General features: G+C 56.7%; 32 protein-coding genes, 5 pseudogenes and 1 other annotated feature (2 of these 38 cut by a window edge). Of the genes and pseudogenes, 18 read left to right on the forward strand and 19 right to left on the reverse strand.

What is annotated here, in order from left to right; genetic code table 11:
• A pseudogene (locus tag K1X12_RS14965) lies at nt 1–399 on the reverse strand (IS6 family transposase) (its annotated part extends 16 nt beyond the left edge of the window); the annotation flags it as partial.
• Nucleotides 400–653: 254 nt separating this feature from the next.
• Here K1X12_RS14965 and K1X12_RS14970 point away from each other — a divergent pair.
• The 6 genes from K1X12_RS14970 (at nt 654) to K1X12_RS14995 (ending at nt 8141) form a co-directional block, all read left to right on the forward strand.
• Nucleotides 654–1328: a response regulator transcription factor gene (locus K1X12_RS14970; RefSeq protein ID WP_220988372.1), complete on the forward strand. Its 675-nt coding sequence runs from the start codon at nt 654–656 to the stop codon at nt 1326–1328.
• A complete protein-coding gene (locus tag K1X12_RS14975; RefSeq protein WP_220988373.1) occupies nt 1325–2329 on the forward strand; it encodes a sensor histidine kinase in 1005 nt (334 codons plus the stop codon). Before K1X12_RS14970 ends, K1X12_RS14975 begins: the two co-directional genes overlap by 4 nt.
• Nucleotides 2330–2441: 112 nt before the next feature.
• Nucleotides 2442–3497, forward strand: coding sequence for an efflux RND transporter periplasmic adaptor subunit (locus K1X12_RS14980; RefSeq protein ID WP_220988374.1), 1056 nt, complete (start codon nt 2442–2444; stop codon nt 3495–3497).
• Entirely contained in the window at nt 3497–6613 is a 3117-nt protein-coding gene (locus K1X12_RS14985) for an efflux RND transporter permease subunit (protein WP_220988375.1), read from the forward strand. Before K1X12_RS14980 ends, K1X12_RS14985 begins: the two co-directional genes overlap by 1 nt.
• Nucleotides 6589–6900 carry a DUF3240 family protein gene (locus K1X12_RS14990; protein ID WP_220988376.1) on the forward strand — a complete coding sequence of 104 codons (312 nt, stop codon included), beginning with the start codon at nt 6589–6591 and terminating at the stop codon, nt 6898–6900. The genes K1X12_RS14985 and K1X12_RS14990 overlap by 25 nt, the downstream gene beginning before the upstream one ends.
• Nucleotides 6897–8141: a TolC family protein gene (locus K1X12_RS14995; RefSeq protein WP_220988378.1), complete on the forward strand. Its 1245-nt coding sequence runs from the start codon at nt 6897–6899 to the stop codon at nt 8139–8141. The genes K1X12_RS14990 and K1X12_RS14995 overlap by 4 nt, the downstream gene beginning before the upstream one ends.
• A 37-nt stretch (nt 8142–8178) precedes the next feature.
• Here K1X12_RS14995 and K1X12_RS17260 read toward each other — a convergent pair.
• The 5 genes and pseudogenes from K1X12_RS17260 to K1X12_RS15020 form a co-directional block, all read right to left on the reverse strand.
• Nucleotides 8179–8699: pseudogene (locus K1X12_RS17260) on the reverse strand (IS6 family transposase).
• 166 nt (nt 8700–8865) lie between these two features.
• Nucleotides 8866–9726, reverse strand: coding sequence for a DUF6671 family protein (locus K1X12_RS15005; protein ID WP_220988379.1), 861 nt, complete (start codon nt 9724–9726; stop codon nt 8866–8868).
• A complete protein-coding gene (cysD, locus tag K1X12_RS15010) occupies nt 9726–10619 on the reverse strand; it encodes a sulfate adenylyltransferase subunit CysD (RefSeq protein ID WP_220988380.1) in 894 nt (297 codons plus the stop codon). The genes K1X12_RS15005 and cysD overlap by 1 nt, the downstream gene beginning before the upstream one ends.
• A pseudogene (locus tag K1X12_RS15015) lies at nt 10616–11050 on the reverse strand (putative inorganic carbon transporter subunit DabA); the annotation flags it as partial. The pseudogene K1X12_RS15015 and the gene cysD, both read right to left, overlap by 4 nt.
• A gap of 54 nt (nt 11051–11104) precedes the next feature.
• Nucleotides 11105–11809 carry an IS6 family transposase gene (locus K1X12_RS15020; protein WP_220988383.1) on the reverse strand — a complete coding sequence of 235 codons (705 nt, stop codon included), beginning with the start codon at nt 11807–11809 and terminating at the stop codon, nt 11105–11107.
• 65 nt (nt 11810–11874) lie between these two features.
• Here K1X12_RS15020 and K1X12_RS15025 point away from each other — a divergent pair, with 65 nt between their 5' ends.
• The 4 genes and pseudogenes from K1X12_RS15025 to istA form a co-directional block, all read left to right on the forward strand.
• Complete coding sequence (locus tag K1X12_RS15025) at nt 11875–12747, forward strand: HlyD family secretion protein (protein WP_220988384.1); 873 nt, start codon at nt 11875–11877, stop codon at nt 12745–12747.
• A 9-nt stretch (nt 12748–12756) separates the two neighbouring features.
• Nucleotides 12757–13911, forward strand: coding sequence for an ABC transporter permease (locus tag K1X12_RS15030; protein WP_035601291.1), 1155 nt, complete (start codon nt 12757–12759; stop codon nt 13909–13911).
• Nucleotides 13908–15044 (forward strand): ABC transporter permease, encoded by a 1137-nt coding sequence (locus K1X12_RS15035; RefSeq protein WP_035601293.1) that lies wholly within the window; start codon nt 13908–13910, stop codon nt 15042–15044. The genes K1X12_RS15030 and K1X12_RS15035 overlap by 4 nt, the downstream gene beginning before the upstream one ends.
• Nucleotides 15045–15199: 155 nt before the next feature.
• A pseudogene (gene istA, locus K1X12_RS15040) lies at nt 15200–15817 on the forward strand (IS21 family transposase); the annotation flags it as partial.
• Here istA and K1X12_RS15045 read toward each other — a convergent pair.
• The 3 genes and pseudogenes from K1X12_RS15045 to K1X12_RS15055 form a co-directional block, all read right to left on the reverse strand.
• Nucleotides 15805–16301 (reverse strand): annotated as a pseudogene (locus K1X12_RS15045) (transposase); the annotation flags it as partial. The pseudogenes istA and K1X12_RS15045 overlap by 13 nt on opposite strands.
• Nucleotides 15898–16014 (reverse strand) — a sequence feature (AL1L pseudoknot). (Overlaps the previous pseudogene by 117 nt.)
• Before the next feature lie 83 nt (nt 16302–16384).
• The gene (locus tag K1X12_RS17265; protein ID WP_220988385.1) at nt 16385–16624 is read right to left on the reverse strand and encodes a RyR domain-containing protein; all 240 of its coding nucleotides are present in this window, start codon (nt 16622–16624) and stop codon (nt 16385–16387) included.
• A gap of 194 nt (nt 16625–16818) precedes the next feature.
• Nucleotides 16819–18525, reverse strand: a complete 1707-nt coding sequence (locus K1X12_RS15055; protein ID WP_220988386.1) for a RyR domain-containing protein — start codon at nt 18523–18525, stop codon at nt 16819–16821.
• A 266-nt stretch (nt 18526–18791) separates the two neighbouring features.
• Here K1X12_RS15055 and K1X12_RS15060 point away from each other — a divergent pair, with 266 nt between their 5' ends.
• Together K1X12_RS15060 and K1X12_RS15065 are read left to right on the forward strand one after the other, a co-directional pair.
• Complete coding sequence (locus K1X12_RS15060; protein ID WP_220988388.1) at nt 18792–20744, forward strand: toll/interleukin-1 receptor domain-containing protein; 1953 nt, start codon at nt 18792–18794, stop codon at nt 20742–20744.
• A 478-nt stretch (nt 20745–21222) separates the two neighbouring features.
• Nucleotides 21223–21900 (forward strand): hypothetical protein, encoded by a 678-nt coding sequence (locus tag K1X12_RS15065; protein ID WP_220988389.1) that lies wholly within the window; start codon nt 21223–21225, stop codon nt 21898–21900.
• 368 nt (nt 21901–22268) lie between these two features.
• On the opposite strand, the gene K1X12_RS15070 is transcribed toward K1X12_RS15065, so the two are convergent.
• Nucleotides 22269–26828, reverse strand: coding sequence for an AAA family ATPase (locus tag K1X12_RS15070; RefSeq protein ID WP_220988391.1), 4560 nt, complete (start codon nt 26826–26828; stop codon nt 22269–22271).
• A gap of 268 nt (nt 26829–27096) precedes the next feature.
• A complete protein-coding gene (locus K1X12_RS15075) occupies nt 27097–27450 on the reverse strand; it encodes a hypothetical protein (RefSeq protein ID WP_220988392.1) in 354 nt (117 codons plus the stop codon).
• A 174-nt stretch (nt 27451–27624) separates the two neighbouring features.
• On the opposite strand from K1X12_RS15075, the gene K1X12_RS15080 reads away from it, so the two are divergent.
• Genes K1X12_RS15080 through K1X12_RS15090 form a run of 3 tightly spaced genes read left to right on the forward strand, consistent with a single transcriptional unit; the run spans nt 27625 to nt 30937 of the window.
• Nucleotides 27625–29118 (forward strand): recombinase family protein, encoded by a 1494-nt coding sequence (locus tag K1X12_RS15080; protein ID WP_225908000.1) that lies wholly within the window; start codon nt 27625–27627, stop codon nt 29116–29118.
• Nucleotides 29115–30026, forward strand: coding sequence for a plasmid partitioning protein RepB C-terminal domain-containing protein (locus K1X12_RS15085; protein ID WP_220988394.1), 912 nt, complete (start codon nt 29115–29117; stop codon nt 30024–30026). The genes K1X12_RS15080 and K1X12_RS15085 overlap by 4 nt, the downstream gene beginning before the upstream one ends.
• Nucleotides 30023–30937, forward strand: coding sequence for a plasmid partitioning protein RepB C-terminal domain-containing protein (locus K1X12_RS15090; protein WP_220988395.1), 915 nt, complete (start codon nt 30023–30025; stop codon nt 30935–30937). Before K1X12_RS15085 ends, K1X12_RS15090 begins: the two co-directional genes overlap by 4 nt.
• Nucleotides 30938–30942: 5 nt before the next feature.
• Here the strand turns inward: K1X12_RS15090 and K1X12_RS15095 are convergent, their stop codons facing one another.
• Nucleotides 30943–36090: a RecQ family ATP-dependent DNA helicase gene (locus K1X12_RS15095; protein ID WP_220988396.1), complete on the reverse strand. Its 5148-nt coding sequence runs from the start codon at nt 36088–36090 to the stop codon at nt 30943–30945.
• A 94-nt stretch (nt 36091–36184) separates the two neighbouring features.
• On the reverse strand, nt 36185–37333 hold the full coding sequence (locus K1X12_RS15100; protein WP_220988397.1) for an SRA domain-containing endonuclease: 1149 nt from the start codon (nt 37331–37333) through the stop codon (nt 36185–36187).
• A 152-nt stretch (nt 37334–37485) separates the two neighbouring features.
• Between K1X12_RS15100 and K1X12_RS15105 the strand changes: the two genes are divergently transcribed.
• Nucleotides 37486–37866: a helix-turn-helix domain-containing protein gene (locus K1X12_RS15105; RefSeq protein WP_220988398.1), complete on the forward strand. Its 381-nt coding sequence runs from the start codon at nt 37486–37488 to the stop codon at nt 37864–37866.
• 148 nt (nt 37867–38014) lie between these two features.
• On the opposite strand, the gene K1X12_RS15110 is transcribed toward K1X12_RS15105, so the two are convergent.
• A complete protein-coding gene (locus K1X12_RS15110) occupies nt 38015–40615 on the reverse strand; it encodes an AAA family ATPase (RefSeq protein WP_220988399.1) in 2601 nt (866 codons plus the stop codon).
• Nucleotides 40616–40617: 2 nt separating this feature from the next.
• Nucleotides 40618–41745 (reverse strand): metallophosphoesterase family protein, encoded by a 1128-nt coding sequence (locus K1X12_RS15115; RefSeq protein ID WP_220988400.1) that lies wholly within the window; start codon nt 41743–41745, stop codon nt 40618–40620.
• 469 nt (nt 41746–42214) lie between these two features.
• On the opposite strand from K1X12_RS15115, the gene K1X12_RS15120 reads away from it, so the two are divergent.
• Complete coding sequence (locus tag K1X12_RS15120) at nt 42215–47638, forward strand: PDDEXK-like endonuclease domain-containing protein (protein WP_220988401.1); 5424 nt, start codon at nt 42215–42217, stop codon at nt 47636–47638.
• 198 nt (nt 47639–47836) lie between these two features.
• On the opposite strand, the gene K1X12_RS15125 is transcribed toward K1X12_RS15120, so the two are convergent.
• Nucleotides 47837–48937: a DUF5677 domain-containing protein gene (locus K1X12_RS15125; protein WP_220988402.1), complete on the reverse strand. Its 1101-nt coding sequence runs from the start codon at nt 48935–48937 to the stop codon at nt 47837–47839.
• Between the two features lie 150 nt (nt 48938–49087).
• Between K1X12_RS15125 and K1X12_RS15130 the strand changes: the two genes are divergently transcribed.
• On the forward strand, nt 49088–50167 hold the full coding sequence (locus tag K1X12_RS15130; protein WP_220988403.1) for an AlbA family DNA-binding domain-containing protein: 1080 nt from the start codon (nt 49088–49090) through the stop codon (nt 50165–50167).
• A gap of 57 nt (nt 50168–50224) precedes the next feature.
• Here the strand turns inward: K1X12_RS15130 and K1X12_RS15135 are convergent, their stop codons facing one another.
• The 3 genes in view from K1X12_RS15135 to K1X12_RS15145 are tightly spaced (at most 43 nt apart) and all read right to left on the reverse strand, a layout consistent with a single transcriptional unit that may run on beyond the window.
• The gene (locus K1X12_RS15135) at nt 50225–52885 is read right to left on the reverse strand and encodes a TnsA endonuclease N-terminal domain-containing protein (protein ID WP_220988404.1); all 2661 of its coding nucleotides are present in this window, start codon (nt 52883–52885) and stop codon (nt 50225–50227) included.
• Entirely contained in the window at nt 52878–54806 is a 1929-nt protein-coding gene (locus tag K1X12_RS17105) for a site-specific DNA-methyltransferase (protein WP_220988405.1), read from the reverse strand. The genes K1X12_RS15135 and K1X12_RS17105 overlap by 8 nt, the downstream gene beginning before the upstream one ends.
• Before the next feature lie 43 nt (nt 54807–54849).
• On the reverse strand, nt 54850–57671 hold the 3' portion of the coding sequence (locus tag K1X12_RS15145) for an ATP-dependent helicase (protein WP_220988406.1). The gene runs 64 nt beyond the window's last position; only the last 2822 of its 2886 coding nucleotides appear in the window; its start codon lies off the right edge, out of view — the gene reads right to left on this strand; it ends in the stop codon at nt 54850–54852.

Raw genomic sequence — 57671 nt, forward strand, 5'->3', positions numbered from 1 at the left:
TTTCCATAGCGTTTCATGGCTTTTCTCAGGAATTTCAACGCCGCAGCCTTCTCGCGCTTCTTCGTGACATAGGCTTCCAGTACGTCTCCTTCATGGTCCACAGCGCGCCAAAAGGTAGTGCGTCTGGCCTCGAATTTTCACGAAGACCTCATCCAGGTGCCAGCGCCATTGGTTGACCCGGCGCATCGCCTCAGATCTCCGCTTACGGATTTTATCTGCGAAATATGTCCCTAATCGATCGACCCAGAGACGCACGCTTTCGTGGCAAATGTCGATGCCGCGTTCATGGAGCAGGTCTTCAACGTTCCTCAATGACAACGGAAATCGAACATACATCATGAGCGCAAGCTGGATGATCTCGGGCGAGGTTTTGAAGTAGCGGAACGGGTTCTTGGTCATCTTCCGAGGCTAAACGCCCCTGCCCTACGCCTCAAGGCCGTTTGCCCTGACAATGCCACAACGCCCACCCTCGCCCAAGACCTGTTTATGGAGTCTCGTCCAGGCCATTTATGTCTCTGACATCTGTCCTTGATACCTGAAGCCAAGAGTAGATGCCGATCGGGTCAACCCTCCTACAGATTTGATTAGTAAAAAACCATTGTCAGCGGCATGTCAGTAAGATGCAGGATACGTGATAAAAAAACGAGTAACCCATGCGGATATTGATCATTGAGGACAATCAGGCCCTGCGTGCGCTCCTTGTCGAGCGGCTTGGCGTGCGCGGTATCGATGCCGATCAGGCCGCCGGTCTGGGCGATGCGGCGCACCTCATCGCATCCAGTCACTATGATGCGCTTCTCCTCGATCTTGGCCTGCCCGATGGCGACGGGTTGAACTGGCTGGCGACTTTGCCGAAATCGCGCCCGCCAGTGCTGGTCCTGACAGCGCGCGGCACGCTTCACGAGCGGGTCAAGGGGCTCGATACCGGTGCCGATGACTATCTGGTCAAGCCTGCCGAGGCCGAGGAAATCGCCGCGCGCCTTCGCGCAATCATGCGCCGTCCCGGAGAAAGGGAGCGCGTGCGCCTGTCATGCAACGAATTGATACTGGAACTCGCCACACGCGAAGTCTGGTACGGGGCGGTTCCCATCGCGCTGGGAAGGAAGGAACTACAAATGCTGGAAATCCTGTTGCGCAATTGCGGCCGGGTTGTGCCTCGTGAGCGGATCGAAGCGGCGGTCTATGGCGCCGATGAAGCGGTGACGCCAAATGCTCTGGAGGCGCTGGGGTCGCGTCTGCGAAAACGTTTGTCGGAGGCGGGCGCGGAAAACATCCTGCACGCTGTCAGGGGCGTCGGTTACTATCTCGGTCAGCGGACAGTCGCATGAGGTCTATTCGCTTTCGATTGCTGACAGGCTTTGCCGTGTCCGGGCTCATCGGCGCGTGTGTTCTGGCGATCACTGTCGTGCTGCAATACGATCTCCTTTCATCGTCGGCGCCTTCGAATGAGACGGCCCGGGCTGAAATCCTCGAACATGTGATCCTGCCGCTGGTCGTCTTTCTGGTCCTCTTCGCCACCGGAGCCGTTCTGGTTGTCCGACAGGTGGAGACCGAACTCACCGAAACTGCAAAGGAGATCAGCCAGGCCGCCGCCGAGCTCAAGAGTTACGATCCGGATCTGGCAGAATTCCCGAATGAACTTCGCCCCTTTGTCCGGGCTGTGAGCGGGTTGACCAAGCGATTGTCGGGACATGCCAGGCGTCAGGAAGCCTTTGCCGCGGACGCGGCGCACGAGCTCAAGACTCCACTGGCCCTGCTCGCGCTTGAACTCGACAAGCTCTCGGAAACGGATGCCCAACGGTTTCGTGACCACATCCGTTCCCTGTCGGACATGATCGACCAGTTCCTCCTGCTCTCGCGCAGCAATGCAGCGGAGATCGCCGGGCCGAGTTTCCTTATCGATCCCTCATCACTGGTCCGCTCAATTGTTGAGGAACTGGCGCCGTCTGCGATCGAGGCCGGACGCGAACTCTCCTGCCAGACGGTGAACGCCGCGTTCATCACGGGGCTTGAGGAGGCGATCGCCGCAGCCGTTCGCACGCTGGTGAGCAACGCGATCCGGGCAACGCCGCCTGGCGGGCAGATTGTGGTTGTCGCGGGTCCCGGGCCAATGATCAGTGTTCTCGATGATGGGCCGGGTCTGGATCCGACCGCGCTCGAACATCTGAAGGCCCGCGGCGTGCGCGCTGACAGTGCACCTGGCGGGGCCGCAGGCCTCGGGCTGGCCATCGCCGACCGCATTGCCGAAGCCCATGGGGGCGAGTTGCAGACCTGTCGTCCAGGCGCGAACGGACTTCGCCTCATTTTTCCGTCTCATTTGAGTGTTTGATTGTCGCAGCTCAGCAGAAATTGAACGCGGTTCGGCGCCCTGTCAGTCTCACGTCAGCGAGAATTGATAGCAGGCGGAAGATATCCAACATTGCCTGGGGCTTCTGCGGACAATGCGCATTTTTGCAGTGATTATTTCGGTTATGCTCGTCCTGATCGGCAACGGGGCCGCTCTTGCTCAGGGCATCGAACTCACGGCTGCGCAACGCAAGGCACTTGGTATTGAAACAGTCTCTGTGAGCTCCGCCCTGAACCGCCCGGGAGCACGCACATTCGCAGGGAATGTCATCATTCCCCCCGGCGACAGCACACCCGTCACGTCACCCTTTAACTCGGTGCTTGTCGAACTGCTCGTCGTTCCGGGATCCACCGTGACTGCGGGCACCCCCGTCGCACGCCTCTACAGCCCAGATTATGAGGCCAGTCGCGCGGACCTTCAAACACGGTCTCTCAATGCAACGCATCTACGCGAACTTGCCGAGCGAACGGAGACACTTGGCACCTTGGGCCTGAGGTCGCAGCAGGAAATTGATGAAGCGCGTCACGACGCGGCGTCGGCGCAACTCGCCTATGAAACGCTCAGAAGAAGTCTTTCGATCGTGCAGCCGGCTTCAGGTTCGGGCGAGTTTATTCTAACGGCTTTGAGAGACGGAGACGTCGTGCAGCTGCCTGTCGCGCCGGGGCAATCTGTGGACCGCGCGGAGCCTGTGGTGATCATCCGGGCCGGTGACAGCCAATGGATGATGGTGGCAGTGCCTGAAGACATCGCCGCAGGACTGGCGACGGGCGTTTCGGTTCGCCTTGAAGCCACAGGCGAGACCGGTGAAATCGTCGCGCTCGATCCTCAGATCAATCCGGTCACTCGCTCGGTGGATGTCTATGTGATCCTGCCGCAAGAGCGCAACTGGCGGGTTGGGCAACTCGTCGATGTGGCGTTCTCTGACGGGGCCCCTGGTAAGGCGGCCTACAGAGTCCCAGCGCGCGCCATCGTCCGCTTTGGTGCCGAAGCGGCTGTTTTTGTTGACCGGCCCGGCGGCGTGGAACGCATCCTGGTTGAGATCGTCTCGCAGGACCGCTCGGTTGCCCTTGTTTCGGGTGACCTCAAGGCGGGTGACCGCGTCGTCGTTTCGGGCCTTGCCGCGCTCAAGAATATTCTGGAGGCGGAGTGATGGGGCTTCTAGACCGCCTGATTGCCTTTTCGCTGACCCAGCGCGTCTTCATTCTCGGCGCGGCCCTGGTCCTTTTCGCCGCCGGGGGGTATGCGGCCCTGAAGCTCCCGATCGATGCGTTTCCAGAGATCGCGCCGACGCAGGTGAAGATCATAATGAAGGCGCCAGGCATGACGCCGGAGGAGGTCGAGTCCCGGGTTGTGCGCCCCCTGGAAGCCGAGCTGCTTGGTATCCCGAACCAGGTCATCATGCGGGCCCAGGCCAAATATGCCATTGCCGACATAACCATCGACTTCACCGATGGTACGGACATTTACTGGGCGCGCCAACAAGTCTCCGAACGGTTGGCGATTGTGCGCGAGGACCTTCCTGGGACGGTTGATGGTGGCCTTGCGCCGATTTCAACCGCCTTATCCGAGATCTTCATGTTTACCCTCGAAGGCGACGCGTTCTCGCTTGAGGAAAAACGCAGCCTGCTGGACTGGACGATCCGGCCCGCCTTACGCGGCATTGATGGTGTCGCCGACGTCAATGCGCTTGGCGGCCGGGTCGTAACCTATTCGGTCGTGCCCGATCAGGCGGCCATGGCGGCGTCGGGCATCAGCCTGTCCATGCTTCGCGAAGCTCTGGAGCTGAATAACAGTAATGATGGGGCAGGCCGTATAAGTGAAGGTGAAGAAGCCCTCGTCGTGCGATCAGTGGGAGCGGCGAGCGGAGTACAGGACCTCGCCGAACGAGTGATCACCGAGCGCAACGGAACTGTCGTGCGGATAAGCGATGTCGCCCGCGTCGAAACCGGGTCGCTGACACGGTATGGCTCGGTGACGCGTGACGGCCTCGGAGAGACCGTACAGGGCATTATCGTATCGCGGCGCGGTGCGGACGCACGACTTGTTGTGCAGGAGGTTCAAGCGAAGCTGGCCGAACTGGAGAACAGTTTTCCTGAGGGCTTGACGGTGTCGGTATTCTACAATCGCGCCGAACTCATCGAGACGGCTGTTGGCTCTGTTACAGAGGCACTCCTGATCGCCATTGGCCTCGTGATTCTGTTGCTGATCCTGTTTCTCGGGGACTGGCGCGCGGCACTTGTTGTCAGTCTGATCCTTCCTGCAGCGATGCTCGCGACCTTTATCCTGATGCGCATCTTCGGTCTGACCGCGAACCTGATGAGCCTTGGCGGACTCGCCATCGCGATTGGCATGATCGTGGACGGCGCCATTGTCGTGGCTGACAATGCGGTGGAGCGGTTGCGGATGAACCGGCAGGCGAACCCGCTCCATGTCATTTACCGTGCGGCCAGCGAAGTGGCACTTCCGACTTCGTCGGGAGTCTTCATAATCTGTCTCGTCTTCCTGCCATTGCTCACCCTTCAGGGCTTGGAGGGAAAGCTGTTCGCACCGGTGGCGCTTGCGATTGTCTTCGCTCTGGGATCGGCTCTGCTCCTGGCTTTCACACTGATACCGGTTCTGGCGTCCTATCTCCTGAAACGAAAAGCCGGCGGCGAAACAGTCGTAATGCGACTGCTTACACCCGCCTATGAAGCGACACTTGGTATCGTCCTGAAACGCCCTTCGCTGATCTACGCGCTGGCGGCGATCAGTGCCGTGATTGCGGTGGTCGCTTACCAGAATACCGGGAAGACCTTCATGCCGACCATGAATGAAGGCGATGTCGTGATGCAGGCCGCCTCGCTCCCCTCGATCACGCTCAACCAGAGCGAGGCAGACGATCTGCGGATGGAGGCCGCCATTCTTGCGGCTGTACCTGAGGTCGAGCATGTCATCGCGCGCGTGGGTTCCGATGAACTCGGCCTGGACCCGATGGGCCTGAATGAAAGTGACATGTTCCTGCAGCTTGCCCCACGCGAGACCTGGCGCGGACCGAACACCGACTGGCTTGTCGGCGAGATCCGGTCCGTCGTCGATGATTTCGTCGGCATCGAAACGGCCTTTACCCAGCCGATCGAGATGCGGGTGTCCGAGCTGCTGACTGGCTCGCGCGGTGATCTGGCCATCAAAATCTTCGGCACCGACTATGACACTCTGGCCGATCTGGCCGGGCAGATCGAATCAGTTGTCGCCGGTATTCCGGGAGCCTCCGATGTGTTCACAACGTCCAACGACGTCTCTGAATACCTCCAGATCGACATCAATCCCCAGCGCGCCGGGCGCTATGGATTTACCGTTGTCGATATTCAGGAAGAGCTTCGCGCACGGTTCGAAGGCGTGACGGTCGGCGAAATCATCGAGCCTGGCCGGCGAACGCCCATACTGGTGCGATATGATCGTGAGGTGACCAGCAGCGTCCCGGATGTCTCGCAGATCAACCTGGTCAACCCGCAGGGCATTCGTGTGCCCTTGAATGAAGTTGCCACGATCGAAAGAGTGTCAGGCCTGGCTGCGGCAGCCAGGGAAAATGCCTCGCGCTACGCTGTGGTCCAAGCCTTTGTCGAGGGCCGGGATCTGGTCAGCTTCGTGAATGACGCTCAGCGTGGAGTAAGCGAGCAGATCGACTTGCCGACTGGTTACACGCTGGAGTTCGGAGGTGAGTTTGAAAATCAACGCCGCGCCTCGGCGCGCCTCATACTGATGGTCCCGCTTTCGATCGGACTTATTTTCATCGTTCTGTTTGTCACCCTGCGATCCCTGCGCCAGTCGCTCCTCATCCTGTTCAACATCCCGTTTGCCCTTGTCGGCGGGATCATCGCGCTGAGCCTTTCGGGGGAATACCTGTCAGTGCCGGCATCGGTTGGCCTGATCGCACTACTTGGCGTGGCGGTGCTGAACGGGCTGGTTCTTGTCACCTGTTTCAACGATCTGCACCTCGTTGGTCATCCCCTTGAGAAGGCGGTCCAGATCGGTTCGGTCCGCCGCCTTCGGCCCGTGCTGATGACGGCGACGACTGCCGCCTTTGGTCTTGCACCATTGCTTTTTGCCAGTGGTCCGGGATCGGAACTGCAACGCCCGCTCGCCATCGTGGTCATGGGAGGATTGGGCTCGTCGACACTTCTGACCTTGTACCTCTTGCCGGTGCTCTATCGCCAGTTCGGCGCCGACAAATCCGCCCCATCGCTACACGCCGGAGATGTCCAATGGACACGACCCTTCGCAAGCTGACGCTTGTCGCACCCGCTTTGATCCAGGTTACGTTGATGGACTGCCTTGACGCCATTGAGCCGGCCCTGGCCGGCTACACCGTGCTGACCGGGGAAGGGCGCGGCGATGGCGCCGACCTTCCAACGGCCGCTGAACGCGTGCGTGGCGCGATGCGGGTGGTCACCGTGCTCATGGTCGTGCCAGAGCGCGAAATCGCCCCGATCCTCGAAGCGGTCCGGCAGGCTTGCCCGCGGCCCAACATCGCCTATTGGGTGGAGCCCATCCTCGAGTTTGGACGGTTGAAATGACAATGCGTTTCTTCGTCGTTGCAACGCTTTGCCTCTTTTGCGCAGGCGGGCCGTCCGTCGCGCAGGACGCTCTCGTTTTCCAACTCATGGAAGATGCCATACCCGCGACGCCCGCTGCCGAAATTGCCCGGGCCGACATCGAAAGGTCGAAATCCGTCGGGGAGCAATTGGTTGCGGGGCCCTATGAATTTGAACTGACCGCATCTGGCGGGTATCGGCGCGTCGAAGCGGCCATGGTTCCGGATATGGGCTACAGTGAATGGTCCCTCGACCTGACCCGCGCGGTTCGCCTGCCTGAAAAGCGGCAGGTTGATCGCGCACTGGCGAGCGTGGAACAGGACATTGCGGCGGCCCGCCGGGAGTTGAGTTTCTACGAGGAAAGACTGGCATTTGTCGGCTTGTGGAATGAATGGGCGCGCTGGGCGGCCCTGACCGAAACCTCAAGCCAATTGGCTGATAGTGCTCACGAACTGACCCGGCTGGCTCAGGCAAGGGTCGATGCAGGCTCTGGCCGGCAGGTTGAGGCGGACCTTCTGGCTGCCGAAGCCAGAGCCCTGCAGCTGATCGCCGGGGATGACCGTCTTCGCGTTGAGGCTGCACGTGCCGGGCTTCTGCAGCGCTATCCTGGCCTGAGCTTGCCTGAAGCCCCCCCCAGGCTTGACCTCGGCCCCGACCGCGTCGCCGCCATGCTGGCTCAGAGCGATGCCCCGGCAGCCGCCACCCGACAGGCCGCCTTGGAGGCCGAACGCGCAAGGTTGCTACTGCGCCGTTCCAATGCCGAGCGTCGCCCGGATCCGACCTTCGGTGTCGGCCTGCGAAATGAATTTGGCGGGGATGAGACCGCGATTGTGGCCTCGGTCTCTATTCCCCTTGGTGGCCGATCGCGCAGCAGTCGGGTCAGCGAAGCATCGGCGGTCGCAAGGCTTGCTGAAGCCGAGCAGCGCCGCAGGGCTTTGGACCTTGACGCCAGAATTCTGGAAGCGCGCCACCGGTATGACCGCTCAGACCGCCTTCTGGCCGGCGCCAAGGCGACGCTCGACCTGACAGCCAGCGCGCTTGACCGAATGCAGGCCGGCTATGACCTCGGTGAGGTTCGACTGGATGAGATCATTCCCGTGCGCCGCCGTCTGGCGGAAGCCGCACGCGTTCTGGCTGGGCATGAGACCGAGCGTCAGGCCGCCTATCTCGACCTGGCGGTTCTTCTGGACGTTGAATGCGGATCCACGGAGTTGCCAGACTAGCTCGAACCACTCTCTGTTTTTCGCGGACACGCAGGTCTCACGCAGCGGCAGCGATCAGCTCGCGCCATTCGCGAAGCGCGACGTCACGGTTCTTCTTGAAATTTGAGCGGGAGTAGAAATGCCTTTCGAGATTGAAGTGATTGTATACTGAGGAATGGAGCGAGGCGAACTTCTGTAAACTTCGCACGCGCCGCAAAGGGGACATCGCCCGCGCTCTTCGTCGAAACGGCAAGTGTGAGTTTTCGGCCCCCGTTATTGAAGTGTCGGCCAGTCTCCTGGCGCAATTCGTTCCCGGTCATCTTCATTGCAGCACTGTATGAGTGGCAACGATCTGTCACAAAAAACTGCGGATTGCCGTTTACGGATCTTGCGGGCAAAGAAAGTACCGAACCGATCGACCCAGTGGCGGACCGTTTCATGACAAATATCGATCCCGCGCTCGTGAAGCAGGTCTTCAACATTGCGCAGCGACCGCGAGAAACGGAAATACATCATCACCGCAAGCTGGATGATTTCGGGCGATGTCTTGAAGTAGCGGAACGGTGATTTTTTCATCATCCGAAGCTAAACGCCAGGATTGATCACCTCAAGGCTGGTTCCTTTGACAACGCCCAAACGAAGCCGAACTTCTCCGAAGGCGGTCATAGGCTGGCCTATAGCGAAAGACAGAAACAGAACGCCGCTTAGTGCTGGCTTATGCGCGAATGCGGCCGGCGGCCGTGAACTAAGGATTACAATATTGGCAGTGCGCTGGATCTGCCTCCGTCAACCCGTCTGACCGCGGCATAGGCCGTTCATTGTCGCAGGCGTAACAGCCCAGAACTTCATATAGTACCCATTGCGTCGGTGCTCCGCACCAGCTGCAGGGTAGTCCTTGTTCAGTTCGTTTCACACCCCAGCCGGGCGCCGCACACATGGAACATGTCCGCGAAAGGCGACCTGCAAATTTTCTCGCCAGCGACCCGATGGACATCATCCGTTTGGGATTGAAGTGGGCGCGCATGTCGGTCTGAACGAACGCCAGGCCATCGCTCGAAACACGGGCCGCTTGCACGATCGCCGCTTCCAGGTTCTCTAAGGTCTGTAGGCCCCTCTGAGCTCTACTCGCAGGGAAAATGTGTGGCCGCACAATCATCGCTTGATCGGGAAACCCGGCCGCACGAACCTGATCTGCAATATCGGTCAAGCATCTGGTTTCCCAGCTCACATAAGTGGGTGAAAGATCGACACTTTGATCGATCGCGACGAGACCGCTTTTCGCGTCGATCAGCACGATTTTTTCGAGGCCGACCGGGATAAAGGGCATTTGAGGATGCGGCCCGAAGCTGCCTTCGCTCGCAATAGCAAGATCCAGCCCGGGCACTTTCAATCCAAGCCGGGCTTTGGCGACAAGCACCTCATCCATGCTGCCTGGCCGCTCGATCTCGCCTGAAAACGTTCCCAATTGGTCTGTGTCGAGATCACCGGGCACTTCGATGTCGATGCCCAGGATGTCCCGGAACGCGGGGCCAATGGCGCGCTCCTTGCCGTGCATGGTGGCAAGGACCGCGCGGCGTCCGGCAAAGGCGGATGCAAGCCCTTGCATCAGAAATATCCATCACGCTTCTGATGTTCGAGCGTGCCTTCGTCGCCGATCCGGCCATTTCGTTCGGATCTCTTGCTTTGAAGCGTCTCCCTGACCACCGCCGACAGCGTCTCGGCCCCCGATTCCGTTGCGGCAGTGACGGGCCAGCAGCCAAGTGAGCGGAACCGGACCTTTCGCGGTTCAGGCGCGCCCAATCCCAGTTTTTCCGCCCGTTTCGGATCGTCGATCACGATCCACTGCCCCTTGTGGAATACCACGGGACGCTCCGCCGCAAAATAAAGCGGGCAAAGGCCGATGTTCCGGGTCAGAATCCACGCCCAAAGGTCAAACTCGGTCCAGTTTGAAAGCGGGAATACGCGCAGGGTCTGATCGGGCCGGCGTCGCCAGTTGTCGTTATTCCAGAGTTCAGGGCGCTGCTGTTTGGGATCCCAGCTATGACGTCGACCGCGAACGGAAACGATCCTCTCTTTCGCGCGGGAGGCTTCTTCGTCGCGGCGCGCACCGCCAAAAATGACATCGTACCGGCCGGCCTCGAGCGCCTGTTTCAGGGGGTCGGTTCGCATCACGCTGGTATAGTGCGATCCATGCTCGATGGGATTGAGGCCGGCCTCGCGTCCCTCCTCGTTGTGATGGATCACGAGTTCAAAGCGGTTCTCTGCAGCAAAGCGACTTCGGAAATCGAGCACGTCCCGGAATTCCCAGGTCGAGTCGATATGCAGCAAAGGCATGGGCGGAGGCGACGGGTAAAAGGCCCGAAGCGCCAGATGTGCCAGAACTGTCGAATCCTTGCCGCCCGAATAAAGCAGGACGGGCCGTTCGGATTCTGCCACGCCCTCTCGCAGGATCTGTATGGCTTCGCTTTCCAACTGGTCGAGATACAAGGGCGCCGTCATGCGGCCGCGGCGCGGTCGGCGCGCTCCCGCAAGGGCGCCGGCTCCCAGTTGAGTTCGCCGCAATAGCGCTCGGCGAGGCTGCCTGCATCATCGACCGTGTAAAGATGAAGCCAGCCATTCTCGAAGAGATCGCGGACATTCGGGTGGCGCGCGAGTATGCTGCTGATCGCCGCTTTCGGCGCGGCGACGCAAACCGTCAACCGGATTGGATCATGGGCCAGTTTCTCGCCGTCATGAACGGACTGGATCGGCAGGCCGGTACGAAGAACGCCGCCATTGCCCTCAAGCACGCCAAAACCGCCGACGACATTGTGCAACACCTTGTTTCCGCCGCCAAAGATATCCGGCGCAACCGCAGATCCGTAGTATTGAAGGCTGATCCAGCTGGCGACGACCACGGGCGCCGTCAGGATCAGTTCAAGGACCCGGAAGGGCGCTGTCAGACGAATACGAACCCGTCTCTGATAGTCGCGCGCGAGCGGGCCTCAGGCAGCGAGAAGCTCGCGCCATTCGAGAAGAGCGGCGTCACGTAGCGATTTGAACCTGGCCCTGCTCTCGATATTCCTTTGATGGTTGAAGTGATTGTACACAGACGAATGTATTGACGCGAACTTCTGGAGACTTCGCATTCGCCGGAAACGGGACATGGCTCGCTCTCGTCGGCGGAAAGGCTGGTGCGAGTTTTCGGAGCGGTTGTTCAGGTGGCGGCCGGTTTCGCGGCGGTGCGCGTTTCCAATTTCGCGCATTGCGGCACCATACGAGCGAAGCCTGTCGGTCACCACAACCTGAGGATTGCCATATCGCTTCATGGCTTTTCTGAGGAATTTCAAGGCTGCAGCTTTGTCGCGTTTCTTCGTCACATACGCTTCAAGCACCTCCCCTTCGTGATCCACCGCACGCCACAGGTAGTGGGTCTCGCCTCGAATTTTCACGAAGACCTCATCCAGGTGCCAACGCCATTGGTTGACCCGGCGCATCGCCTCAGACCTACGCTTACGGATTTTATCTGCGAAGTATGTCCCGAATCGATCGACCCAGAGACGCACGCTTTCGTGACAAACATCTATACCGCGCTCGTGCAGTAGGTCTTCGACGTTGCGAAGCGACAGGGGAAATCGGACATACATCAGCACGCCAAGCTGGATGATCTCGGGCGAGGTCTTGAAGTACCGGAAGGGGTTCTTGCTCATATTCCAAGGCTAAACGCCCTGCCCGGCTGGCTCAAGACCCGGTTCCGCTGACATCACCCCAGGGCATGGTGGACGCCCGGGAGGTTCGTGCCGCCAGCAAGGTCACCGGACGCATCGAAACTTTTCATGTGGCCGAAGGGGACAGGGTTGCTGCCGGACAGCTCCTCTTCACAGTCGACAGTCCTGAAGTCGCTGCCCGCTCGAAACAGGCTGGCGGCGCCGTCACGGCAGCGCAGGCTGCCGAGGCAAAGGCACAGGATGGCACCCGTCCTGAAGATATAAGGGCCGCAGAGGCCCAATGGCGCCGGGCAGAATCGGCTGCCGAACTCGCCGATGCGACCTATGCCCGGATCCAGCGCCTTTTCGACGAAGGCGTCACCACCGGCCAGCAGCGCGACGAGGCTGAAGCCAATGCCATCGCCTCACGTCAAACTGCACGCGCAGCAAGGGCCCAATATGACCAGGCCCTGGCCGGTGCGCGCGCCGAGGACAAGATCGCTGCAAGCGGCCAACTCGAACAGGCCCTCGGCGCGTACGCTGAAGTGGAGGCCGCCGCTGCCGAAACAAGGGTTGTCTCCCCCGTCGATGGCGAGGTCGGAAAGCGCCTCGCCCAGACCGGAGAACTCGTGCCACAGGGATTTCCTGTCTTCATGGTCACCGAGGTCCAGGATCCCTGGGTTACCGTGTTCATCCGGGAAGACCAGTTCAATGACCTGAAACAGGGCGCGGTCTACACAGGTCATGTTCCGGCGCTCGGCAATCTGGCTGCCGCTTTCCGCGTGACATTCATTGCACCCGCCGGAGATTTTGCGACCTGGCGCGCCACACGCCAGTCGACAGGCTATGACATCAAGAGTTTTGAAGTCAGGCTTGCCCCGACAGAGCCCATCGACCGGCTCCGCCCCGGCATGACCGTGCTTTTCGACTGGCCGCAATGAGTCATGGCGATGCGGGCATTCCTTTCCGCCTTCTGCCGGGAAATCCTTTTCCTGAGGCATAGTTTCTGGGACCGCGTGGTCATCCTCTGGATGCCACTCCTGTTGCTCGGACTGCCAGCCATGCAATTCTCTTCCGGCGTTATCCGGAACCTTCCCATCATTATCGTCGACCAGGACCAGACGCAGGCGTCGAGAGAGCTCGCGCACCGGATCGATGCGGCGCCCGAAGTCCGCGTCCTGGCAAGAATCCCGGACTTCGGCGAAGCAGAAGAACACGTCCGTACACGCAAGGCCTATGCGCTGGTCATGATCCCCGACGGGGCAGAGTCCGACATCCTGCAAGGCGGGTCAGCAGCGATCAGCATCTTCTACAATGCAAGCTACTCCACAGCCTCCGGATCGGCATTGCGCGCGGTCCGGGCGGCCGTACAGGATTATTCGGCCAAGCTTGCCATCGAGCGCGTTGCGGCGTTCGGGACCAGCCAGGCTCGACCTGCCCCCGTCACCGTCCAGACGACGATCCTTTTCAATCCGCAACGCAGCTACGAATTCCAGCTTGTTTCCCTGCTGCACCCGGCGCTCCTGCACCTTGCTTTCATGATTGCCGTGACAGGCGCCCTCGGCCGCGAACTCCGGGACGGGACGATCGGCGACTGGCTGGCAGGACGCCCAGGTGCTGCCAGCGCCATTGCAGGCAAGCTCGCCCCTTATGGCCTGGTCTTCATGGTCTGGAGCGGACTTGCCACGTCCTATCTCGCTGTCCTTCGCGGCTGGCCAATCCATGGCAGCCTGCCGCTGATCATGTCAGGCTACCTGGCGATGTATGCCGCCTATGCCGGGATTGCGCTCTTCATCGTCGGTCTGACCCGCTCCATGCTGCAATCCCTCTCCATGAGCGGGCTTTATGCCGGCGCCTCCTTTGCCTTTGCAGGCGCAATCTTCCCGATCCAGTCCGCATCCTCCTTTGCCCAGTTCTGGAGCGCCATCCTGCCCTATACCTGGTTTGCAAAACTCCTGTCCGAACAATGGAGCATGGCAAGCCCGCCCTCGGTCTCGCTGGGGCATATCGGTATCATGATGTTCATGGCGCTCGCCGGAGGAGTGATAGGTTTGCCGTCTTACATCCGTTCGGCCAGCCAGCCAGCCAGCTGGGGGCGCCGATGATCTGGCGCGCTTTCCTGACGACTTTCAAAACGATTTTCTCTGACCGGCCTGCCATGATGCTGCTGGTCGGATCGACTGTCCTCTATTCGTTTTTTTATCCGTCGGCCTATTCCGGCCAGGTCGCGACGCAGATCCCGATCGCGGTCGCAGATCTCGACAACAGCGCACCCAGCCGGGCGCTCGCCGTCAAGATCGAGGCCGTCCAGCAATCGCTTGTGGTCGCCCGGGTCCATTCCGTACGCGAGGCAGAGCGCCTGATAGAAGACGGGACGGTCACGGCCTTTGTTCTGATCCCGGAAGGATTTGGCGACGACATCCGGCGCGGGCGCCAGGGCAAGGTCTCCCTTTATGGCAACGGCGCATATCTCTTACGCAGCAGTGCCGGACTCTCCGGTATAGCAAACTCCCTTGGCTCGATCGCATTTGAATCGGCCGTCGACCAGTCACGCCTTCTTGGCCGGCCCGCAGCAAGTCCCCTGACGGTCATAGAGCGCCCCTTGTTCAACACGCGCGAAGGCTATGGCAGCACAGTTGTTCCAGGGGTCGTCTTCCTGATCCTGCACCAAACCCTGTTCATGGGTCTCGCCCTGCTGGCGGCAACATTGCGCGAAAAGCAGGGCTGGCTCGGCTTTGAGCTGAAGTCACTCCTTGGCATCGCCCTCGCCTTCTTTGTTCTGGGCGCTGCGGAAATTGCCTATTTTTCCGGCTTTGTCTTCTGGTTCCAGGATTATCCGAGAGCCCAGGCCGAACCGGCGGTTCTTCTCATTGCTGGCGGCCTGTTCGTGTCGGCTACGGTTTGCGGCGCGCTCGCGCTTGGCAGCTTTTTCCGGACACGGGAAAGACCCGTCCAGATATGGATCGTGACCTCCCTGCCAATCTACTTCCTGTCAGGCCTGTCCTGGCCCGTGCAGGCCATGCCGTCCTGGCTCGCTTGGTTCAGCCAGCTCTTTCCGACAACGGCAGGTATTCATGTCATGGTCGGTGTCAACCAGATGGGCGCGAGCCTTAAGGACATCGCTCCGGACCTCATCAACCTTGCGGTCCTGACCCTGGCCTATGGCGGGATTGCCATCTACCGGCTTTCCCTGCGCCCTTCCGGCGAGCCGGTACCCGCCTCGACCGGCCACGGATAAGTCCCTGGCAGCTCGGGTCCGTGTTCCATGGCAGTTTTCATGTGTTGATTGCCGTTGAGAATTGACCCTGGGAGGGCAGAAATTTCCACTGAGAAGTGACCCATGTTTGAACCGGTCCCGAGCTTTGGCGAGCGGGGGACCATGGAGTGTTGGACATGGCATTATTGAGCGTTATCCGGCGGTGGTATCACCGCGACCAGATGTCGATCCGGGAGATTTCCCGGCGGACGGGCCTTTCTCGAAACACGCTGCGCAAGTATCTGCGATCCGAGGTGGTCGAGCCGCGTTTCAGGACGCCGGACAGGCCGAGCAAGCTGGATCCTTATGCGGACCGGCTGTCGGCATGGCTGCGGCGGGAGATGACGCGGCCGCGCAAACAGAAGCGCACGATCAAGCAGCTGTATGCCGATCTGGTGAGCCTTGGCTATGATGGTTCGTATGGCCGGGTTGCGGCGTTTGCACGGGCCTGGCGAGACGAGTACCGCGTCCAGCAGCAGACAAGCGGACGAGGGACTTTTGTGCCGCTTTCATTCGCGCCGGGCGAGGCATTCCAGTTCGACTGGAGCGAGGACTGGGCGGTCATTGACGGTGTTCGCACGAAGCTTCAGGTCGCGCACTTCAAGCTCAGCTACAGCCGCGCCTTCTTCGTGCGCGCCTATATCCTTCAGACGCATGAGATGCTGTTCGACGCGCACAACCATGCGTTCCGTATGCTTGGCGGCGTGCCGCGGCGCGGGATCTACGACAACATGCGCACGGCGACCCGAAGGATCTCCGGCTTCAGCGTCTCGTCCCGGCGGATGCGCGGCGGCCTGCGTTCGGGGCGCCGCGCATCCGCCTCATGATAGGTCGACGGGGCAATCGGCAGAACCCTGCAGATCGGCTCGATCCCGTAAGCCTCTTTATGATCATCGATGAACGCGATCATGTCTTCGGTCGGCGGTCGAGCTCCGCCTGCGCGAAATATGCGGATGCCTTCCGGAGGATCTCGTTCGCCTGGCGAAGCTCCTTCACTTCGCGCTCAAGCATCTTGATCCGCTCGCGCTCTTCAGTGCTTGGCCCGGACCGCTTGCCGGCGTCCCGCTCGGCCTGCGCGACCCAGCCGTGCAGTGTCTGCGGCACGCACCCGATCTTGCCGGCGATCGAAACGATCGCTGCCCACTGCGACGGATAATCCCCGCCATGCTCCATCACCATCCGAACCGCTCGCTCACGCACCTCTGGCGAGTAATGAGATCTCTGCTTCTTGTCTGTCATAGGGCCACTCTCTCAAAGAAAATGGCCTCCGGCAAACCCGGCGCGGTTCAGTTGGCTACATATCTTATGAATTAAATCCGAAATTATCTGCCGGAGAGAGCTTTCACTATAGTGATCAGCAAATCATCCTTCTTCCTTTGAACTGCAGGAAGATCTGCGTACGGCACGATTAGTGGATGAGTCCGTAAATTTACATCTTTAACCGGCCCGAAACGCCAACCATCGCGGATTTTTGCGGTCATCCATTGCTGATGTTGTTCGGCGGGCCCATCCTCCGGATGCGACAGCGCATGCTCTACGCTTTCCCTTGTAGAAGCTTTCATCCAGGCCGGCGCACGAGACCAGGTTGGGGGGGCTTGCTCCCCGTTCGCCGCGGCCCAAGCTCGGAGGGCCTCATGTACAACCCGACAAATCTGATCGCGAAGTTCATCTGATCGGTCTTCCAAAACTGCCTCTCAAGAAAACAATAAATGACTACGCTATTTGTCTGCCACTAGTATGCATTTGTGCCTGGCGCTCAACGCTTTGCGCTGGCGCGTGTCGTCAGAAGCTTCTCAAGGATCCTGATGGATGCTCGATCGTATTCTTGGCTCTCCACGTCCAATAGATCATATGGGACCAAGTCAGGATGCATTTTGAGATCATCCAATTTCTTCCCCCCGTCCTTCCTTGGTGTACCAGAGTACCTCCACCCGGACCATCGGCGCTCAGCATTCCAACGATCGTGCTCCAATCTAGCGAGCGCCTCGATACGCCCAAGCATACCGCTTTCATGCTGCAGGTATGGAATACTCGCCTTACCCAGCCAATGGGTGGCATCAATACCGACACTAAATAGTTTTGCGGAAATATGTGAAACAACAGCCCTATTGGACCGCTGAATGTCTGGCGTTTGGGAATCCCAGTTTTGCGCCGTATCAAGACCGTGCGCTTCCTTTCTATGCTCAGAAAGGGCAGTGCGATAAAATCGATGCAGAGTAGATGCGGCATCATCAAAAGCATCATCCGTCCAGCCACTAAGCTCGACGGTTTGATCCGTCGAACCGAAGACCGTTGTATTCTCTGAACTTGCTAAGATCCCCGATTCCCTAAGCTTCAAAAATACTGGTACATCTGGTTGACCAGATAAACGCAACCATTGGCGCAATGCGCCTTCTGCAGCCAATGTGTCGCCATCATTCCCCAGACAGATATACGCGTGGGTTATCTTATCATGCTCAGGGTCCAGAAGTTTCGGCGGGTTCAGGCCGTTTCCAAATCCACCCAATACACCTTCAAATACAACTGTCTCATCGAGTTCCGGCACCCGTTGCCGCAGAGCGGCCTCTCGCTCTGCCATCAAAGGATCGATCACCGTCAATCTAGGCCTATCCAGACCGAGTGTCAGACAATTGACCGCTAAGTCCCGCGCGAGAGCCTCGCCAGTTTCTCCAAAGCCAACAATAACGGCATGAACCCGTTTTTGATTTTCTGCTCTTGCGCGAAGGAATGGCGGATTATGAAGGTGAAGATGACGAGCAGACAGAGAAGACGCCGCGAGGATACGGAGAGGATACGCGCAACCTTTGTTTCCATTCGCGAGAAGGTCCGAGTAATCGTCAGCAAGTCTTCCTCCGCTTACGATGGCGGTGACGCGAGGATGTTTTGACAGCTTTGTTGCGGCGACAGCCAAAACGAGCGTTTCTGAATCGGTCTCCGCTGAAACCAGTATGTATTTCGCCCGGGAAGCATAAGTTGCAAGCATCAGCTCCTTACGACTACGATCATCCCAGGGCAGACGAAAAAGAGCCCCCTCTTTGTTAGTAGCGTTAGCTCCCAAATGAAGGAGTTTGGAGCCGTCTCTCCTCGCCCCTTCTATCGCAGAAAATGCATAAGGACTTGCTCCAACGATCACTCCTCGAAGATCTTTTATCTTGGCGGCGGTCCTGCGTATGCGGGTTTTGCCCAGAACGTCAAACAAAGCAGCGCTGGCGACTATCAACAAGGATGCCGGCCCGAGAAATCGAGCGACTTCCAGCGTCCATGTAAATTGTCCCGCAGGAAGGTCTCTGTAGGTGTCGTTGAAACCGAAAACCGACAGTGCTCGATACAGTATATCCAGGTGAGTGAGCTCAAGACTGCTGCGCCACCACCCCACTCCCCCAAAGCCGATAGCCGTCAGCCCTAAGAATATCGCCCACTTGTACCGGGAGGGCATTGATATGAACAATTTTGTGAATGACATACCAGCTCTACCCCAAGCGCCCGGCGCCAAGGTGTGAGGCGTCAGATCGCAGCCAGTTTAATTACGGCGTAATCTCATTATTTGCGGACATGCACGCATCAGGCAACCGAAAGTTTGCGCCTTTCAATAGGAAAATGTTTGGTGTGCTTTCAGTATAAGTAGCTGGACAGTCGGTACGAGGTTAGCGACAAAGTACAAAGTGAGTGGAAGCGCAGTCGCGCCTTTCAGCCTTCAGGCTGGATAGTAATCGATGCCAAGGAGGACAAATGGCAGATGTGTTTGTCTCCTATCGGCGAAGCGACCGACGCACCGCAAACAAGATGGAAAGATTGCTCGTAAGCGCACGAGTGAGCGTCTGGTTCGACAAAGAGCTTAAGGGCGGTGACACATTTGTCGATCGGATCAACGAAGAGCTTGAACTTGCGAACATAGTCGTCGCCATTTGGTCCGCGGATGCATCCGAGTCGAAATTTGTCCGCGGGGAAATGCTTCGAGCATTCAATTTGGACAAACTTTTAGTGGTTCGAATTGATGATACTCCCCTTCCGGCTCCGTATGACAGCCTGCAGACACTAGATTGGCGCAAAGTAGCTGATCGCCAGTCATTTGCTTCCACTGTTCGGAATCGAATGAACCGGTCCTCTTCCAAAGAAAGTACTCGGAAGTATCAGCCGCCTCATGATCGCGTCTGGAACCAAATCGAAAAATCCATCGATTGCGGCGATTATCGAGACTATGTTCATCACTTCCGCGAAACAGAGCAGGGTTTTGAAGCAAGCCGGCGCATACGGCAGTTGGAAAAGTGGGCACAACTCGAAGACGAAATGGCCCTCAAAGAATTTGCGATTGTGGCATTTCCCGCTCTTTCGCTGGAAATTCGGCGCCGACTGGGTTTGGTTGAGGATGACTTGGCTGCCGAAGCCGCATTGGACGTCACAGACGTTCATATGGATGAGAAGTTCGACGGAGCGATAGCGACCTACCTCTCACTCGACATTAGAGCGGCAGCCGAGCCCCTTTTCTCTTCCGCGCGCATGGAGTCAACATTCGACAGAATTGCCCTAACTTCGGCATATGATGAGGCGTCCGTGGCGGACGGCCTGACGCCGGCAATGAGTAGTTGGTACGCAACCTATGTTGCTCCCCTTCGGCAGCCAGCGATTTTGCAGGCTGAGCAAGTATCGACCGAGCCGACATCAGCCAATCAACTTTCTGGATTGTTACTACCCAGGAAACTCGATCAGTTAAAATACCATCTCATGGCGCGGCGGAAGGAAATTATCTCCAGGTTCCGGAATGAGAACGAAGCACTAATTCGTGAGCGCGAAGAAGCGCAAATAGAATATGAACGTATGCGAGCTGAAGAATTTGGGCGCGACGCTAAGGTACCTAACCGCTATTTTGTATGGGGCGTTTTGCTTCCACTTATCATGCTGCCGCAAGCTCTTTTGAACTTCGAAATCTTCCGCCAGGTACCATTCATCGGCTCCAATTTGCAAGCACTCGGCGTGACAATCCTCGTCGGCGTCGGATTAAGCGTAGCAGCCAACTTAGTTGGTCGATTTGTTCGTCAGTTCAATTTTTATACGCGCACCGATAACAACTATGTCGGCTGGCCACTTTGGGTTTTAGGAACTTTGTTGTTGGCACTGACGCTCAGCATCGTCGGTTATGCCCGCTATTATTATTCAATATCTACTGTCGAACAGTCGGTAATCCAAGGATGGACGCTATCCAATTTAATCCTGCAGGTCGCGAGTTTTTTGATGGGGAATATCGTCGTGTTCTTCCTCGGTGTAGGGATTAACTTTATGCTTTATGATAAGAACCCAGAGTTCGCAGACGCAGCTCGAAAATTGAGAATGCGGGCGAAACAGTTCGAAAAAGCAAGGCATAGCGCGATCATTATTCCGCTCACTGAAGCTGATAAAGCCCATGATGATAGAGAAAAAGCGGCGATCAATGCCGAACTGCAGATGCGCATGCATCCAGATTATAAGCGGATAAGCGCTTTGATTGCAGCTATTGAAGCCAAAGACCGCGTAATCCAAACAGTTCTGGTGGAATACAAATCGCGATTGTCGAAGCTCGTTCAACAATCGCAATCAAAAGTACGATATGAAAAGTATGATCTGAGGCGCAATCCGTCGGGTGAGCCGATCCAAGTGTCATCGGCCGACTTTATGGAAATGACGCCAAGGCTGTCTTGGTATCCATAGAATTATCCTTGGTTTAACTTTCGATAGTGGTGTCAGGCAACTCATCGCACGTCTTTCTCTTGGTAGACCGGGGATATCCCCTTACAGCACCGAGGGTACTGTTTCTCTAGCACGACTTCGTTTGCGCTCTTCGCGAACGAGAAGTTATTAGGCAATGCATCGTCGAAAACGGCCGTTTGAAAACGATGCACCTTCGGCTACTTTGTGCGGACGACATTCAAGAATTCACCTGTGGGGAGACATGCTTCACACCATCCGTCCATTGGTCGAAGGCCGACCGGGCCCGCTGCGATCTCTGCCGCTGGACACTGGATGCATAGCTCTCTGGAAAGGGAGAGGGCCTATCTACGCCTTTGAGGGACCGCGCGGAACGATTGCTGAAATACCAGGACCAGGAAGCTATATATACGCTTTGGGTCGCGGCGCAGATCAGACTATCCTTGTGCCAACAATACGGGGGCTCGTCTACAGATATGGCATGGACGGCCGCCTCGCCGAAATGGTGACTTTGGATAACTCAACTCACTTGCTGGCAGTGACGCAGTTGCCCGACGGGCGGTATTTGGCTTGCATCGGCGATCGTCTTTTCGAGTCGGGTGTAACGCCGTACTTCGCGCTCTTCGACCGTTCCGGAAATTTCGAAGAGCTAATAGTGCAAAGCCAGATCTCCGAACCACAGCTTGAAGTTCTGCCTTGGGGCGATGTTCTTTCTACGGACGAGATCCAGTTTCAGCTGATCACGATCGGGGAAAGGTTCTCTGTGATAGATTTGGGATCTAATGTCGTTTGGCGTATTCCAGATGGGTCTGACCCTCATCAGTCAACTTACTTCGCGATGGCCCCAGGCTCTGATATTGTCGGTTATTCAAAAGCAGGGAAAGAGTTGGCCAGACGAACAGTGGCGGTCGAGAGTTGTCGGCCGCCATTCATTGCTCATGATAACTGTCTTGCCATCCTGGTCACTGCGCTGGATTTTCACACATTCGACCTCGACACACTTTCCGAAAGAGGTGTTCAGCGACTAGCTCTAGATGCTTCCGAGCCCCTGAGCGCAGATGTTGAACATTATGCTACCGCCAGATGCCTTATGACTATCCCGAGCTGTTCCAGCTGGGGACGGATCAATATCTGTGTATCATGGGCACCCAGCCAGTAGCATTGATCCTCAATGCAGCGTTCGAGCAGGTAGGTATGATAACGTTGTTCGATAGGGGAAAGCTCGAGCGGATTTGTCAGTTGGATAATCAGAACTTTATTGCGATCGATCGTTCGGGCAACGCGGCGCTCCTCGAGTTCTGTTGAGCCTGAACTCCCTTTACGTCCCACATCACTGCAAGCTGGATGATCCCGGGCGAGGACTTGAAGTGCCGGAACACATTGTTCCATTTTTTTGAGGTCAACCACCGTGCCCAGCGGCCTCAAGGCTTCTACACCGACATCACGGCTGTAGCTCCTAATGTCATGCAGCGGATCTACGAGATGAGCTCGAACGCTGGACTTCCGTGGCGCTGGGGCTGGCAGGCGTCATCGCCACGAGGCCAGCAATTCAATCGCGGCATGCCAGGCATCGCGCGCCTGCGCAACGCCGTAGAAAGGGCCGACCAGGATTGCCGCGACCATCAGTGCGGCGATGAGGGTAAGGTACAGGATCACTGAACGAAGGCGCGACGCGCTCTGCTTCCTGCGAGGCGGCTTCGACGCGTGGGTTCCGGTGAACTCCGCCGCGGATTTCTTCCCGGATGGATGCGTATCCGGTCGTGCCGGAGCAGGTGCCAGAGGATCGGTCGATTGAACGATAACCTGAGACGGCGTTGGCGAAGCCTGAGGCGGCGAAACGCGGGCGCGCTGCACAGAAGACGTTTGTTGGCCCACTTCCCCGATTTCCCCTTTGATCGCCAGCCAATGTAGCCGGCCGAGGCTGTCACCCGCCACGATGCAGCCACCCGGCAAAGCAGCGAGGCAAAGGACTTGGCCATCCAATTCCAGCCTTGCGGTTTCCACGCCGCTGGCCGGATCCCATAGGCGGATGGTGCGATCAGATGAACAGCTGGCGAGGCGCCCGTCCGGTAGTACCGCCAGTGCCAAGACCTCGCTGTTGTGGCCCTCCAGGCTTGCGGCTTCGGCGCCGGTGGTCGGGTCCCACAAGCGGATGGTAGCGTCCCTCCCGCCGCTGACCAAGTGCCCGTCCGGAAGCGCCACCAGCGCCCTGATCCCGTCGCCATGGCCCTCCAGCCTTGCGACTTCGGCGCCAGTGGCCGGGTCCCACAGACGGATGGTGCGGTCATCCGAGCCGCTGGCCAGGCGACCGTCCGGCAGCACCGCCAGCGCCGTGACCCAGCCCTCGTGGCCCTCCAGTCTGGCAGTTTCGGCGCCGCTGGAAGGGTCCCAAAGGCAGATGGTGCGGTCATGTGAGCCGCTGGCGAGGTGCCCGTCCGGCAGCACCGCCAGCGCATTAACCACGCCGCGATGACCCCACAGCCTTGCGATTTCCGCACCGCTGGCCGGGTCCCACAGGCGGATGGTGCCATCAGATGAACAGCTGGCGAGGTGCCCTTCTGGCAGCACCGCCAGCGCCCTCACCCCGTCCGGCCGCACCCCCAGCGCATCAACCTCGCTTTTGTGACCCTCCAGCCTTGCCGTTTCGGCGCCGGTGGCCGGATCCCTCAGGCGGATGGTAGCGCCCGTCCCGTCGCTGGCCAAGCGCCCGTCCGGAAGCGCCGCCAGCGCACGGGCCGCGTTGCCATCGCCTTGCAGCGCTGAGGTTACTGCGGCAGTCGTCCAGTCCCACAGGCGGATGGTACGATCAAATGAACCGCTGGCCAGGCGACCGTCCGGCAGCACCGCCAGCGCCGTGACCCAGCCCTCGTGGCCCTCTAGTCTGGCAGTTTCGGCGCCCCTGGAAGGGTCCCACATGCAGATGGTGCGGTCATGTGAGCCGCTGGCGAGGCGCCGGTCCGGTAGCACTAAAAGCGCCATGATCCCGCCGTCATGGCCCTCCAGCCTTGCGATTTCCGCACCGCTGGCCGGGTCCCACAGGCGGATGGTGCCATCAGATGAACCGCTGGCTAGGTGCCCTTCTGGCAGCACTGCCAGCGCAGCGACCCCGTCGTCATGGCCCTCCAGCCTTGCGGTTTCCACGCCGGTGGCCAGATCCCATAGGCGGATGGTGCGGTCACTCGAGCCGCTGGCCAGGCGCCCGTCCGGCAGTACCGCCAGTGCCAAGACCTCGCTTTTGTGCCCCTCCAGCCTTGCGGTTTCGGCGCCGGTGGTCGGGTCCCACAGGCGGATGGTAGCGTCCCTCCCGCCGCTGGCGAGGCGCCCGTCCGGCAGCAACGTCAGCGCCATGACCCAGCCACCGTGGCCCTCCAGTCTAGCAGTTTCGGTGCAGCTGGCCGGGTCCCACAGGCGGATGGTACGATCAGATGAAGAGCTGGCGAGGCGCCCATCCGGCAGCACCGCCAGCGCCGTGACCCAGCCACCATGCCCTTCGAGCCCGGCGACGTCCGCGCCGTCGGCCGGGTCCCACAGGCGGATGGTGCCATCAGAACAACCGCTGGCGAGGCTCCCGTCTGGCAGCACTGCCAGCGCAGCGAACCCGCCGTCATCGCCTCTTACCCTTGCGATTTCCGCGCCCGGGGGCGTCAGGGCGGGACGGGTTTCGAACAGGGCGCCGGCGGGCGCGCGGGCCTCCAGAGCGGCGATGAAGGGGGCATAGTCTGCATTGTCCGTGCTCATCAAACGGCCATGGAGCTGTGGCATCAGCTGCCGCGGATCGCGCGCGCAAATGGGGCCCGCGAGCCGCAGTGCGGCGCCGATATGTCGGTGCAAGGGCAACTCCGGATTGGCGAAACTCTGATAGTCGCTGACCAGCTCGTCCACGCCGCGCAAGTCGATGAACTTTCCCTCAATCCAAACAGGATCGGTCAGCAGCGCGTCGAGCCGCTCGCGCATCCCTGCTTGAAACAGCTGGAACGGCAATTCAGCGAAGCTGCGGCGCGTCCATGGCCGGTCGGCATCGACGTGATCGGGAGACGGATCGAAATGTGCTGCCAGCGCCCTGTGTAGCGCGGCTTTCTCCGGCGCGTAGAACCGGTCCCGCACCACCTCTATCACTTGGCGATGGAAGAAGCTGATCAGCGGCTCGCCTTCCTCGCCTTTTTCCACGAGCAGGGCGGCAAGGCTGCGCTTCAACCGCACCCACACCGAGTCCGGCAGCCGGTCCGTCACCGCGCCAAACTGCTCGGACGAGACGCCCGCCATCACCTCTGCATCGCGCGAAAGCACCGCTATCACTTCGCTTTCCGACAATCCCTCGCGCCCCGCCGCGATCAGCCCCAGCGCGCGGCGCACCAGCAGCGGCTCATGGTGATGCACGGTTGAAAGCTCATCAAGGAATTGGCCGATCAGCGCGGTCAAATCCTCCGCCAGACCCCACGTATGCGGATCATCCGTGGATCGCCAGCGGCGCGCGATGGCGAAGGCAATGCGCAAAAAAAGCGGCGAGGCAGCGGCGGCCTCAAACCGCTTTAGGATGAAGGCTTCTTGTTCGCGCGAAAGGCCGCGCTGCACCTCCCGCTGGAGGCCAGCGAGGACGTCAGCGCCGTCTTCCTTGCTCAACGGCTCTATGGCGAGGAAGGCGTCCGCGGGCAGGCTGCGGCGCAGGCCCTGGACGATGCTGCGCTCGGCCGCGTAGGCTGCGTCATCCAGCACCGAGACGATGAGTTTCACCTGCGGCTGCAGCTGTTGCGGCAGCCACATAGGCCGATAGGGCGGGCGCAGCTGGTCGAGCGCGTCGATGAAGATTGCGACCGGCTGGTCGAGGGCGGCGAGGATGTCGCGCACCTGATTGACGAAGCCGTTGCCGTCCTCCTCCCACTGTGCGGGCAGAGACGCGACCCCAAGCGCGGCGAGGTCCTCGACAACCGAAACCAGGAGATTGCGCTGATTGGCGGAGGAAGCGCTCGCGCCAACAAACCGCTGCACAACCGCGCCCTGCACCTCCGCTGCCGCCTTCGCTATTAGCGCTGTCTTGCCAGACCCGGAGATACCGGTAAGTACCAAAGGATGGCGGGCATCGCTGACGACATGGGCGGCGATTGTCGCAAGATTGCGCTCGCGACCGCAAAAAACGCGCAGGCGCTCCGCGGCAAAAGAGGCGTGAATCGCGCGCTCGGTCTGCAGCGCGAAGTCACGCATCTGAGCGCGAGATTTGAATTGCGCGATTTGCGCGTCTATCGCCGCAATCAGCTTGCGGGTGATCTCTACGACGAAGTGGTCGGCATACCCTGCGCTTTCGGCTGGAAGCTCGGCGCGCAGCACGTTTTCTCCAGGAAGCGCCTTCTGTAGCAAGTCCGTCAGCGCCCGGACCGGTGGCTCGGCGATGCCGCGTGTGCGCACCCAAGCGATCGAGTTCGCAGCCGTCGCGCCATCACTGCCAGCAACCTGTTCTAGACCTTTGCGAATTTCCTGTTCGGTCAGGGACAGCAAGTACTTGTCAAGTTCGGAGGCGCATAGCTGGCCTTGTGCGTACAAATACCGCGCGGCCGCCTGAACGCCATCCCGCAGATTCGCCTCCACTGAAGTCCAAGCTTCGGGGTCCCTTAATTCTGAAAGGTCATCTTCCCGAGAGAGCAACGTGTAAGCGGCGATTAGGTCGCCACCAGCCGTGGTCAATCCGCCCGGAACCAAATGGTTCTCATCCAGCGCGTAAACCCTTTCGAGATCGGCCACAGTATTATTTCTATTTCGAGCGATCAGCCAATCGCGAACCGCCCGGTACTCGTCGCGCGCTATTGCAAACGGCAGCGGCGTCCATCCATAGCGGTCGCCGATCAGTATCAGGATATTGGGCGCGGGATAGCCCTGCGCCTCAATTACCTCACCCAGACAAATCTCCGCTGTGCGCTGGTTGAGCTGCGCGTCGTCATTGACGCCCCAGCGCATGTCAACTGTGCGTAAACCGAAGCCTTCCTTGGCGCAGTGTGCTTCAAGTACCGGGAATACCCGCTCCTGAAGGAGGCGGCGCTCCTCGCCGAAGTCCTGAAAGGTTGATGAGACAAATAATCGAAACGCCTTGGCGAACATGGATGCCTATCCCCTATTATACTTCGAACCTAACAAGCGTGGGCAGGGAACGATGAGTCAAGCGGGTCGAATTAGTCTTACAAGGGCCACCTTACAGTGGACTCGCTCCCGCACCTTTGGACTAATTTCTGTGGTTTGGCCACGTCGGCCCCAACGATTGCTTCTACGCCCGTAGCATAAGACGGAGTCAGAGTGACGAACCGCTACTCGCCGGCAATGAAGCTCCGGCGCGACACCGTCTCCGAAGAGACGATGACAAGCGCGATAGCTAAGTATCCACCCGAAGCACGACCATGAGCTCTCGCAACAACTGTTCGGCACGGTCCGATCGCACCGGATGTAAAAGCACCGACCTGCCCGACAGCTCTAGAACAATTTCAAGTACATCTTCCGAATGCCGCATAAGTCCAATGAGGTGCTCCCCGCTCGGACCATACTTGCCGGAGAACCAGTTTTTGACGGTGCGCTCGTTCGCCCCTGTCCAGGCCACGGCCGTCTTGATCCGCGCGCGATTTGCGCCAAGCGATCGATTTAAGGCGCCGGCAATTTCGGCTGCATAGCGATGTTTGCTCCCTGCCCCGTCTCCTGGGGGAAAGAACTTGCCCTCTTTCGGAAACGACATTCCTGCCTCCTTCGGTTATGAAGTTGATCCGAACTCGTTCCCTTCTTTTAGCTTGAAGGGCCTATCTGCTGATAATGAGGATTTGTTGAGGTGTCTGGAAGGAGACAGCCGACAACGCGCCCGCACGCGCCAGATGATCAGGCAACGCGCGATCCCGTGGTTGCTTATGTCCGTATGTCGACCGACCACCAGAAGTACTCGACCGAAAATCAGCTTGATGTCCTCCGCCGCTACGCTGAGGACCGGGGCTATGAAATCATCCGTGTCTATGAGGATTCCGGCCGGTCGGGTTTGAGGCTGGATGGACGTGAAGCCTTACAGTCATTGATCGCCACCGTTTCATCCGGCCAAGCCGACTTTCAGGCGATCCTTGTATATGATGTCAGCCGCTGGGGCCGGTTTCAAAATGCCGATGAAGGCGCTTATCATGAGTATGTCTGCTCCCGCGCCGGAATAAGGGTTCACTATTGCGGCGAGCAGTTCGAGAATGACGGAAGCATCGGCTCGAACCTTCTCAAGACTGTCAAGCGCGTCATGGCCGGCGAATACAGCCGGGAGCTTTCGGTCAAAGTTTTTGCTGGTCAGTGCCGGCTTGTGGAGCTCGGCTATCGCCAAGGCGGCAATCCCGGTTACGGGCTGCGCCGCCTGCTCATCGATGAGCAGGGATCGCCGAAAGGAGAACTCTCCAAGGGGGAACGAAAGAGCCTACAGACTGATCGGGTGGTTCTCATCCCTGGACCAGAGGAGGAATGCGAGATTGTCCGAGAAATCTACGCGTTGTTCGTCCTCAGAGGCCTTTCCGAAACGCAAATCGCTGCTCTGCTCAATGCTCGTGGTGTCCTGACAGACTTTGGCCGCCCATGGACCCGCGCCGCCGTTCATCAGATTCTGATCAATGAAAAATACATCGGTCACAACGTCTACAACCGGGTTTCCTTCAAGCTGAAACAGCGCCGCATCAAAAACCCGCGCGAGATGTGGATCCGCGCCAACGACGCCTTCCCGGCAATCGTCGAGGAAGCCCTTTTCCTCCGGGCCCGGCAGATCGTTGATGCGCGCAGCCAACACCTCTCTGATGAAGACCTCCTAACAAAGCTGCGAGGCCTTCTGCAGCAGAAGGGCGTGCTCTCAGGCTTCATTATAGATGAGTGCGAGACCATGCCGTCCTCAGGCGCCTACAGGCACCGTTTCGGCAGCCTCCTGCGGGCTTACCAGCTGATTGGTTATGATCCGGAGCGGGACTACCGCTACATCGAAATCAACCGGCGCCTGCGCGCCGCCCATCCTCAGTTTGTAGCGGACGTCATCTCAGGCATACAAACGGCCGGCGGAAAGGCTGAGGTCGATGCTGCCACGCAGCTGATCTGCGTGAACGACGAGTTTGCCCTCTCCGTTGTCCTTGCCCGATGTAGCGCAACTGTAGCCGGCTCTCTGCGCTGGCACGTGCGTCTTGATGCTGGCCTAGTTCCAGACGTCACGATTGCCGTGCGGATGGATGAGTTCAACCGCCGCCCGCAAGACTATTTTCTCCTACCGAGCTTGGACATCACTTCTGAAAAGCTTCGCTTGAGCGAGCAAAATGGCCTCGGCCTCGATGCCTATCGGTTCGACACGCTCGACTACCTCTTTCTCATGTCCCGAAGGGCTCAGCTTGTGGAGGCGTTATGATCGACGACGAGTATAATGAGAGCGCACCAAGTCAGGTAACGGTGATCCCAATCGACCGAATTCGGATCCTCAATCCCCGTGTCCGCAACCGACGTAATTTCGCAGACATGGTCGAGAGCATTGCCAAGGTGGGTTTAAAACGCCCCATCACCGTCGCAGTCCGCAAGAATACCGATCCCGCCGAATACGATCTGGTCTGCGGCCAAGGCAGATTGGAAGCCTTTGTGGAGCTCGGGCAGTCCGAGATTCCCGCCGTCATCATACAGGCGGAAGAAAGCGACTGCCTGGTCATGAGCCTGGTTGAGAATTGCGCGCGCCGGCAGCACCGAGCCATCGATCTAATGCAAGAGATCGGCTCCCTTAGGAACCGCGGCTACACCGACCGCCAGATCGCGGGCAAGATTGGTGTCTCCACTGAATATGTCAGCATGATTGCGGGGCTTCTGGAACGCGGAGAGGAGCGTCTCGTCGCAGCCGTAGAGACAGGGCTCATCCCGCTCAATCTCGCCATCGATATCTCCAGGACCGATGATGAGGGCGCGCAACGCGCGCTGACTGAAGTCTATATGGAAAAGAAGCTGCGAGGGAAAAAGCTCTCCGCGGTCTTGAAGCTTCTTCAACAGCGCCAACGGCGTGGACCACATATCAGGTCCTCTCCCGCCGGCCGAACCGGAGCGAAGCGTCCTCTGACCAGTGACGCATTGGTCCGGGCATATCGACAGGAGGCGGATCGGCAAAAGCTCATTATCAAGAAAGCGGAGGTCACTCAGGGCAAGCTGCTATTCGTGATCGAAGCCTTTCGGGCCCTCAAAAAAGATGAAGCGTTCTTGAACCTGCTGCGCGCCGAAGGTCTCGGCTCACTGCCGCAATATATTGAGGACAGCCTCGTGGTTGGAGGAACGTCATGACCGACCCATTCGACCCTAAAGCCAAGGTCTTCGCCGCGTTCGAGCAAGACTGCATCACCCTCCCAATTGTCTCCATTCTCCCGCTGCGTACTTTGCAAGCGACCCTCAAACTCAGCCAGAAATACCGCCAGATCCTGGCCTCCATAAATGAGGTCGGACTGGTGGAGCCACCGGTTGTGGCGCGCGACCCTAAACAGCGGGACACCTATCTGCTGGTGGATGGCCATGTTCGGCTCGAAGCTTTGAAGGATCTTGGCATCAAAGAGGTCGAATGTCTGGTTGCCACCGATGATGAAGCGTTCACCTACAATAAACGGATCAGTCGGCTTTCCCCGGTCCAGGAACACCGCATGATCCGGAAAGCGATCGATCGCGGCGTCCCAGAAGAAAAGATCGCCAAGGCGCTCGACCTCCAGCCTATGAGTGTCCGGCGCAAGGTTCGCATGCTGGACGGCATCTGTGACGAGGCAGTCGCCATCCTTAAAGATAAGCCCTGCCCCATGGCGCTCTTCGAAATCCTACGGAAAATGAAATCGCTCCGGCAGATCGAAGCGGCCGAACTACTCGTCAATGCGAACAACTATACCGTCGCCTATGCCTCTGCGATTCTAGCCGGCACCCCGCAGTCTCAGCTCGTCGACGGCGCCAAACCCAAACGGGTCATGAGCGTCACCCCGGAAACCATGGCGCGTATGGAGCGGGAGTTGGCGAGGCTACAAGAGTCTATCACTTCCATTCAGGAGTCGTATGGCAAAGACCACCTGCAGCTCACCGTCATCAAGGGCTACATCTCGAAGCTCCTCGGCAACCCCAGGATCGTACGTTATCTGATGCAGTATCGGCCAGAGTTTTTGAGTGAGTTTCAAGCGATCGCTGAAATGGCTTCGACGATGCCGGCTGAGCCGGTTTGATGTCGTCATTGAAAGGTCAAGCTCGGGATAATGATTTCCCACGTTTCTCTCTTCAACTGATGCTGCCAGTCTGGTGAGACATCACCCGTCGTCCGCGAAATGCAGGCATGAATCTCTCCACGCTCAAATCTTGATCCATGCGGCGGGGCAAAAGCGTTCGAGAGCCGTGCCAGCCGAACGCCAGTATCGCTCTCGATCCACCATCTTTGATCTGACCAGATAAGTGTGACAGAGTCACCAATATTCGCCGCTGCAATCGCGCTCAATACAGGATCGCCTGGCTTCAACCGGCCCGCATAGGATAGATCGACATCCCGCATACTGACGGATTGATAGATGCGATGGCAGCGTGCCAGATCGGTTGGATCTGAGAAAACATCTCGTTCTACAATATCTCCGCGCTCGCCGTTCTTTGCGAAGACATTGGATCCACCGGTCCAGATCAATGAAAGGCTCTGCTTGGCCCTCGTCATCGCGACATAATAGAGGCGCCGCGGCGCATCTGCGTCTTCGTTTTTGGAGGCTTGATCCCATCCTCCGTCTAAAACCACGACGTGATCAAACTCCAATCCTTTCGCGCCATGGGCTGACAGTAACATCAGACCACGGGGGGCCTGGCGTGCCCCCTTTAGCCATTCTGCCAGCCATTCGAGCACCTCATCGATCGGGATCGATCGAGCTCCAATATCGACTTCAAGGTCTTTGATGGCTTCTTGGAGCAGGCACCACCAATTGTTGGATGGATGGGACGCAATGAATGTGGATAGCTCGTCGCTGCTCACCATTTTTCCCAAACGCCCCCGGACGAACTCGACCAGCGCCTGGGTTTCGCGCAAACGCCAGAGTGGAAGAGAGTCTTCATTGCCCATATCGATGGGGATACCCAGGTCCTCGCAATAGCTGCGCACCGGCTGAAGATACTTCCATTGCCGCGCGATGATCGCCGCTCGTTTCCAGTCCCAGTCGGGCACAAGTTGCGATAGACGTTTCAATTCATTTACGGCAGCGACCGCCTGGTCCTTATGACCACCCTTCACCTTCAGTTGCTGTACACGCCCCTGAGCCACTGGGTCGAGAGACTGGAGCGCGCCGCCCTTCGGCGCAGTCCGCCGCCCCTGGTCAATCTCAATTGGGTGAGCGGTCTTCATACGCTCCTTCGCCGGCGCGATCACAGAGTTCGCCGCTTCAATGATATGCCGCGTCGAACGGTAGTTCTGGACCAAAAATGCCGGCTTTGCCGAATAATCCGCCTCGAACTTTCGAATGTATTCGACGCTGGCGCCGCCAAACGCATAAATGTTCTGATCATCATCGCCGACAGCGAAAAGACTGAGGCGTTGATCTGGATCATCCAGGCTCCGACCGGCGATGGCAGCGACCAACCCGTATTCTTTAGGGCCAATGTCCTGATACTCATCAACGAGGATCCACCGGTAACCCTGGACCAGGGTGTCTCGCTGGGCCTCGGCCTCGACGGTAGTTAGGCCGTCTCCATTCAACAATTGTGTGGCCGCCTCGATCGCACGATCAAAATCTGCTGTTGTCTGCATGTCCGAGCGCCCGATGAAGCTCATCCCCACCAAGCGCATCGCAAAAGCATGACAGGTTGAGATGTTAACGCCCGTAGCATCTTCACCAATCAACGCCCGTAGGCGTACACGGATTTCTTGAGCGGCATGGCGATTATAAGCGAGAACCAGAATCCCCTTGGGGTCTTCCCGCCGAACCCGTATCAAGAAGGCAATTCGGTGCACCAGCACCTTTGTCTTTCCAGCCCCAGGCCCCGCCAGAACGAGCACATTGGTTTGATCCCGCTCATCAGAAACAATGTCCATTTGAACACGGTTACCGAGACTTCCCACAATCTTTTGCCAAGACGCCGGCATCGTTTGGCGCCGAAGATCAGCGCTCCTGTTTGGTAGCCAACGCCGTAAGAACACGTCACGCTCCAAGGAAAAATAGTCCTGAGATAGTGAGAGCGCCCTATTCATTGAGAGCAGGCCCTGCTCAGCAAATGCCGCCATTACATGCGTTTGTATCGTTTGCTCCGCATAGTGATCGGCAAGCGGATCAAAATGACGCTTTGTGAAAGCTTGGGTGCCAGGGCTAAGTTGAAGCGTCATGGCAGGCCGGAATATCGTAAGCCCCCGCCCCAGAGTGATGATCTCCTGCTCATGCAACCAAAGCAATGCCCGGTCGAGAAGCTTGGACAAATTACTGACAGAGCTTGCAAGCAAAACATCTGAAGACAGCGCTGCGCTGAGTTTGCCAACAGTAGTGGCCACCTGAATGTCCTTTCCGCGCGTGCGCGGGGGGACTGCTCCGATAAGGGCGCTTAGGATGAGTTCAGCGCCGCGCCGACGTAAATCAGCAATTTCTCGAATGGCCCTCCAAGACCTTTGAAGCTCCAAAGTGATGGTCGAGCGATTGGGCTTTCGGAGCCTCAGGCTCCCCTGCCCCCCACTGTCATCTCGCCCGTCTTCAGCAATGCTCTTAAGCATCCGCTGCAACACATCGGGTCGAACGAAAGCATATCCCTGATCTCTCAGACGCTGACAGACCCCAGAAATATGAAGGGTGAGCTTTGTTCCATCTGTATCATCAGCGCCTACCTCCTCCATTTCTTGAATGAAGTCTTTTTCGAGCTGCAACGCCTGCTGAAACTTCTGTATTGAAGTTTCTGCGACGCCAACGGTCACATAAGCTGTCAAAGCTGTATCGTTGGTGGCGATCCCTAAGGTTTCTAGATCGATGAGCGCTTTTCTCAGTTCGCTCGCCGGCAATCCTGAAACGGACGAAAGCTCATCCGTTGAAACACCGGCATCAGGCTCAGCATCAACGAGGTGACCCACAATACTGAGAAGCTGTGCCCGGCGGCGCTCTGTTAGTTTGGCGTCGGCAATGATCGCTCTTGCTTCATCGACACTTCGTATTTTCAGTGAGGAGGGGTAGACGTGCGTTCGGTTGTGCTCGCGCGTGAGCAATCCAGCTTCTTCGAGCCACGCGATAGCGGTTTTGACGCGCGTATCGTCGGTCGCGCTGTCACGCATAAACTCTCGGTCTCCCTCTTCTTTGATGATCTCGCCGGGGGTCGCGACAACCTCACCCTCATTTTGAAAGCGTTGATCGAGACGCCGAATAGCTTTGAGGAGCGCTGCGATTTCATGCTTCTCTAAGCGAGAACGCGCCGAGAGACTAAACTGGCGTTCGACATCCTCCTCTGCATACAGAAGGACGCAAGTAGCCGGTAGCCGGTCGCGCCCTGCCCTGCCGGCCTCCTGCATGTAGTTTTCAAGGGATCCGGGAACGTCACTATGAATGACCAATCGGATGTCTGGCTTGTCTATGCCCATTCCAAACGCATTGGTCGCGGCAATGATCCTTAAAGACCCGCTCCGGAAGCGTTCCTGAATGTCGCGCTTCGTCTCAGGGGTGAGCCCCGCGTGGAAGCACTCAGCCTCAAGAGACTGAGCTTTCAGGAAATCGGCCATACGCTCCGTGCCGGTCCGCGTGGAACAATACACAATGGCGCCCGATCGCCCCTCCTGCGGCAGATCCGATTTCAGGGTTTGAAGAACGTCTGCATACTTTGTGGCCTTGGTCGTCCTCTCAACCCGAAAGCTGAGATTGGTGCGGACTGACCCGCCATCTAAAACTGCGAGATCAACATCGATCTTCGTTTTGAAATGAGATCGAATGTCCTGAACGACCTCTGGTTTGGCCGTGGCGGTTAAAGAGATTACCGGTGCGGGCGGTTCGTCGCCAGAAAACTCCCCGATGAAGCGGGAAACATATCTGTAGTCGGGCCGGAAATCATGGCCCCACTTGGAAATACAATGCGCCTCATCGATCACCCAATAGCCAATCTCTCGCTGTCGGAGCACAGATCGCACCGAAGGTGTGCGCAGCTGCTCTGGCGCGATCAAGAGGATGGCGGCGTCCCCCAGCCTTACCGCCTCCAGCGCCGCCTGGCGCTCGGGGAGCGACAACATGCCATTGATTGTGAAACAGCCGCTAACGCCGGCTTCGGCAAGCCCCCGGACCTGGTCAGCCATCAAGGCCACCAGCGGCGAAATCACAACGGTGAGGGCACCGGTCTTCTCATACTTGGAGAGCGCGGGCACCTGATAGCAGACAGATTTACCTGTCCCCGTCGGCAAAATACCCAGAACGCTCTGGCCTTGCATCGCTTCGGCAACGATCCGCTCCTGAAGCGGAACGCCTTCCGCATCTTTAGGCTCTGGGCGGAAGGCATCGAACCCAAACCAGTTCTTCAACGCGCGCTTCGGATCGTTCTTTTCTGCGCACCAGGAGCAGGATGAGGACCCGCAGCGCGTATCTCGCAGGTCGCGGACGATCCGCGCCGCCTCTGGGAACTGGATCCTAACCCAAGGCGGCATAACCGACTCGCCGCCAGCCACACTGATCCAAGAGAGGGCATAGGCCGTTGGCCAGCCCCGTGATGGTTCCGAGAGTCGATCGTTCAGTTGCTCGACCTTCAGACTGCAAGCCGCACCCACCAACAGCTTACGAACGGCATCGCGCGCTCTAGGCTGGTCAGGGCGGGCTGCCTTACGGATATGGGTGAAGACGGCGTCGAACCCCGCTTGCGCCTCGCCCAAAGTCGAGAGGAAATGATAGGCGATCAGGACGTCGGGATGGGATTGATCCATAGCCGACAGCGCGGTGATTTGATTGCCCAGAACCTCAAAGACAAGCCTGGCATCCCGTTCGGGGTCATTGAGTTGTCCGGCCAGCAGCCGGCCGTCCTGATAGTGCTTCACCAGTCGGTGGTAAGGGTTTTTGGGAAAGGCGAGCGGATTGAGCCAGAGCGTGTCGATGACGCGGTCTGTCAGCCCGCTGAGTTTGGGCCGCACCGCGATCAGCTGCGGAAGGTCAAACCGGAGAATGTTGTGACCGATCAGGAAATCATCAGGCGCAACGAATTCTTCAAGAGCGTCGATGGCGCTATTTAGCGCGAGAGAGTTGTCCTGCGCCGATTTCGGGGATCGAAAAGCGATACTTCTATCGGACGCCTGGCGCACGCCCGCAAAGGCGAAGATCTTTGCGGCGCTGGGGTCGACCTCCAAATCGATCGACACGCAGCGGCGCAGGAGCTCAGCCAATCCTGGTAAGTGGAGGCCACCTTCCATTGTCTACGGATCTTCCCACCCAGGCGGTACGCTCATACCGAATCAGACTTTCTGCTCGCTTCGATGGAGCCATTCCCGAGCGCGAATGGCAATCTTAGCGCCCGATCGACGTTTCTTTCTGCGCGATGATCTCTTTGAGACGCTCGTTGAGCTCATCGCCCCGCTCACCAAAATGGATCTCCCGGTGCGCCGTCGGACTGATGGCAGCAACCCAGCGGGGGTGATCGAGCCCATCGTCTGAAAGCCGCTGTGTATGATGGACTTCCAGATATGGTTGGCCCGATTTTGTAAGGAACGGGGCTTTCTCACCCGTCAGCTCACAGACCCCGCCGGCGCGCGCAAGAATGTAAGCTTTAATCTTTGCGCTGCGCTGACGATATACGCGTCGCGCCTCCTTGGGATTGGTGTTCCTGACCGCGGTCGCCGCCTCATAGGCTGACGTCCGCAGATCATCGATCGGTGCAATAGGTTGATCTTCTAACTCTTCGTCTGTTTCAGATTCGGCAACAGCATCAGCCCGCACGAGGTGAAACTGAATAGCCTTGCGCTCCAGCTTGTCGATGTCGTGCGAGTCGATCATTTCCCAGCCCGCACACACAAATTCACCCATAAACTCGACGGGCTTGCCTTTACCGAGCGCCTTAAAAAGCAGAATGGCCTTTCCGTCAGCGGCGTGATCCCGGATCGCGCGGTTCCCCGCTTTGAAGGTCATATCTCCCTTTTGCCCTTCGCCGGTATAAAGGAATGTCTCATGGTCTTCCTGCCAGCCGTCTCGGTAGCCATGCTGCTCACCGGCGTCGCCTGTAAAGATGAAGACAAAGGGCGCATCAGCCGGCGTTGAAATCCCGCCCTGCATTTGTCCGCCATACACTTCATGAATATCCGCACGCCGATTATAGTGCGCGCCAATACGAAACGAATGTCCGTGAGGCGTTTCAGTCGATGAGATCTCTCCGATTGGAACGTCCTTTTCACCCCGCCGGATGACCATCTCGAACCCCAATTTTTGTAATTGGCGCGCAACACCCGCGCCACCGACAAACTTGCCGATATCTGTCCCATGCTGATGAAAATGTGCGCCAGCGAGGATTGCCTTTGACCGCAACGCTTCCCCCTCATGCACCACATAGTACTCCCTCGCTTCCCCGCGTTTGTACTTCTGGAGGAAAGCGTCCGGACCGCGGCGATATTCAGCGATCGCATCGAGGACGGCCTGTGGCTCGGTGACTTTGGAGATGGACATTGCTGATCCCGTGCGCATTCGAAAGTTAGCGGGTTAGAATTTCTCTCAAAGATTGCGATTTTGCAAAACTTATCCGGAAATTGGGCGCTACTATTGGGTTTATGGGAAGTAACCCAGACCAAGTCGACGAGCCGAACACCGAGGAGAAACAGATGCCCCCGAAAAAAGTGAAAGCGCCTGCCTCCCGGTCTCCGAACGATCTCGACCGAATTGTTGGCTCCAACATCCGCGCGCTCCGGCAAAGCCAAAATATCACACTGCAAGCCCTAGCCACCGAAATCGGCGTTAGCCATCAGCAGCTTCAAAAGTACGAAACGTCCGCCAACCGACTAAGCGCCGGCATGTTGCCCATCGTTGCAGAAGCTTTGGGGGTGGAAGTGTCGGATCTGTATTTCAATGCGGAAAATGCCGGTTTGGAAACGCACGACGAAGCAGCTTCTCTGCGCAAAGAATGCGAGGGCGTGATCAAGCGGGTGAAGTCTAAGGACGTGCTGGCCAATATGGCGCGGGTGTTGAGGGCGCTGGCAGTTTGATAGGTTTACTCTCGAACGTGAGGCTAACGGTCTTCGCAATCAACCGCGGTCACCAGCCGCGCCGCAGGAGATTCGCAGGCACGCAGTATTCTCCGCCGACGGATCCTGTAACTTGTTCTGTTTGATATTTTGGCTCAGCGATACATTTTCAGACCGACCAGTTCCCGGTCGTCAGCTGAACACCGCCGATATCCCGAAACGCACGCTCATGACAGGTCAGCACGATGCATTGCACATCGACCGACGCGGCATGCAGGGCGTTGAACATCGCCCCCAGCCGATCATCATCACAATACACAAGGGCATCATCCAGAAACACAGGCGCCGGTGTCCCCTGCCGAGCCATCATCCGCCCGAATGCCAGCCGCGTTAGGACCGCTACCTGCTCGCGCGTGCCGCCGCTCAGTGCCTCCACGCTTTCATTGTAATCTCCGCGACGGAGCTTTTCTGCCTGGAACGCCTCGCTCAGAACAATGTCGGTCTTACCCAGAACGATTCCGAGCAAAGGCTGTAGTTCCTGCTCAACCGGCTTGAAGTAAGCATCTTTCAAGCGCTGCTGCGCGCCCGCCAGTGTCGTTGCGAGCAGCTCCAGAGCCGCAATGTTTTCCTCGATCTTGACCACCCGGCGTTGACAGGTTTCCTGTGTCGCCCGTGCCTGGATCAACTGCTCATGGACCCCCACCGCCTCCAGGCTGCGGAGCTCACCGAGCAAACGCCCGATGTCTTCCCGAGTACTTGCAACCTGCTGACTAAGGTTCTCTTTTGCCTCCAGAAGGCGGTCCCGAGCAATGCGTGCGGTGTCGAGATCAGTAGATGCGGATTGTCGGGCATCCAGCTCTTCCTCAGCTGCCGCCAACTGGCGAGCCGCCTCTTCCGCCGCAGCTTTGAGAGTCTCGCGCCTCACTGACCAGTCGGCTTCAGGTCCGGTCAGGCTGACGGCCTCCTCAAGCCGCGTTACCGCGTAGCGCTCGTCGGATTTAAGAACAGCGAGCGCCTCACGCACGCTTGAAAGTTCCTGCGTCTTGAGCGTTGCATCCGCCTCAGCCGCCTCATAGGCCCGCTCAAGAGCGTCCAAATCTGCGGGGACCTCGGGCGGAGCGGCATCGGGTTTGAAATCCGCGGGGATCTTTGCAATCGTCTGCTTCAGGAGGAGAGCCAACTGCTGCGCTCCTTCGGGCGCAATGTCAGCAAGTTCACGCGACAGGCTTGCTTGGTCAAGCTGCAAGGCTTGGCGTGCCGCCGCCTTTGCAGCAGCGTCCTCTATGCTACGGCACCCAAAAGCTTCCAATCCAGCAGCCAGGGCAAGCTCGGACTTTTGAAACGCCTCCAGCGAAGATGATGCTTCATGCGTCTCGATTTCGAGGCGCCCCAGGTCTCCTAGCTCGATCTGCGTGCGCCCTGAGAGGCGGATTTCGTCCGGCGGTAGTGGCTGGGCATTAATCCGTACGATGTCTTTGCCCAGAGCGGTGAGGTGCGCCCTCAATACCGGGCGAGAGGCGTCCAGTCTTGCCTGGTCTCGGTCAAAATCACGCAACAGCTCAGTGAGCTGGCCGTAGACTTTTGCCGTCACTTTGTTGGACTGCAGCTCGGTAGACAGGTCGGCAAGACGATCTTCGATCTCCTTCGCGCGGACCAGACGTGCCTCAATTCGCTCTCTCTGGGTCCAGGCTATCCGCGCACTTTCGAAATCCTCCGCGGCCTGGCGCGCGGTCCGGCCCGCCGAGAACCGATCTTTTGCTGCGCGGGCCAGAACCTGGGCGGACGCAAGACTCGTTTCCAATTCTGCGTGGAGTGCAGTTTGTGCCCGCAAATCCTGCTGTATGGCTGCAAGTCTGACACGCGCCTTCTGAGCGGCGTCTGTCTGGGTGGCAAAGAGGGCAAGCTGCGCGGATGCATCGACAGACGCGCGGCGACGCTCCTGAACCCGGGCAGTGAGAAGTTCGACCTCACCGGCGGCTTGCCGCGCCGCGACAAACGCCTCCTCCGCTTTAGCCAAAAGGTCGGCGCGGCGCACCGCTTCTTCAGGATCCGTCAGAGATTTTAGTTTGCGCTCACACCGTTCCAGTTCCACGGCAGATTGCTCCGCTTGACGGGCCCGCACTTCCAACTCGGCGCAGCTCGCATCTATCGCCGCCAACTCGTCGAGCGCGTCCTTGTAGGCGCCCCCTGTCTTTGGCTTCCCGCCGCTGGTCAGCAATTGATTTAGCTCCGCCTGGCATCGCTGAAGATAAGTTCTCGCCCGATCACCGCCAACAAGCACTCCAACTTCAGCTTCAAGCAGCGCAGACAGCAAATCTGCGCCGCCTTCAGGCTGGTTCATGCTCGCCCCTTGCTCGACCCAGAGAAGCCCCATCGGGCCGTAACTCTCCGCATCGGCACCAATGAGAGCGAGTATCCAGTCGTCTGCATTGCCATCGTCTGCAACGATCTCGCCGGTCGTCAAATTTGTGACCTGAGCCTTCGGGGCATTTATGAATCGCTTCCAGATCCGATAACGCTGCCCCTCTGCTTCAATTTCAATTTCGATCTCCGGGCCACCACTGTTGGACAGCGGCAAGAGCGCCCGGGTGTGCTTGTTTTTCGCATTATGCTTTTGCTGCAGCATTGTGCGTACAGCTTCAAAGATTGTCGATTTCCCGAATTCGTTCGGTGCAGACAGAATGGAGAGCCGATCCCCGATGCCTTCGATGACAACCCCGTCCGCACCGAACTTCTTAACATTCCGCAGTCGGATCGCTTTGAGCTTCATGATCAATCCTCCGACTTGGATGAGGCAAACGTGAAAAGGAGATCAAGTGCCCGGCCGGCATTGGCGCGTTCGCCAGCGGAGAGCGCTGGATTGAGCTTTCGCATCAGGAGCTCATCGGCAGCCGCCCGAACGCTGCCAGTTGCGTCCAAAGTGTCAAGATCGGATGCCTCCACAATTACTTCCAGCTCTTGATCTCGGACGTCGAGATAGGCCAGCCTGGCCTCAAGATCAGCAAGCACACCACTCAGGGCTTGACGATCAGCATGCGCTAGCCTTCCGGAGAGCGATAAGCGTGCAAGCGTCATGCGAGCAGCACCTTCGCCGACAACGGCCGGGATTATCCTTGCGATGTCCTCAGGCCCGAAAAGCTCGAGCGCAATAACTGGCCAGGCAAACTTTGCGCTACGTACGGACTTGACGATTGGGACCGCGCCTTGCGCTTCAATCGAAACAACCAGGACTGCGCCTCGGTCATTGTCGACATGCCGGTCAGGCTCAGGGGTTCCGGAATACCAGAGTCGGGGGCCCATCTGCCGGGTGCCGTGCCAATCCCCGAGTGCCAGATAGTCAAGATTTGCGGTGTCCGGACGATTTTTGGCGATACGGGTGACCGCGGCCGTCTCGCTGGCAAAGTCTTCGACGCTCCCATGGGCAATGCCGATACGAATAACACCCTCCGGGGTCTGCGCGCTGTCCATGGCAGCCGTCAGATCACGACCAGGTGCCTTGTTATCCCAGGGCGCCGGTAGGAACCAAACTCCCGGCTCAGCTTCAACCGGTTCAGCCGTCAGAAGAAGCCGGACATTGCTGGATTTCTTTTGTGCCACCCGCGTCCAGAGCCGAGCTTTGCCGTTGACGTCGTGATTGCCAGGCATCAGCCACCATGTGACGTGTTTTGCCTCCGCCATCAGCTCGAGGGGTTGGGCGAGGGTTGCGTCTGACGGAGTCTCGCTGTCCCAAACATCTCCGGCAACAACGACATGGGCAACGCCCTCTTCCCTAGCAATGTTCGCGATTGTTACGATGACATCGCGCCGCGCAGCCTTGAGCTGTCCGGAAAGGTCGCTGGCATACCCTGCGAAGGGCGCCCCGAGCTGCCAGTCTGCCGTATGTATGAACTTGAAAGCCATCTTATCTCACCGTCAAACGACTCAATTGCCCTACATCTTAGCTACCAAAGTTTCCCGCCAGTCAGCTCGTTGTAGTACCACCATAGAGAGACAAATTCATTAGCCGCAGTTGAGCCTTAAGGAAGCCTATCTGAATCACTATTATGAACAGCCGCACTCCGAATGCTATTTTTGGATGCTGCCAATGCGCAACAAAATGCCCTAGGGTTGCGACCTCAAGGGGTTAAACTGCTACCTTTAAAAATGACCCGCACAACGGAGCGTGCACCAGGATGACCTAGAACGAGAAATCCCGGGGCAGATCCAATTTCGAGTTGCGGAAATGCGCGAACAAGGAAAAATCTATTCCTCTGGAATCGGCAGCAGGAAAACTTCGGCATTCATCCACCCTAGGGTACAAAGTGGATTTAGGCGGTTGGCGACAATTGTTGCCGCATTCCGTTAACTCAAACACAGCGTCGTTGGCCCCATGCCTGATCAAGACTTTCTGGATCTCATCAAGGCGAAAGCCGAAAACATCAAACCAAAGTTGCTAGATCTCAGCCGACGGAATCCGTTGATTTCGACAAGGCTAACGGCTGCCTCCAATGCTCATATCAGAGTCGTCGATGAACTGCCTGACGTTCTTTTCTACAACCTGACTAATGGTCGGGGCATGCGATTAATACCTCTGCCAGACATCAAAGAAGACCCTAGAGACGAAGACACGAAGCTATTCCGCAATGCCCTCTCAAATGCACGGATTACGGATGAGAAGTATCAAAGCGATTTAGAGGCAGTCGATCGTGATGCGGATGAATACCTCGATCGGACGAGGCAAATTGAGCGACGACTCAAAGATCGTGTTCGAGAACAACTCGGGATGCCGCCGCGCGTTGAAGGTAAGGAGATCAACCTAGGCCAACACGCGAAGAACAACGGCATTACGCCGTCATACGAATTGCCCGAGCTGGATGAAGATGATCGTGAAGACAGACACGTCGATAACGACATCCAAACCCTTCTCCTTCCCAAGGACCTGGAGCGCAAACTCGGCAACATATCGTCCAAGTGCAGAACCTGGCTTCAGGAAACCGGCATTAACGTTCTCCAAGTCGCATTCGGATTTCTTGAGTGGTCTGAACCCAATCAATCTGGCACCTCATTTGCGCCAATCATTCTCTGCGGCGCCCAAATGGAGAAGCAGAGGACGCCAGATGGCGCCGAATACATTATTGCCGGACTTGGCGACGAGCCTGAGGCAAATTCAGTTTTGGCAGAAAAACTGAAGCTCGAATTCAATATCGAAATCCCTGCCTTCGAAGGCGGGTCAATCGAAGACTATTTCCGTGAACTCGCAGCCCTTGCGCCAAAAGAAATCACCTGGCGTATTCGCCGACAGATCGCGATCGGCGTTTTCCCCTCCGCGAGAATGGCGATGTATCATGATATAGATACCTCTCATGCCAGATTCACTGAAAGTGAGACAATCCAGTCTCTTCTCGGCGGGACAAACAACGACGCCGCATCGCCCTTTGCGGAAGAATATGAAATTGATGAGCCGGAGATCGAGCAAAAAGTCCCCTGCCTCGTCCTTGATGCAGATTCATCTCAGTTCAGCACGCTTGTTGATATCGCCAGCGGGAAAAACCTGGCCGTAGAAGGTCCTCCGGGCACAGGTAAATCTCAGACCATCGTCAATGCTATTGCAGCAGCGCTCGCTGACGGCAAAAAGGTTCTATTCGTTGCAGAAAAGCTAGCAGCTCTGGACGTGGTCAAAGCCAGGCTGGAGGCTGTTGGACTTGGCGAGTTCCTCTTGCCTCTGCAGGCGGAGCGCTCGACGCGAGAACAGGTCATTGCTTCTGTTCGGTCACGGATCGAGATGTCACAACCGAGCGGAGCCCTGCATTACAACAGCAAAATTGAAGAGTTTCGCGCGACAAGATCTGAACTCTCAAACTATATCCAGCTTTCAACAACTCGGTTTGGAAACTCGGGGTTCACGATCCACGAGATTCTTTCCAAAGGCATCGCAAGCTCACCGGTCCTGGAATCTGTCCCGAAAGAGATCAGGGATGCCACAAACATTGCGGATCGCTATCTGAGCCGCACAGGAATTGCTGAACTTCAAAAGCTTGGAAATGACATCGCCAAAGCATCCGTCGAAGCAGAAGGAGCGCTGGACTATTGGAAAGGCACCCAGCTTGCAGACGCGAACATCTTCCATGTTGAAGACGCATGTAAGTTGGCAAGCAGTGCAGCAGATCAATTTGCTACATGGGATAGGCAAAATCAGGAACTCAGCGCGCTCGGATTCACCAACTCCCTCAATCAGCAAACTCTGGCGGAACTTCGAGATGCGCTTTCGCGTCTTAAAGTGTTGGGATTTTCACTGCGTGATGAACGTCCGCGCAAATTGCTCGACGAAACCAACAGAGCCATCGCTCAAGAATACGCCGAGTTGAGTGATGCTATCCGCCGACGGGAAGCAACAACTCAGGAACTGTTCCGCGTACCATGCGACCGGCCATTGCTGGACCAAATAAGAAAGATTTCAGTTGTATGCGAGACCAACCAATTCCGCGACCTAGACCTTACGACTCTGGAGTCTCATCTCGCGAAGCGCTCGAATGGAATCAGCGGTGCAAAAGTCCTTCTGGCCAGGCTAAAGCAGCTCTCCGACTTCGATCAGACCGCCGATCAGTGGAAGCTCGACGACCTTCATCAAGCACGCACGTTCATAGAAGCTGCAGGTGATGAAGCCCTGATACGTCGGACAGCACAAAACTCAGGTGCTGCTGAAGCCCATCGGCTGCGTTCTCTATGCATTGAAGGCAAGGCGCTGCAAGAGGCCAGAGACGCCCTGTCGTCATCGATCAATTTCGATATCGACAGCCCGGCACAAGCCGTAGCAGAGGCTGTTGAAGCACTCAAAACAGCTGGACCGTTTAGTTTCCTATCCAGTCGCACTCGTCGTGCGGTTCGACTGTCAAAAACCATACTCAAAACGCCCACCTCTGACAGAAGCGCTACTGTCGAACTGCTGGAGGCGCTGCTCTCCTACCGGCGGAAGGAGAATGAATTTGAGCAGAATGCCCAGGCCAAGCTCCTCTTTGGCATCCATTTCCGTGGCGTTGCCACAGATTTCGCCCCTTTTGAGAGGCTCGCAGAATATCTCGGCAAAATCCAGAAGACCTACATCAGCCCTCAATCACACCCCCTGAAGAAATTTTTGCTGACGGCCGAAACAACGCAATTGGCACTAATCCCGGCCATCGCTCCAAATCTGAAAGCTGAGACCCCCGCGGCTCTAGAAGCAGCGATCGTCTCGGCAGAGCAAAAGCTAACTCAGAATATGGAAGCACTGCGCGAATTGCGAGGTCTCGTCGCAAGCTTCGTCAGCCCGGATCAGATCACGAGCGATCACCTCCCTAAACTGATAGAAGATCTTGAATCACTCCTGGATGGCCGCATGGCGCTTCAAGCTAGTGAATCGGCAAAACAACTGGTTGGCCCTGCGTTTGATGGCAGCGAAGCCGCTGTGGCTTCTGTACGTTCACTGATCGATTGGTCGAAATCTTCCAGCGCGAACGCACAGGCTCTAGCAGTGCTCCTTGCTTCAGCAAACCCTGAACGAGTCGAAGTTCTGATCAGCGACTGCATTGAAGCGATCACTTTGGCGACACAAAGACTGGCGAGCCTTTGCAGCCTGACAAAAATGGATGCCGGCCACTTTACCAATGGAAGAACGACCGCGGAGATTGCAGAATTTCTAAGATCCGCTTCTCTCGATTCAGAAGGCCTGAAAAAACACTCTATTATGGCTGCCGTTGTTAACGATTTGGATCAAACCGGTTGCAGCGCACTCGTTGATAACTGCTTGTCAAAAGGTGAAGCGGGTCTCATAGCCGAAAGACTCGCTGCCCTTGCAACACGCTCACTTGCGAAATCTGTCTACGCAACTTATGGCGCCTCCCTCTCAAAATACTCCGGCCGACGACTAAATGAACTTCGTAGCCAGCTCGCCGCGCAAGATAAAAAACTCATTGAACTAGGCCGAAAACAGTTGCGTGCGAAAGTCTACGCGGATGCCAAGCCTCCCAGAGGAAATGGTCAGGGACGGAAATCGACCTGGACCCAGATGGCCCTCATCGAAAATGAGATCAGCAAACAGAAGCGATTCATTTCACTTCGCGATCTTACGGAACGGGCAGGAAGAGCCCTTCTGGAACTCAAGCCTTGCTGGATGATGTCGCCGCTGGCGGTTGCTCAATATGTTCCTAAAGAAGCTATCGAATTTGATCTCTGTATCATCGACGAAGCCTCTCAGATGAGACCGGAAGCGGCTCTTGGTGCTTTGATGCGTTCGAAACAGATTGTGGTCGTCGGCGACACAAACCAGCTTCCGCCCAGCAACTTCTTCAAGAAGCTCATCGAAGATGATGAAGTGGATGACGACGAAAACGTCCTGGATGAATCCATCCTGGAGATGGCGAACGGAACCTTCCGCCCAGCCCGGCGCCTTCGCTGGCACTACCGATCCAGGCATTCAGGCTTGATCAAATTCTCCAATCGCATCGTCTACGACGACAATTTGATTGTTTTCCCGTCCGCGTCAGAGAACATGGCGCATATGGGCGTTGAATATCAATACGTAGACGGACTCTACAAATCGGGAACCAATGCAATCGAGGCCAGGGCCGTCGTGGATGCAGCGCTTCAGTTTATGAAGGAAGATCCGGACCGCTCACTTGGGATCGTGACCCTGAACCAGAAACAAAGAGAGCTGATTTTCGAAGAGTTCGAGGACGCCTTGAATCGCGACCGATTAGCCGCTGCGTTTGTTGAGAAATGGCGCACAAAGAATGATGGCCTGGAAGAGTTTTTCATCAAGAACCTTGAAAATGTCCAAGGCGACGAACGAGATGTGATCTTCATCGGCACCGTCTATGGTCCTGAAACCAAAGGCGGCCGTGTTGCCCACCGCTTCGGCCCGATCAACGGCCTAGCGGGCAAGCGTCGTCTCAATGTTCTGTTTTCACGCGCCAAACAGAAGATCGTCACCTTCTCGTCAATGAAGGCAGCAGACATCACGGTCGAAGAAGGCGGAAATGCCGGCGTATACATGCTGAAGCGTTGGCTAGAATACAGCGCGACCGGCATGTTGGACGTGGGTACTCAAACTGATCGACAGCCGGATTCAGATTTTGAAGTGTTCGTAATGAATCAAATAAAATCCATGGGGTATGAGCCCGTGCCTCAGATCGGGGTTGCCGGCTACTTCATAGACATTGGTGTGCGTCATCCTGATTGGCCACATGGATATGTTCTGGCAGTCGAATGCGATGGGGCAAGCTATCACTCCTCAAGGTCAGCACGGGACCGCGATCGCCTGCGTCAGGAAATTCTGGAGGGTCTTGGTTGGCAGTTCCATCGGATTTGGTCGACTGATTGGTTCTCTAATCCTAATCGAGAGGCGGATCGGCTTCGCGAAGTCCTCTCTATTCGGATGGAAAATCTTCGCGCTCGCGAAGCTGAGTTTCGGCACATCAGCACCGATGAGGCAGCGTCACAGAACGAAGGTCATGAGAATGGGCTTCGTGAAGACGAAAGTACGCCTGCGTACGGACCACTCTTTACCACTTCCACCAGCCCGGCCCCATCTCCAACAAGAACGACCGGGGGTGTCAGTGTTGGCGATACGGTTCGGGTACGGTACGTCGACGGCGATCAAGCTACGATCGTGATTACGATTACGCGAGAGCGAACCGATATCGAGCGCGGGTTAGTTAACGTGAACGCCCCCCTGGCCGGTGCACTACTAGATGCGGAGGAAGGAGATGAAGTTGAAGTGCTGAACGGCGCATACATGCGGCGCGCTTTAATCGAGAAAATTGACAAAGGGGATGCCTAAGCATCGAGATAAGTTTCTGCGATCTACGGGACAATCGGAGATGTATCCCGTCTAAGCCCGACAGTAAAATCTGCCATCGACACGCCCAAGGACTACGCGAGATTCTGAATAACCGAGAGCGTAGGATTACAATACTGTCCGCCCACATATATCTCCCGGCGGTCTCGAACATCCGAAATGGCGATGAATGACCGCAGATTACTTCCTGCCAGGCTTAGTCTTAAGAGCCTTTTCAAATGACGCCTTTCCTTCTTCGAAAGCCAAGTAGCCGACTTCGTCTGAAAGAAATTTAAGCACATTGGCGAGGATGAGACTTTCGGCTGTTCTACGAGTCAGTATCAGCGTTGTCGTCAAGCTCCCAATATGACCAGCGACCATCTGCAATGGATCAGTCATACCCGAGTTGCTGGGGCCCACCAAGATCACATCCCCGCTCGCCTCCGCCATACCTAAGGAAGCATGTGAATGGCGGTTTCCTGCATGTGTGTGCTGCGATGCCCATTTGTAGCGGGGACGCCAATGATCGAGCTCTAGCGAAGCCTCTACATCTTCAAAGCGCGGCTTCCACTTGTCACTGCGGGGCAGCAGTGCCGGCTTAGCCCATCCAAACTCTGCATACATCTCATCTCCATAGCGTTTCGCAATAGTTGCGCACGTATCCTCAAACCTGACCAAATCTTCATTAGAGAAGGGGTCCAAATTGGCGCGCGACGCAAACTTGTTGAGCTGCAGTGCCGCTTCAAGTGATCTAAAATGGGCACTAAGCAAGTAACGTTCGGCGATAATATTTCCGTGCTTTCCAATGAACATTGCCACAATCAGTATCTCATGTAATGTCCGCCAACGGCTCAATGCACCTTCAGCATACCCTCCTTTCATCAAATGGATGGCTTCACGCGCCACGAGAAGACCACGACCGTGTAGACGAGTTAGTGCTTCAAAAGCGCTGTCATTGGTGCGCATAGCTTCCGGGCGATAAGTCTCATTAAAATTACTCCCCACATCAGCAGCGATACACCACACAACCTCGATACGCTCAAAGCCGTTGCTCCAACGGTCGCCGTTTCTTTTTTCAAATTGTCGATCTTGACGGCGCTTCTTGCGCAACATCCTCGCTGAATCTGCAAGCACTGTCTGTGCAAGTTCTGGAGTTACCGCCGCAATTAGTCTCTCTAGCGCGTTGCTCGCGGCTTGATCCGCTTGCTCCTCAGATTGTGCATGGGCGGTCGCACTCGCAATGAGATCTTCAACCAAATTGTTGTCGAACCAGTCGAACAAAGACATAAATGCTTTAGACATCTTATCACTTCACAAAAGATGATCTGCAGAAACAACCCGAATACACGACAGTTGTAGAACAAAATCAGCTAACGCAAAATTGCGGCTCGACCGTCGGCTAGCTAAGTATTCCGCAGCGCATAAGAAAGTTTAAGAAAGGCAGCACTTTAGATGGAGAACGACACCGGCGCCCAATTCTTGACAGCTATCCAGAGCCAAGAAATTTCTGAAGATCAAACCTTCGAGTTCAAGGCAAGAATCGAGCTTGATAGCCGACACCAAAAAGCTGATTTCATCAACGATATTGTTGCATTCCTAAATTCAGGCCCGGGCCATCTTTTTGTGGGTGTTCGCGAGAGCAAGGGCGTTTTTTCCGGCTGGCAACCCATTAAGCAGAACTGGGACGCATTCCATCGTCAAATTCTCTCTATAATCCAGGACAACATTACGCCAGTCCCGCACGCCGTGCGCGTGAATTGCATTGAATTGGATGGAGATGGCTACATTGCGCGCATAGATCTTCCAGATCATCGAAATCGACCATATCAAAACAAACTGACCGGCGGATTCTACATCCGAACAGGCGCGAAGAACACCCCCATACCAAGGGATCGGGTGCACTCCTTCTTTACACAGATTGAAACGTTGGAGAAGGACACCGCGGACTTGATTGAGAGCGAAAACCAAGCATTAGAAGCGCGTGGACTCATTGACCTGCGCGCTACTTCGCTCCAAATCGCAGTCGTGCCTTTGGAGCACTACGAAAGGGATCAAGCGCCCTTTGATCCGGGTTCCCAACCGCTCAAGTCGATGCGTCACTATCATTCCGAACGGAGTGGAGTCTTTAGAGGTTGTCAAAACGGAGTCGAGCTGATCGAACGAACATTTTCCGGGGACGTGATATCACGATTTTTCATTGGCGATGATTGGCTGCTTCATTCTTGCGCTCTTCATCCGATTAAATTGTTCGAAGGCGGAGGGCGACTGGGATTGCACGAATTTCATACCGAACTGTTGAGGCATCTGCGAGATATCCAGCTGATTCTCGATGATTCAAAAATTTTCGGACCGTTCGGTTTACAGCTCAGGTTAAAAAACCTTCGCTCCGCCCCCGGAATGTCAAACGCTTTTCCAAATGCAGACACAGCATCTCTCCCTCGCCCTGTGCGTGTTGAAAGGCTCGATGATGAAAACGTCCTTCGGCGCTTTTATCTAAAAGTCCGCACTATTTCCTTATATGGCAGCCCTTAATCAAGGCAGCTACTATTCTTTCAACTCGAAATGTCGCCAGTATTCGTTGAGTTACCTTTAGGCTCGTTCATACTCCTGCCAACCACCTTGCTGGCTCAAAAATCCAGGAAAATCATCTCTAGTTAAGAGCGCGTAGCGAAACTGATTTCCAGCGGCCAGTTGCTCTGCTGCCTCTCGTTTCGCAATCACCACTGGGTCGTCCTCTTTCCAGGCGGATTTAACCTCGATCAAAAATATCTCACCGCTCTCACGAATAATGAGGAAGTCTGGATAATAGTTGCACACGGTATGAGATTCAGGATGAATATAGTTCACACGGAATCCTGATTGGCCGTGGACGAGCATGCCAGTGAAGTAAATACGATCTGCGGCATTGAGCTCCAGCACGCTATTGAAAAATTCGACTTCAGGCTGACTATCGAAACAATAGTGGTCGAGGTGGAATGTGCGATCACGTTGCTTGGAGTATTCGGGATAGTCGCGGCCGGCCACGAGATGGGGCTTCGCCTTGAACCGGAATGTGGGTGGGCGATTTGCCGTGACATTGTAGCCTTTGACCAGTTCGATCTCTTCCTCGGAATCATGTCCGTACGGTTCAATTTCGAACAATGCTCGAAACAATGTAGGGATGATCACATCGTAGAGAATGTCATTGGATGTGTTTACCAACTCCACAAGGCGGGCCGTCGGTGGCGAAGCCCTCTCCAGAAGTCCCTCAATGGCAAAAGGCGATACGCCGTCCCCGGAAAAATATCGTGCAATTTCACCGATCAACGTGAATGCACTGAAAGTCCGGTTCTGAAGGCGGTCAGTAATATCCTCTAACGTGCCTTTGTCAGAGTTGATGCTTTTGCGGCGACGCAAGCCCGCACGATAATTTTCAAGAACCTCCTCGGATAAATCAAAACTGATTTTGTCCGGCGTCTCCTTACGTTTCGTTTTGAACAACTCTCGTCGACGCTTCATTTTCAGGACCACGGGCGGGGGCACCGCTGTCACCTCATAAACTTCTGACTCATCCCCTTTTTTTGGGCCAAGTTCCTCAGTCGTGACGCGGAAGTTCTGCTGGAGCTCATCTTCTAGGATCTTCATGTTGTCAGCTGACAAGTAGATCCGTCCAGTTTCCTGAACGTCTCCGATGGCACGCAGGCAACGCATTGTCGACTGCAAGACGAAAATCTTAGACTTGGCTTTCCGGTAGAGCGCTACACCAAAGAGCGAGCGACAGTTCCAGCCCTCACGGCCCTTCCCAACAAGCAGAATGAATTGCTTTTCTGAGTCTGGCGTATCCAGACGATTAAACTCGCGGATATCCTCCCCCGTAGTAAGCTTGTCATCTCCGACATTCACTAGAATCCGCGTAGTCGGGATGCCTAGCTCCGCCATGATCTTTTCTAGCGCTGGACGAACCTCGGCTGTCAGTTCTTCAATGGCGGATGCGAAAATGGCGAGCTTAGGCAACATGCCTTCCCTGCGCTTCTCGCCCTCTTTCGACCAGAAGTCGGTGACGAGCTCACGGAGAAAATCATTGCTTTTGACGTTGCCGGAATAGTCAATGAACTCCGGTTGCTTCAGGTATTTATTGTCGATCGCTGCCTTCAGCCCGTAGGCATAGACCACCTCCGGCATAATGCGGTCTTTCACATAGGGCGTGCCTGTGAAGTTGTAGCAGCCGACAACGGAGGTCTTGCGCGCATCGAGGGCGCGCGCCAGTTCGTCGATAGTAGTCCGCAGCGCGGATGCATCCTTGGCCTGTCCGAGGTCCTTCTCGAGCGAGGCGCCCATAGAGTGATGCGCTTCGTCGACATAGATGCCAAGTTGAGGCAAGCGCGCTATCCGCTGAAACCGTGCATTGACTGCAAGGTCAGCGTCACTCTCAGGCGCTTCCTCGCCTAGCATTTCGTAGAGCTCGCCATAGACCTCAGAAAGTGAGCCCGTCCGCTCTGAGAAGAGTTTTTCCGTCGTCGAAGGGGCTGCGCTTCGGCGTTTCAGAATGATCTTCTGCGTGTTCGATATGATGACGTTAAAGGAAGAGCCATCCTGCGCACCAATCGTCGAGGCGGTATCGTCCAGGAAGTGGAATTTCAGGTTTGCACGGAGGAAGTTGGCATACTCTGGAGGTACGACCAGGCCGAGATCGAAAGTCTGGATTTCCTTAAGAGACTGAAGAACCGTCTTATCCGGCGCGAACACCAAGGCGTTCTTGCAGAAGCGCATGTCTCTGCCAAACTTGTTTGCAAGCAGGAACTCATAGAAGATGCATGTCGCCATCAGGATCGTTTTACCGAGCCCCATGGTCAGTGCGAAAATATAGTTCGGATAAGACCTCGCCCGCTCGCTCAGGCGGGCGAAGATCTCGTCGTACTGCTCCTCACCTTCAAGATCGAGAAACCCGAGCAGACTGCTCTGACCTCTGCTGTCTGCTCCAGTCGTGCGGAAGTCTTCAAATACGCCTTCATTCCTCGCCCACTCGCGAAACATGTCATGGACGTGGCGGTTGTTCCCAAACTCCTTCAGGAAAACATAGATTTCCAGCGCTTCAAACTGTGGCTGACGGAGATACGCATCGCTCCGCAATTCCGGATCATTGAAGTCCAGGAGTTGCTTGGTCAGTTGTTTATAGCGGCGACGGATTGTGCCGTTGTTATCGGCATAGAAATTCAAGAGCGCCTGGAAGAAGGCAAAGTCCTGACGGATCCTCTTCTTCTCCTTAGGCATTTTCGATCTCCCCCTCCCACGACTCCGAGAGGAGATCTGTTATCTTTACACGGATTGTTGAGGCGTCGGCGGGAATTAGGTATCGACCCGCAACGAGATCCTCTCCCTCTGGGGCATCGACAATAGCCGGGGTCAGCACGGCGCCGTCATAGTTCCAGTCAACCTTGATTGTTTCAACGAGTTGACGCCAGTCTTCCACCGCATCGGCCTCCATGGAGAGCTTCTGCAACAGGTTCATCGGATAGAAGCCAGCGATCACGAGATGGCCGCCTTCAATTTTCAGGCGAGCGTCGGAAGCGCGCTTGAAATGCAGATGCGTCTTGTCGCGAATTAAGTCAGTGACAATCACTTCAATATCGAAGGGCTTGGCTGCCTTTTCGAGCTCGGGGCCAAGGTCCGGCTCATGGCCCATGCAGACAAGGTGGATCCGTTCAACCGGCTTGTTCGGAGCCTTGGCGGCGCGGGCTTCGAAAGCCTTGAAGTCGAGCCCGTTGATGACCTCGTTCAGGTCCGCCCTTGTAGCGATGCGGTTCACCGGCATGATCTTGACGAGATACTCCTCGCGCTGACCATCGAAGACGCTGCCAGATGACAGGGGTTGGAGCTCCATCGCCTCCTTGATGAGTTCTTTGGCTTCGACCGGATTGCGGAACAGGTCGTAATTGTTGACGTTGTATACCTCAAAGCCCGTATAGAATTTCGTCGGCTTTGACTCATCATCGTTGGCGAAGAGATCGGTTGCCTCGGTCTCAAGGGCGTGGCGCACACCGTTTAGCCGCTTAATCGTGGTCTCTATCGCGCCGAGATTAATATCCGCGCCGATGAAGCGGCGGCCCAAACGCAGGGCCACAGCCTGCGTGGTTCCGGACCCCATGAAGCAATCAAACACTAGGTCGCCAGGTTCGGTCGTTGAAGCGATCACTCGCTCCACCAGTTTCTCTGGCTTCTGAGTCGGGTAGTTAGCGTTTTCTCGGGATTTCGATTTGATGTGACCAGTGTCAGTCCAGATATCGTTGACCGGCACACCTGGGCTTTCATCCAGGTATTTGCGACTATAAGGAACCCCGTTGGAAGAAAACTCGATTAGCCCTTGCGCCAACAGTTCATTGAACCTTTCTTCAACGATCCCCCAGTGCCGCCCGGGAGGAGGATAACGGCCATTAATCGCGTAGTGAGCGCGCGTTCCAAGCCGCTCACCGGGTGCAGACAGTACCACCAACCCGTACTTTCGTCCGTGTTCGTCCGTTTTGCTGAACCACCCGTCGACGTAGTCCTGATCGTAGTCTGCATACTGAGGCGCCCATTTGAACGAGGAAGACTTAGAATAGAAGAGAATTACATCGTGCACTGGACCGAAGCCCCGGGTCGATGCGTGCACGCCAGATCTTTTCCAGATTATCTCATTGACGAAATGGTTCTGGCCGAACACCTCATCCATACACAATTTGAGAAAGTGACTTCGGCGCGGATCGCAGTGAAGGAAGATGCTGCCCGTCGACGAAAGGAGTTCACGCATGAGCGTCATACGCTCGTACATAAACTGAAGATATTCGTCGTTGTTCCAAATATCGCCGTACTGCTTTTCTTCGAAGCTTATGTAGTCGGAACTCGCGGATTTACCGCGGACTTGTATTTTACGACGATAGTCAGCTGAGCTATCAAAAGGCGGATCGATATAAATAAGGTCCACCTTGCCGCGAAACGCTCGCAAGAGGTGCGACATGACCTGCAAATTGTCTCCCCAGAAAATCTTGTTCCACCAACCACCAGTCGGATCGCCGTAGGCTTCCTTCTTCTGCGCCGGGAAATACTGGGTCGAGCGGAAGGGGCGCTTGCCGGCCCAGCGCAGTTCCGGGAAACCCCGGATCGGGGGCAGGTCAAACTCAAAGGTTTCAAATGCTTCTTGTTTTTCCTTGCTCATCGCGCGTAGTTTCCTTGATATATGTCGTATACAGCTCTGAAAATCAGACGCTGCAGAATGTCATGTCGCAAAAGGACCGGAAGTCACAGTTTTTGCAGAGCTTTTCGGGTCGTTCTTTCAGCTCATAATCCTTTGTAACGATTCTGCCCACCACGCGGTCGATTTGGTCAATCGTCCCCTTGATGTCCGCCGTTTCCCTCGGAAACACGATCCTCGGATTTCCCGACTCCTCGCCGGTATAGTAGAGCGCCATCCGGTCAACCCGAACGCCGCGCTTTTCCTCAAACAGGTGCGCATAGATTTGAAGCTGACGGCGGTAGCGCGCAAGCTTGTCGGCATCTGCAATCATGTCCGGCTTCTTCTCGGTCTTGAAGTCGATAATCTCCCATGCACCATCCTCGGCCTGGATCAGATCGACATTGCCGGTCAGGACGTAGTCGTCCTTGAGGAGGCTGAGCTCGACCTCCGCCTCGCGTAAGCGGTGCCAGTTCGCGCGTTCACGGTCGACATACCGCGCCACATGCTCCCGCGCGACACGCAGGACATAATCGACGAGATAGACCCGCTCCTTCTGAGAGATGTTGGTGTAATTCGTATTGAACCAACGGTCGATCTGCTCGGTCGTAACCACGCCCTCCTCGCCGCGGAGCACCGCTTTGTGGATGTCCTCAATCGTCTGGTGAACCAGCGTGCCGAACAAGATGGCGTTGGTGCGCACCGGCGCAAATTCCAGGTCCTTGAAAAAACGATATTGCTGGGGGCATCCCTCGAAGACGAGCACGTCAGAGGTGAAGGAATAGCTGTTTTTTAGATTGCTCGGTTTGACCTCAGCAAGCTCGACCTGTGAGCGTTCAAAAGTCAAATCACGCCAGTTCAGCAGCGGAGAGTAGACCGGCCGGAAGTACGCTGACGGAACATTTCTTTGCCCCCGTCCCTTCGGTACATTTTCCTGACAGGTCAGCACAAGCATGTTCTGCGCCCGTGAGAAGGCCGTGTAGAAAAGCCGCCAAAAATCAAATGTCTTGATCCGGTCAAGCGGCTCAAACGGATCACCATCACCAAATTCATCCTCAAGCAGATCATCAAGAACGGAGTGTTGTCGACGCGGAACCGCGTCGAGCGAACCGCAAATGACAATCGGGAACTCGAGCCCCTTAGATTGGTGGATCGTCATGAACGAAACACAGCCGGACGGCGCATAGTCAGACTCGTCCTCATACTCCTCAATACCGCCGTCCCACAAGAACCGCATGAAGAGGTTGAAGAGCGTCGTCAGATCGCGTTCGAGCCGGTCTGGTCGAAGAACGATGACGTTGTAGAGGTACTCGTATTTGTTCAATAGGCGCGAGAATTTGGCAAGGTTACGCGCAGGACGGCTATCACGCACGTCGCCGTGAGCAACCTCAGCGTCAAGATACCGACTGAAAGTCGAAAACTGGATAAGGGTGTAGAACAGGCTGGCGAAAGAATAGTTAGTATTCTCAGAGAGTGTAAGATGACCTTTGGCCGTCTCTCTCGTCCAGGCCATGATTTGATCGTCAGCGCCTGACTTTAGGTGGGCGATGAAGTCAGAAAGGCAGCGGTCATAATAGCCCCAGACATTGAGCTGCATCCCCTCGCGCGTTGCCCGGATCGATCCATATTGCGGAAAGAGGAACATGTAGGCTCCCACCAGAAGGCGGATTTCCTCGCGCTCGAAATACATATTGGAGCGCGGCGCATACACGGGGATGCCTGATGCTTCCAGATCATTTGCGAACCTAACAACTTTGTCGTTGCGAACCGACCGAAAGAGGAAGGCTACTTGGTTCCAATCTTTAATTATATTCTTTGTGCGGAGTTCTTGAAGGAAGGCAACAGCCTCATTTGCCCAGTTGTCCACACCATCTTCGCCTGAGACCTTGAAGACCACAGGACGCTCCGCACGGTCAGGACTTTCGGCTTCAATGGTCTTCGGATAACGGTAGGTGCGGTCTTCGCCCTCCCAGTCAGTGAGCGCCATCCAGTTATTGTAGAACTCTACGATGTCGGGATGCGAGCGATAGTTTTTTGTGAGATTGATTTGAGTGCATTGGCCTGGGGCGAAGCGTTTTGGAAACTCGAGGATGTTGCGAATAGATGCCCCTCGAAATCTGTATAGGGCCTGGTCGTCGTCACCCACGACACAGACATTGGAGTGCTGGGCCGCAAGCTTCAGTACGATGCGTTCCTGAATGGTGTTGGTGTCCTGATACTCGTCGATCATAAGATAATCGAACCGAGCGCAGAGCTTTTCAGCGACGTCGGGAACGTCTAGCAGGCGCAAAACCTCAACCTGGATCGTCGAGAAATCGATATAGTTGAATTGTTCGAGAAGCCCCTGGTAGCGCCGATAGGCTTCCCCGATTGCGATAAGCTCGGGGTGACCCGCCGAAGCGAGCGCGGTCGGCTCAACCGCTTCTTCAGCGACCTTATTGAGATAGCTGCACAGCGATTCTGCTACGTACCAGGCAGGTACGTTAGTTGACGGCCGAATTAGAGCGTCCAATCCATCGATATCTGCGAATTCAGAAAGCCTCTGGTAGACGAAGTATTGCTGGTCGAACTGGTCGAGGATCGTATAGTTGCGCCGAATGCGGGAGAATGCTCGGAACTCATCGAGAATGTCGAGGAAGATGGAATGCAATGTTCCCACGGTCAAATCCAACGGATTGACCTTGGACCCAGCACGCTGAACCCGTGCTGAGATACGTGTCTTAAGTTCCTTTGCCGCTTTTTCCGTGAATGTTGAAACGAGAATTCTCTCAGGCGAAACCTCCCGCCTCTCCAGTAGATTAACCGTACGTTCCACCAGACAGAAGGTCTTGCCCGACCCAGGACCAGCAA

Source organism: Hyphomonas sediminis (assembly GCF_019679475.1).
In the GTDB taxonomy this organism is placed as follows: domain Bacteria; phylum Pseudomonadota; class Alphaproteobacteria; order Caulobacterales; family Hyphomonadaceae; genus Hyphomonas; species Hyphomonas sediminis.

Bases quoted from the DNA above. Each gene is read 5' to 3' on its own strand.
- K1X12_RS17105 (WP_220988405.1), bottom strand. From the start codon at position 54,806: ATGAGCAAGGAAAAACAAGAAGCATTTGAAACCTTTGAGTTTGACCTG.
- K1X12_RS14995 (WP_220988378.1), top strand. From the start codon at position 6,897: ATGACAATGCGTTTCTTCGTCGTTGCAACGCTTTGCCTCTTTTGCGCA.
- K1X12_RS15115 (WP_220988400.1), bottom strand. From the start codon at position 41,745: ATGGCTTTCAAGTTCATACATACGGCAGACTGGCAGCTCGGGGCGCCC.
- K1X12_RS15110 (WP_220988399.1), bottom strand. From the start codon at position 40,615: ATGAAGCTCAAAGCGATCCGACTGCGGAATGTTAAGAAGTTCGGTGCG.
- K1X12_RS14985 (WP_220988375.1), top strand. From the start codon at position 3,497: ATGGGGCTTCTAGACCGCCTGATTGCCTTTTCGCTGACCCAGCGCGTC.
- K1X12_RS15055 (WP_220988386.1), bottom strand. From the start codon at position 18,525: ATGTCATTCACAAAATTGTTCATATCAATGCCCTCCCGGTACAAGTGG.
- K1X12_RS15090 (WP_220988395.1), top strand. From the start codon at position 30,023: ATGACCGACCCATTCGACCCTAAAGCCAAGGTCTTCGCCGCGTTCGAG.
- K1X12_RS14980 (WP_220988374.1), top strand. From the start codon at position 2,442: ATGCGCATTTTTGCAGTGATTATTTCGGTTATGCTCGTCCTGATCGGC.
- K1X12_RS15105 (WP_220988398.1), top strand. From the start codon at position 37,486: ATGCCCCCGAAAAAAGTGAAAGCGCCTGCCTCCCGGTCTCCGAACGAT.
- K1X12_RS15070 (WP_220988391.1), bottom strand. From the start codon at position 26,828: ATGTTCGCCAAGGCGTTTCGATTATTTGTCTCATCAACCTTTCAGGAC.
- K1X12_RS17265 (WP_220988385.1), bottom strand. From the start codon at position 16,624: ATGAAAGCTTCTACAAGGGAAAGCGTAGAGCATGCGCTGTCGCATCCG.
- K1X12_RS15030 (WP_035601291.1), top strand. From the start codon at position 12,757: ATGCGGGCATTCCTTTCCGCCTTCTGCCGGGAAATCCTTTTCCTGAGG.
- K1X12_RS15020 (WP_220988383.1), bottom strand. From the start codon at position 11,809: ATGAGCAAGAACCCCTTCCGGTACTTCAAGACCTCGCCCGAGATCATC.
- K1X12_RS15085 (WP_220988394.1), top strand. From the start codon at position 29,115: ATGATCGACGACGAGTATAATGAGAGCGCACCAAGTCAGGTAACGGTG.
- K1X12_RS15025 (WP_220988384.1), top strand. From the start codon at position 11,875: ATGGTGGACGCCCGGGAGGTTCGTGCCGCCAGCAAGGTCACCGGACGC.
- K1X12_RS15120 (WP_220988401.1), top strand. From the start codon at position 42,215: ATGCCTGATCAAGACTTTCTGGATCTCATCAAGGCGAAAGCCGAAAAC.
- cysD (WP_220988380.1), bottom strand. From the start codon at position 10,619: ATGACGGCGCCCTTGTATCTCGACCAGTTGGAAAGCGAAGCCATACAG.
- K1X12_RS15075 (WP_220988392.1), bottom strand. From the start codon at position 27,450: ATGTCGTTTCCGAAAGAGGGCAAGTTCTTTCCCCCAGGAGACGGGGCA.
- K1X12_RS14970 (WP_220988372.1), top strand. From the start codon at position 654: ATGCGGATATTGATCATTGAGGACAATCAGGCCCTGCGTGCGCTCCTT.
- K1X12_RS15125 (WP_220988402.1), bottom strand. From the start codon at position 48,937: ATGTCTAAAGCATTTATGTCTTTGTTCGACTGGTTCGACAACAATTTG.
- K1X12_RS15005 (WP_220988379.1), bottom strand. From the start codon at position 9,726: ATGCAAGGGCTTGCATCCGCCTTTGCCGGACGCCGCGCGGTCCTTGCC.
- K1X12_RS14975 (WP_220988373.1), top strand. From the start codon at position 1,325: ATGAGGTCTATTCGCTTTCGATTGCTGACAGGCTTTGCCGTGTCCGGG.
- K1X12_RS15135 (WP_220988404.1), bottom strand. From the start codon at position 52,885: ATGCCTAAGGAGAAGAAGAGGATCCGTCAGGACTTTGCCTTCTTCCAG.
- K1X12_RS15035 (WP_035601293.1), top strand. From the start codon at position 13,908: ATGATCTGGCGCGCTTTCCTGACGACTTTCAAAACGATTTTCTCTGAC.
- K1X12_RS15060 (WP_220988388.1), top strand. From the start codon at position 18,792: ATGGCAGATGTGTTTGTCTCCTATCGGCGAAGCGACCGACGCACCGCA.
- K1X12_RS15080 (WP_225908000.1), top strand. From the start codon at position 27,625: ATGTCGACCGACCACCAGAAGTACTCGACCGAAAATCAGCTTGATGTC.
- K1X12_RS14990 (WP_220988376.1), top strand. From the start codon at position 6,589: ATGGACACGACCCTTCGCAAGCTGACGCTTGTCGCACCCGCTTTGATC.
- K1X12_RS15065 (WP_220988389.1), top strand. From the start codon at position 21,223: ATGGACGGCCGCCTCGCCGAAATGGTGACTTTGGATAACTCAACTCAC.
- K1X12_RS15130 (WP_220988403.1), top strand. From the start codon at position 49,088: ATGGAGAACGACACCGGCGCCCAATTCTTGACAGCTATCCAGAGCCAA.
- K1X12_RS15100 (WP_220988397.1), bottom strand. From the start codon at position 37,333: ATGTCCATCTCCAAAGTCACCGAGCCACAGGCCGTCCTCGATGCGATC.
- K1X12_RS15095 (WP_220988396.1), bottom strand. From the start codon at position 36,090: ATGGAAGGTGGCCTCCACTTACCAGGATTGGCTGAGCTCCTGCGCCGC.